44 protein-coding genes and 1 tRNA gene (1 of these 45 running past the window's edge) are annotated in these 57,671 nt (G+C 60.4%); 22 read left to right on the top strand and 23 right to left on the bottom strand.

Features of this window, described 5'->3' with window-relative positions:
• Positions 1 to 83: 83 nt before the first annotated feature.
• The 5 genes from HJA_RS11840 to HJA_RS11860 all read right to left on the bottom strand — a co-directional run bounded on the left by HJA_RS11840 (position 84) and on the right by HJA_RS11860 (position 8,100).
• Positions 84 to 884 carry an NUDIX hydrolase gene (locus tag HJA_RS11840; RefSeq protein WP_241764352.1) on the bottom strand — a complete coding sequence of 267 codons (801 nt, stop codon included), beginning with the start codon at positions 882 to 884 and terminating at the stop codon, positions 84 to 86.
• Complete coding sequence (rnr, locus tag HJA_RS11845) at positions 881 to 3,151, bottom strand: ribonuclease R (protein ID WP_035582748.1); 2,271 nt, start codon at positions 3,149 to 3,151, stop codon at positions 881 to 883. Before rnr ends, HJA_RS11840 begins: the two co-directional genes overlap by 4 nt.
• Before the next feature lie 49 nt (positions 3,152 to 3,200).
• Positions 3,201 to 5,768 carry a type I DNA topoisomerase gene (gene topA, locus HJA_RS11850; RefSeq protein WP_035582537.1) on the bottom strand — a complete coding sequence of 856 codons (2,568 nt, stop codon included), beginning with the start codon at positions 5,766 to 5,768 and terminating at the stop codon, positions 3,201 to 3,203.
• Between the two features lie 68 nt (positions 5,769 to 5,836).
• Positions 5,837 to 6,958: an LPS export ABC transporter permease LptG gene (gene lptG / locus HJA_RS11855; protein ID WP_035582538.1), complete on the bottom strand. Its 1,122-nt coding sequence runs from the start codon at positions 6,956 to 6,958 to the stop codon at positions 5,837 to 5,839.
• On the bottom strand, positions 6,958 to 8,100 hold the full coding sequence (locus tag HJA_RS11860) for an LptF/LptG family permease (protein ID WP_051597621.1): 1,143 nt from the start codon (positions 8,098 to 8,100) through the stop codon (positions 6,958 to 6,960). The genes lptG and HJA_RS11860 overlap by 1 nt, the downstream gene beginning before the upstream one ends.
• Positions 8,101 to 8,221: 121 nt before the next feature.
• On the opposite strand from HJA_RS11860, the gene HJA_RS11865 reads away from it, so the two are divergent.
• Entirely contained in the window at positions 8,222 to 9,685 is a 1,464-nt protein-coding gene (locus HJA_RS11865) for a leucyl aminopeptidase (RefSeq protein WP_035582539.1), read from the top strand.
• Positions 9,686 to 9,688: 3 nt separating this feature from the next.
• On the top strand, positions 9,689 to 10,162 hold the full coding sequence (locus HJA_RS11870) for a DNA polymerase III subunit chi (RefSeq protein ID WP_035582540.1): 474 nt from the start codon (positions 9,689 to 9,691) through the stop codon (positions 10,160 to 10,162).
• Here HJA_RS11870 and HJA_RS11875 read toward each other — a convergent pair.
• Entirely contained in the window at positions 10,159 to 10,494 is a 336-nt protein-coding gene (locus HJA_RS11875; protein WP_035582542.1) for a zinc ribbon domain-containing protein YjdM, read from the bottom strand. The two genes, HJA_RS11870 and HJA_RS11875, sit on opposite strands and share 4 nt — an antisense overlap.
• A gap of 146 nt (positions 10,495 to 10,640) precedes the next feature.
• Between HJA_RS11875 and ndk the strand changes: the two genes are divergently transcribed.
• On the top strand, positions 10,641 to 11,063 hold the full coding sequence (gene ndk / locus HJA_RS11880) for a nucleoside-diphosphate kinase (protein WP_035582544.1): 423 nt from the start codon (positions 10,641 to 10,643) through the stop codon (positions 11,061 to 11,063).
• 80 nt (positions 11,064 to 11,143) lie between these two features.
• Here ndk and purN read toward each other — a convergent pair whose 3' ends face one another.
• On the bottom strand, positions 11,144 to 11,731 hold the full coding sequence (gene purN / locus HJA_RS11885; RefSeq protein ID WP_035582547.1) for a phosphoribosylglycinamide formyltransferase: 588 nt from the start codon (positions 11,729 to 11,731) through the stop codon (positions 11,144 to 11,146).
• Positions 11,728 to 12,753 (bottom strand): phosphoribosylformylglycinamidine cyclo-ligase, encoded by a 1,026-nt coding sequence (gene purM, locus HJA_RS11890; protein WP_035582549.1) that lies wholly within the window; start codon positions 12,751 to 12,753, stop codon positions 11,728 to 11,730. Before purM ends, purN begins: the two co-directional genes overlap by 4 nt.
• A 107-nt stretch (positions 12,754 to 12,860) precedes the next feature.
• Between purM and HJA_RS11895 the strand changes: the two genes are divergently transcribed.
• From HJA_RS11895 to HJA_RS11910, 4 genes are read left to right on the top strand one after another with little or no spacing between them, the layout of a single operon-like run.
• The gene (locus HJA_RS11895) at positions 12,861 to 13,883 is read left to right on the top strand and encodes a hypothetical protein (protein WP_155839949.1); all 1,023 of its coding nucleotides are present in this window, start codon (positions 12,861 to 12,863) and stop codon (positions 13,881 to 13,883) included.
• The gene (locus HJA_RS18055; protein ID WP_162177053.1) at positions 13,880 to 14,605 is read left to right on the top strand and encodes a P-loop NTPase family protein; all 726 of its coding nucleotides are present in this window, start codon (positions 13,880 to 13,882) and stop codon (positions 14,603 to 14,605) included. Before HJA_RS11895 ends, HJA_RS18055 begins: the two co-directional genes overlap by 4 nt.
• A 30-nt stretch (positions 14,606 to 14,635) precedes the next feature.
• A complete protein-coding gene (locus HJA_RS11905) occupies positions 14,636 to 16,807 on the top strand; it encodes an RNA degradosome polyphosphate kinase (protein WP_035582553.1) in 2,172 nt (723 codons plus the stop codon).
• A complete protein-coding gene (locus HJA_RS11910; RefSeq protein WP_035582555.1) occupies positions 16,807 to 18,288 on the top strand; it encodes a Ppx/GppA family phosphatase in 1,482 nt (493 codons plus the stop codon). The genes HJA_RS11905 and HJA_RS11910 overlap by 1 nt, the downstream gene beginning before the upstream one ends.
• 1 nt (position 18,289) lies before the next feature.
• Here the strand turns inward: HJA_RS11910 and rnd are convergent, their stop codons facing one another.
• A complete protein-coding gene (rnd, locus tag HJA_RS11915) occupies positions 18,290 to 19,456 on the bottom strand; it encodes a ribonuclease D (RefSeq protein ID WP_035582556.1) in 1,167 nt (388 codons plus the stop codon).
• Between the two features lie 94 nt (positions 19,457 to 19,550).
• Here rnd and aspS point away from each other — a divergent pair, with 94 nt between their 5' ends.
• The gene (gene aspS / locus HJA_RS11920; protein ID WP_035582558.1) at positions 19,551 to 21,383 is read left to right on the top strand and encodes an aspartate--tRNA ligase; all 1,833 of its coding nucleotides are present in this window, start codon (positions 19,551 to 19,553) and stop codon (positions 21,381 to 21,383) included.
• Positions 21,384 to 21,450: 67 nt separating this feature from the next.
• Here the strand turns inward: aspS and HJA_RS11925 are convergent, their stop codons facing one another.
• Positions 21,451 to 22,167 (bottom strand): pentapeptide repeat-containing protein, encoded by a 717-nt coding sequence (locus HJA_RS11925; RefSeq protein WP_051597623.1) that lies wholly within the window; start codon positions 22,165 to 22,167, stop codon positions 21,451 to 21,453.
• 142 nt (positions 22,168 to 22,309) lie between these two features.
• A complete protein-coding gene (locus tag HJA_RS11930) occupies positions 22,310 to 24,580 on the bottom strand; it encodes a TSCPD domain-containing protein (protein WP_051597624.1) in 2,271 nt (756 codons plus the stop codon).
• 190 nt (positions 24,581 to 24,770) lie between these two features.
• Between HJA_RS11930 and HJA_RS11935 the strand changes: the two genes are divergently transcribed.
• Genes HJA_RS11935 through HJA_RS11945 form a run of 3 tightly spaced genes read left to right on the top strand, consistent with a single transcriptional unit; the run spans position 24,771 to position 26,162 of the window.
• Positions 24,771 to 25,163: an NADH:ubiquinone oxidoreductase subunit NDUFA12 gene (locus tag HJA_RS11935; RefSeq protein ID WP_035582560.1), complete on the top strand. Its 393-nt coding sequence runs from the start codon at positions 24,771 to 24,773 to the stop codon at positions 25,161 to 25,163.
• Entirely contained in the window at positions 25,138 to 25,698 is a 561-nt protein-coding gene (gene mlaD / locus HJA_RS11940) for an outer membrane lipid asymmetry maintenance protein MlaD (protein ID WP_155839951.1), read from the top strand. The genes HJA_RS11935 and mlaD overlap by 26 nt, the downstream gene beginning before the upstream one ends.
• Positions 25,698 to 26,162 (top strand): DUF2155 domain-containing protein, encoded by a 465-nt coding sequence (locus tag HJA_RS11945; RefSeq protein WP_051597625.1) that lies wholly within the window; start codon positions 25,698 to 25,700, stop codon positions 26,160 to 26,162. The genes mlaD and HJA_RS11945 overlap by 1 nt, the downstream gene beginning before the upstream one ends.
• On the opposite strand, the gene aat is transcribed toward HJA_RS11945, so the two are convergent.
• The 4 genes from aat to HJA_RS11965 are packed head-to-tail and all read right to left on the bottom strand — an operon-like array spanning position 26,087 to position 29,112.
• On the bottom strand, positions 26,087 to 26,755 hold the full coding sequence (gene aat / locus HJA_RS11950) for a leucyl/phenylalanyl-tRNA--protein transferase (protein WP_035582565.1): 669 nt from the start codon (positions 26,753 to 26,755) through the stop codon (positions 26,087 to 26,089). The genes HJA_RS11945 and aat overlap by 76 nt on opposite strands.
• 53 nt (positions 26,756 to 26,808) lie before the next feature.
• On the bottom strand, positions 26,809 to 28,188 hold the full coding sequence (gene accC / locus HJA_RS11955; RefSeq protein WP_035582567.1) for an acetyl-CoA carboxylase biotin carboxylase subunit: 1,380 nt from the start codon (positions 28,186 to 28,188) through the stop codon (positions 26,809 to 26,811).
• Between the two features lies 1 nt (position 28,189).
• A complete protein-coding gene (gene accB, locus HJA_RS11960; protein ID WP_035582570.1) occupies positions 28,190 to 28,663 on the bottom strand; it encodes an acetyl-CoA carboxylase biotin carboxyl carrier protein in 474 nt (157 codons plus the stop codon).
• Between the two features lie 14 nt (positions 28,664 to 28,677).
• The gene (locus HJA_RS11965) at positions 28,678 to 29,112 is read right to left on the bottom strand and encodes a type II 3-dehydroquinate dehydratase (RefSeq protein ID WP_035582572.1); all 435 of its coding nucleotides are present in this window, start codon (positions 29,110 to 29,112) and stop codon (positions 28,678 to 28,680) included.
• Between the two features lie 65 nt (positions 29,113 to 29,177).
• On the opposite strand from HJA_RS11965, the gene thiS reads away from it, so the two are divergent.
• Together thiS and HJA_RS11975 are read left to right on the top strand one after the other, a co-directional pair.
• Entirely contained in the window at positions 29,178 to 29,390 is a 213-nt protein-coding gene (gene thiS, locus HJA_RS11970; protein WP_035582574.1) for a sulfur carrier protein ThiS, read from the top strand.
• Positions 29,391 to 29,438: 48 nt separating this feature from the next.
• On the top strand, positions 29,439 to 30,209 hold the full coding sequence (locus tag HJA_RS11975) for a thiazole synthase (protein WP_035582576.1): 771 nt from the start codon (positions 29,439 to 29,441) through the stop codon (positions 30,207 to 30,209).
• A 7-nt stretch (positions 30,210 to 30,216) separates the two neighbouring features.
• On the opposite strand, the gene HJA_RS11980 is transcribed toward HJA_RS11975, so the two are convergent.
• Positions 30,217 to 31,158 (bottom strand): isopenicillin N synthase family dioxygenase, encoded by a 942-nt coding sequence (locus HJA_RS11980; RefSeq protein ID WP_035582579.1) that lies wholly within the window; start codon positions 31,156 to 31,158, stop codon positions 30,217 to 30,219.
• A 182-nt stretch (positions 31,159 to 31,340) separates the two neighbouring features.
• Here HJA_RS11980 and HJA_RS11985 point away from each other — a divergent pair.
• The 7 genes from HJA_RS11985 to HJA_RS12015 all read left to right on the top strand — a co-directional run bounded on the left by HJA_RS11985 (position 31,341) and on the right by HJA_RS12015 (position 40,872).
• Positions 31,341 to 31,430 (top strand) — tRNA-Ser (locus HJA_RS11985).
• 262 nt (positions 31,431 to 31,692) lie between these two features.
• Positions 31,693 to 32,298 (top strand): RNA polymerase sigma factor, encoded by a 606-nt coding sequence (locus HJA_RS11990; protein ID WP_051597626.1) that lies wholly within the window; start codon positions 31,693 to 31,695, stop codon positions 32,296 to 32,298.
• A gap of 39 nt (positions 32,299 to 32,337) precedes the next feature.
• A complete protein-coding gene (locus tag HJA_RS18060; RefSeq protein WP_162177054.1) occupies positions 32,338 to 33,306 on the top strand; it encodes a FecR family protein in 969 nt (322 codons plus the stop codon).
• A gap of 142 nt (positions 33,307 to 33,448) precedes the next feature.
• A complete protein-coding gene (locus HJA_RS12000) occupies positions 33,449 to 35,872 on the top strand; it encodes a TonB-dependent receptor plug domain-containing protein (protein ID WP_035582582.1) in 2,424 nt (807 codons plus the stop codon).
• A 14-nt stretch (positions 35,873 to 35,886) separates the two neighbouring features.
• The gene (locus HJA_RS12005) at positions 35,887 to 37,185 is read left to right on the top strand and encodes an aminotransferase class V-fold PLP-dependent enzyme (RefSeq protein WP_035582585.1); all 1,299 of its coding nucleotides are present in this window, start codon (positions 35,887 to 35,889) and stop codon (positions 37,183 to 37,185) included.
• 147 nt (positions 37,186 to 37,332) lie between these two features.
• Complete coding sequence (locus HJA_RS12010) at positions 37,333 to 40,020, top strand: TonB-dependent receptor (RefSeq protein ID WP_051597628.1); 2,688 nt, start codon at positions 37,333 to 37,335, stop codon at positions 40,018 to 40,020.
• A gap of 279 nt (positions 40,021 to 40,299) precedes the next feature.
• On the top strand, positions 40,300 to 40,872 hold the full coding sequence (locus HJA_RS12015; protein WP_162177055.1) for a 4'-phosphopantetheinyl transferase family protein: 573 nt from the start codon (positions 40,300 to 40,302) through the stop codon (positions 40,870 to 40,872).
• On the opposite strand, the gene HJA_RS18065 is transcribed toward HJA_RS12015, so the two are convergent.
• The 5 genes from HJA_RS18065 to HJA_RS12040 all read right to left on the bottom strand — a co-directional run bounded on the left by HJA_RS18065 (position 40,869) and on the right by HJA_RS12040 (position 55,214).
• Positions 40,869 to 46,949, bottom strand: coding sequence for a type I polyketide synthase (locus HJA_RS18065; RefSeq protein WP_051597629.1), 6,081 nt, complete (start codon positions 46,947 to 46,949; stop codon positions 40,869 to 40,871). The two genes, HJA_RS12015 and HJA_RS18065, sit on opposite strands and share 4 nt — an antisense overlap.
• Entirely contained in the window at positions 46,949 to 48,301 is a 1,353-nt protein-coding gene (locus tag HJA_RS12025) for an SDR family NAD(P)-dependent oxidoreductase (RefSeq protein ID WP_155839956.1), read from the bottom strand. Before HJA_RS12025 ends, HJA_RS18065 begins: the two co-directional genes overlap by 1 nt.
• 95 nt (positions 48,302 to 48,396) lie before the next feature.
• A complete protein-coding gene (locus tag HJA_RS12030) occupies positions 48,397 to 52,338 on the bottom strand; it encodes a type I polyketide synthase (RefSeq protein ID WP_035582770.1) in 3,942 nt (1,313 codons plus the stop codon).
• On the bottom strand, positions 52,338 to 53,879 hold the full coding sequence (locus tag HJA_RS12035; RefSeq protein ID WP_155839970.1) for a PfaD family polyunsaturated fatty acid/polyketide biosynthesis protein: 1,542 nt from the start codon (positions 53,877 to 53,879) through the stop codon (positions 52,338 to 52,340). Before HJA_RS12035 ends, HJA_RS12030 begins: the two co-directional genes overlap by 1 nt.
• Before the next feature lie 525 nt (positions 53,880 to 54,404).
• The gene (locus HJA_RS12040) at positions 54,405 to 55,214 is read right to left on the bottom strand and encodes an SDR family NAD(P)-dependent oxidoreductase (RefSeq protein WP_051597631.1); all 810 of its coding nucleotides are present in this window, start codon (positions 55,212 to 55,214) and stop codon (positions 54,405 to 54,407) included.
• Positions 55,215 to 55,382: 168 nt separating this feature from the next.
• On the opposite strand from HJA_RS12040, the gene rpsD reads away from it, so the two are divergent.
• Both rpsD and HJA_RS12050 read left to right on the top strand, forming a co-directional pair.
• On the top strand, positions 55,383 to 56,000 hold the full coding sequence (gene rpsD, locus HJA_RS12045; RefSeq protein ID WP_035582594.1) for a 30S ribosomal protein S4: 618 nt from the start codon (positions 55,383 to 55,385) through the stop codon (positions 55,998 to 56,000).
• Between the two features lie 74 nt (positions 56,001 to 56,074).
• Complete coding sequence (locus HJA_RS12050) at positions 56,075 to 56,902, top strand: PPK2 family polyphosphate kinase (protein WP_035582597.1); 828 nt, start codon at positions 56,075 to 56,077, stop codon at positions 56,900 to 56,902.
• On the opposite strand, the gene HJA_RS12055 is transcribed toward HJA_RS12050, so the two are convergent.
• Together HJA_RS12055 and HJA_RS18070 are read right to left on the bottom strand one after the other, a co-directional pair.
• Positions 56,899 to 57,528, bottom strand: a complete 630-nt coding sequence (locus tag HJA_RS12055; protein ID WP_035582600.1) for a GIN domain-containing protein — start codon at positions 57,526 to 57,528, stop codon at positions 56,899 to 56,901. The two genes, HJA_RS12050 and HJA_RS12055, sit on opposite strands and share 4 nt — an antisense overlap.
• Before the next feature lie 18 nt (positions 57,529 to 57,546).
• Positions 57,547 to 57,671 carry the 3' end of a GIN domain-containing protein gene (locus tag HJA_RS18070; protein WP_051597632.1) on the bottom strand. It continues 808 nt past the right edge of the window, so the window shows 125 of its 933 coding nt (coding positions 809–933); the start codon falls outside the window, past its right edge — the gene reads right to left on this strand; it ends in the stop codon at positions 57,547 to 57,549.

The following is a 57,671-nucleotide window of genomic DNA, read 5'->3' on the forward strand; positions in this document are numbered from 1 at the left end:
CGGGCTCGCTTGTGCTAGCGTCTGAAATCGGAAAGCGGCTTAATGGCGGGGTGCGCGGGCGAAGTCAAGCACCCGTTACCGTTCTAGAGCCGCTCTGTGCTGTGGCCGGAACGCGTCCAGCGCAGGAAGGGCGGTCCTTCCTTGTAATCCTTCGCTTTCAGGCGCGCTTCGATCTCGTCCAGCATGAAGCGCGTCACGCTCGGCAGGTCGAGGTCGTGGGCGTCTTTCAGCGTTACCCATTGCAGGTCTGACAGTTCGGCACCGTCGACGGGCGGGCGCTCATCGATCAGGGCTTCTTCGGCGTCGGCCATGAAGAAGCGCGCATCGAAGCGGCGTGGCCGGTAAGGCGGCGTGACCGCCCGGCCGATAAAGGTGAGCGGCGAGAGGTGCGGGGCGGCATCCAGCTCGTGGAAGCGGTCCCAGCCCTTTGGGGCAGAGGCCGGCATTTCGGCCGGCCGGGCAACCAAAAGCCCTGTTTCTTCAAAGGTTTCCCGGATGGCCGTCAAGGCAAATGCCCGTGGCTGGCGCCTCGCGCTGATCCGTAGTTTCGCTTCAACATCAGGCCTCAGCTCGCACCAGGACACGGCCCGGCCGTCGTCCGGGTCCACGCGGCCGCCGGGGAAGACGTATTTGTCCGGCATGAAGACATGGCCGCCGGAGCGTTTGCCCATCAGGACGCGCGGTTTCTCGGCGTCACGGCGAATCAGAATCAGCGTGGCAGCATCTTTCGGGCGTGGCGATTTCTGGTCTTTGATGATGACTTCGTCGTCGCTTTCCTTGTCGAAGGCGGACTTGATCATGACCATACCGGACTTACCGGTGCTTTCAGCTGACGCCGGCGTGCCACGTTCGGTCTTTTTGGCAGATGAGGTGGCGCGGCTCATTTCCGGCTTCTCCGTTTATGCTTCGGAAGCGTCTTCTTGTTGAATTTGGGCTTGCCGCGCCGTGGAGGTCCACCCCTGCCGCGAGGGGAACGTCCGCCGGCGTCTGCCGCCTTGCGTGCCTCGGCCCGGCCTTTCGGGGCAGGCTGGGGCTCTGACAGCATTTCCAGCAGGAGGCCGCCCTGAAGCGGTGTGACCTCTTTCAGGCGCACCCGCACGGTCTGGCCCATGGAATAGGTTTTGCCGCTGCCGCGCGCGTAGATTTCCATCGCGGCCTGGTCGAGCATCCAATAGTCATCCGAGATGGACGAGATCGGCACGAAGCCGTCCGCGCCGGAGCCTGCCAGGGCGACGAACAGGCCAGCCCCGGTGACACCCATGATGCGGCCTTCGAATTCCGCACCGACCCGGTCGGCCAGGAAGATGGCGAGGTAGCGGTCCGTGGCTTCGCGCTCAGCCGCCATGGAGCGGCGTTCAGTCGTCGTGATGTGTTCGGCAATCTCTTCCAGCCGCGCGGCGCTCTGGTCGCTCAGCCCGTCCGGGCCGAGCTTCAGCGCGCGGATCAGGGCGCGGTGGACGATCAGGTCGGCATAGCGCCGGATGGGTGAGGTGAAGTGCGCATATTTCGCCAGGTTCAGGCCGAAATGGCCGAGATTCTCTTCCGAATAGATTGCCTGCGCCTGAGAGCGCAGCACCATCTGGGTGACCATCTCGTCATAGACGCCGCCGCGGATGTCTTCGAGCAGCTTGTTGAATTTGTGCGTCTGCGGGCGCTCACCGATATGCCATTTGATGTCGATGGTCTGCAGGAACTCCGCAAAGGCGGCGATCTTGGCATCCGTCGGCACATCGTGGACGCGGTAGACCAGCGGGCTGTTCGCCTTTTCCAGTGACTCGGCGGCCGCCACGTTCGCCTGGATCATGAACTCCTCGATCAGGCGGTGGGCCTCCAGCCGCTCCTTGGCGATGATACCCTGGATCTCGCCGTTCTCATCGAACACGATCCGGCGTTCCGGCAGGTCGAGATCCAGCGGGCTGCGCTTGTCGCGCGCCTTGGACAGGGCCGCATAAGCGCCCCAGAGCGGCTTCAGAACGCTGTCCAGCAATTCCCCGGCCTTGCCGCCCGGCTTGCCGTCAATGGCTGCCTGAGCCTCCTCATAGGAGAGCTTGGCGGCGGACTTCATCATGCCACGGATGAAGCGGTGGGACCGTTTGGTGCCGGACTTGTCGAAGACCATTTCCACCGCCATGCAGCGGCGCAGTTCCCCTTCGCGCAGGGAGCACTCATCCGCCGACAGCTCAAACGGCAGCATGGGCACGACGCGGTCCGGGAAATAGGTTGAGTTACCGCGCTTCAGGGCTTCCTTGTCGAGCGCCGAGCCTTCGGTGACGTAAGCCGCCACGTCCGCAATGGCGACGATCACGCGCCAGCCATCCTTCAGTTCTTCGGCCCAGACGGCATCGTCATGGTCGCGGGCATCGTGCGGGTCGATCGTGATCAGCTGGACAGCTGTCAGGTCTTCGCGTTCGGCCGCGGCAGGGTGCGGATCGCGCGCCTGTTCCAGCGCGGCCTCCGGAAACTCGGTCGGAATATCGTGCGCGTGGATGGCCAGCAGGCTGGCCGAGCGCGGATCGGTGATGTGGCCGATGACTTCCGTCACGATGCCATAGGCCGGGCCATACTGGCGGCGGCCGACAGGCTTCGGCTCGGCAATGACAAGATCGCCTTCCTCCGCGCCATTGCGGTCGGCTTCCTGAATGACGAATTCGCGCTTCTCCTTGCGGGAGGAGGGAACGACCTTCCCGCCGCGCGTGGTCTGGCTGTAGAGGCCGACCAGCTTGTCGGACAGGCGTTTCTCGAACACGGTGATGGCGCGCGCCAGCCATTCGCCATCGCGCTCTGAGATCTTGCAGAGGGCGCGATCACCCACGGCGGGGGCCTTGGCTTTCGGCTTTCCGGACGGGCCTGCATAGCGGATCTCCGGTCCGAACAGGCCATTGTCGCCGACGGACTTGCCGATCAGCTCGCCATCGTCATCGAGATGGGTGAATTCAACAACACCGGTGGGCGGCGGCCGGTCAGCCTGCGCCCAGGCGCGTTTGCCGGTGCGCTCCAGCGTGCCGTCGGCCTCCATTTCCTTCAGGATTTCACGCAGGGTCGCGCGTTCCTTGCCTTTCAGCTTCAGGCCGCGGGCGATTTCCTGCTTGGTGGTGGCGCTGGGGTTCTCGCGAAGAAAGTCCAGAACAGTCTGGCGGTCAGGGAATGTCATGACCGCCATATAGGGCGAATCGCGCCGGATTGCGCGTGTGATTTACGGTTCAGGTCTTTTTGGCCGGGGCCTTCTTCTTCGCAGGCGCCTTTTTCTTGGCAGCGGGTTTCTTCGCCGTGGCTTTCTTATTGCCGCCCTTGGCCGCCTTGGCGTTGATCAGCTCGATGGCCTGTTCCAGCGTTACGGCGTCCGGCGTCATATCCTTCGGCAGGGTGGCGTTGGTTTTCTCGTGCTTCACATAAGGGCCATAGCGGCCTTCATAGACCTCGATCGCGCCGCCATCCGGGTGGTCGCCCAGCGTCTTCAGCGGCGTTGCGCCGCCGCGCTTGGAGCCGCGCGCCTTCTTGTCCTCGATCAGCGCGACGGCGCGGTTGAGGCCGATATTGAAGACGTCCGCCGGGTCTTTCAGGTTGGCATAGGTCTTGTGATGCTGAACGTACGGTCCGAAGCGGCCGAAGTTCGCATAGATCATTTCGCCATCTTCCGGGTGCGGACCGACTTCGCGCGGCAGGGACAGGAGTTCAACCGCGCGTTCCAGCGTCAGGGTCTGCGGCGTGTCGTTTTTGGTCAGCGAGGAGCGTTTCGGCTTCTCTCCATTGGCCATCTCGACATAAGGCCCAAACCGCCCGGTCTTCAGCCAGATGGTTTCGCCCGTTTCCGGGTGTACGCCCAGCTCGTTCCCGTCCGGATCGATAAAGCCGGCTTCCTCGCCATCGGAGGAGAACTGGCGGGTGTATTTGCAGTCCGGGTGGCGCGAGCATCCGACGAAGGCGCCGAACCGGCCAACCTTGATGGATAGCTCACCTTCCTTGCAGAGCGGGCAGAGGCGCGGCTGCTCGATGACATTGCCTTCGGCGTCGTGGTCCGGGAAGACGTGTGCCGCGAGCGCTTCATTGAGCGCGTCGAGCACTTCACTGACGCGCAGGTCTTTCGTCTGGCCGATGTCGTCAGCGAACTGTTTCCAGAACTCGTGCAGGAAGGCTTTCCAGTCGAGCTTGCCGTCGGAAATGATGTCCAGCTTTTCTTCAAGGCCTGCGGTGAAGTCGTATTCGACATAGCGCTGGAAGAAGTTTTCGAGGAAGGCCGTCACAAGCCGGCCCTTGTCTTCGGGGATCAGTGCCTTGTTTTCGAGGCGGACATAGCCGCGATCTTCCAGGGTCGACAGCGTGGAGGCGTAGGTCGACGGACGCCCAATGCCCAGTTCTTCGAGACGCTTGACGAGCGAGGCTTCGGTGTAGCGCGGGGGCGGCGTGGTGAAGTGCTGGGTGGCGTCGGCTTTCAGAAGGTCCGCATGCTCACCTTCCGACATTTTGGGAAGACGGTTCTCGGAGTCGTCATCATCGTCGCCGGCATCGTGGCCTTCGGTGTAGAGCTTGATGAAGCCGTCAAACACCAGAACCTGGCCGCTGGCCCGCAGTTGGGCCCGCTTGTCCTTGGACAGCATGTCGATCGTGGTGCGCTCGAAAATGGCCGCTTCCATCTGGGAGGCGACAGCCCGGCGCCAGACCAGCGTATAGAGTTTCCGCAGATCGTCGTCGCCATTGTACTGTTCCGGGCGCAGATCGAAATCGGTCGGGCGGATGGCTTCGTGCGCTTCCTGGGCGTTCTTGGCCTTGGAAGAATAGTAACGCGTCTTTTCCGGCAGGTAGCGAGCGCCATAGTTCGACTGGATCATCGAACGGGCGGCGACATAGGCCTCTTCGGCCATGTTGACGCCGTCGGTCCGCATATAGGTGATGCGGCCTTCCTCGTAGAGCTTCTGCGCGGCCTGCATGGTGCGCTTGGCGGTGAAGCCCAGCTTGCGGGAGGCTTCCTGCTGCAGCGTTGAAGTGATGAAGGGCGGGGCGGGGTTCCGCTTGACCGGCTTGGCTTCAACCGAGCTGACGGAATAACCGCCGACGCGGACCGCTTCGAGCGCCTTGTCGGCCTCGCCCTTGTCGCCCAGCGTGAACTTTTTCAGCGTCTTGCCGTCCAGCGCGTGGAGGCGGGCCTGGAAGTCCGTCCCGTCCGGGGCGCGCAGGTCAGCCGCAACGGACCAGTATTCCTGCGGCTTGAACATCTCGATCTCGTTCTCACGGTCGCAGACGATGCGCAGGGCAACCGACTGCACGCGGCCGGCCGAGCGGGAGCCCGGAAGCTTGCGCCAGAGAACGGGGGAGAGGTTGAAGCCGACCAGATAGTCCAGCGCCCGGCGGGCGAGGTAGGCATCCACCAGTTCGGCATCGATCTGGCGCGGCTGTTCCATCGCCTTGGTGACCGCGCTCTTGGTGATGGCGTTGAACACGACGCGTTCGACGGCGACATCCTTTTTGAGCGCCCGGCGCTTCTTCAGCGCCTCGATCAGGTGCCAGGAAATGGCTTCCCCTTCGCGATCCGGGTCGGTTGCGAGGACAAGCGTGTCGGCTTCTTTCAGCGCATTGGCGATGTCGGAGATGCGCTTGGAAGACTTCGAGTCCGCTTCCCAGACCATTTCGAAATCATTGTCAGGATCGACCGAGCCATTCTTCGAGGGGAGGTCCCGGATATGGCCGTAGGAGGCCAGGACTTTGTAGTCCTTGCCCAGATATTTGTTGATCGTTTTGGCCTTCGCGGGCGACTCGACGACGACAAGTTTCATTCGGGATACCTCTTCAAGGGCGCGAGTGATGGCCGCGTCGATGAGCCAATGTCAAGGCTGGATGCGTGTCAGCCGTCTTCGCGATAGGCGATGTAACCCAGCGTGCAGAACAGCACAAAAAGCGGCGGACTCCAGGCGGCAACAATAGGTGGCGCGGCACCTGTGGCCCCCAGGCTGGTTGAGAATTGCGTGAAGAAATAGAGCCCGACTGCCGCCAGTGCGCCTATGGCCAGCAGCTGCGATGTGCCCCCCATCCGCTGCAGTCTGAGGCACACAACAGCCCCGATCAGTGCCATGGCAACGAACAGGGCGGGCGTTGCCATCAGGGCATGCCAGCGCATGCGATAACGCGACGCGTCGAGGCCGGCGGCCTGTGTCTGACGGATGAAGCGGGGCAGGCGCCAGAAGCCGATTGTGTTCGGAGAGGCGAATTTGTCGAACAGCGTCACGGCATCGAGCGGCGACGGGATGGCCAGGTTCGCTTTGCGCTCCGGCGGCTGGTTCGGAATGTTTTCGATGACGTTTTCAAGCTGCCAGAAACCGTCCTGCAGGGTCGCCCGGTCGGCATCGATACGGCGGGCGAAGGCGAAATCGCTGGTCGGCTGGCTGCCGGAATAGAGGCGTTCTTCCTCGATCATCTTCACGTTCCGCAGCACGACGCCGCCCTGATCGACATGCTGGGCATGGATCACGATCTGGCTGGTATCGTCGCCCTGGCGCAGCCAGACGCCGGAATCGGACACGGCCATCGCCATGCGGCCCTTGTTCAGGATCTGGGCGCGGGTGACTTCGAAGGTTTCGGTCAGGCGGGCTGAAATCGGATTGAGAAGCGTCGTCGTGGCGATGCCCACAATCAGGCCCAGCACGATGACCGGCGTCAGGAACCGCCAGGCGGAAATTCCGCTTGCCCGGATGATGGAGAGTTCTGACCGCCGGTTGAGCCGGGTGAACGCCATCATCGAGGCGACAAGCAGGGCGAAAGGCAGGGTCTGCTCCATGATCTGCGGCAGCTTCAGGAGCGACAGCTGCAGTGCGCCAAACAGGCTGAGGCTGACATCGCTGCCCACCGTCCGCAGCTGCTCCACCACGTCGATCATCAGGATCGCGATCAGCAGGATGCCGAGCACCAGCGCGAGGCCCGACAGGCATTCACGCAGGATGTAGAACTGGATGCGGGAACCGAAAGGCATCAGGCGCTCGCACCTCCTGTGCCGCGGAAGAGGTCAATATTCGGCCGCTCGATCCGGCCCAGATGGCGCCCGCGGGAGAAATAGGCATAGCTCAGGCCCGCGATTGTGCAGAGCGGCAGGATCCATTGCAGGGCGTTCATGGCCGGGTCGTCCGCGGCAGCCGATTGTGCCGTCAGCTGGATAATCAGCACGGTAATCGCCGCGGCAGAAGATATGGCGATCCGTTTGCCGTAGCCTTTCCGGCTGAAATCCCCACCCAGCACGGCGATGATCGCAATCAGCGCCATGACGATATTCAGCAGGGGCGAGGTCAGGCGCGTGTTGGCTTCTGCCAGCAGGGCGTCGGCATCCCTCAGTTCGAAATAATTGGTCCGGTCGACGAAGAAGAGCTCGTGCAGGAATTTGTCCGACGCCTTCAGGGCCAGATCGGAATCCTCCTTCATGTATTCGCTGAGATCGAAGGGATACTGGGCGAATTCCAGGATGGAGAGCTGTTTGTTTTCGTCCAGCTGCATGCTGAGCGCATCCCGCAGCAGTAGTGTCGGTTTGCCATCGACTTCGACGAGGGCCGCGCTGCGGGCGAGAATATCGGTTGGGTTGGCCTCGTCGGTCATGTCGGAAATGAGCACGCCGCGAAGCTCGCCGCCGATCTGTTCTCGGGCATAGAAGGTGAGGCGTTCGTCATTCGTGGTGAACTGGCCTGGCCGGATCAGCGCGGCCGCAAGGTCTGCGCGGGCGATGGCGACGGTCTCCCGCATAGCGCGCTGGGCCAGCGGCTGGACCCAGAGGTTCACGCCCAGATGCGCGATGGCGCAGATCACTGCCAGCCGCATGATCGGCGACGCGATCTGCCAGCGCGTCATGCCGGCCGCCTGCGCCACGACGATCTCGCTGTCCTTGTGAATACGGTTAAGGGACCAGACTCCGGCCACAAACAGGGCCAGCGGGGTCAGGAGCGCGATGATCTGGGGCGAGCCCAGCATCACGATGTAGAAATAGGTCAGCGCCGACTGGCGGTTTTCGAGGATCAGGTCGGTCCGCGACAGGCCCTGCGCCAGAAGTGCAAGCAAAGCGAGACCACCCACGATGATCACGACCGCCCGCAGGACTTCATAAAACAGGTACGACTGCACTTTCGTCATCGAGTGTCACGTGCCGGGAAATAAAGCAGAAACTGGCAGCTGGCGGGCATATTTTCCCTGCCTAACGAGTTGCGCTGCGCGCGTCGATGCTTAGTTTCCGTCTCAAACGGAGATTCCTCACATGAAAATCACCTTCACCGATGCCGCCAAGGCTGACGTTTTTGCTTTTATTGTCGACGAAGCGGGAGGCCTGCCGGAATCGGCTGCTGCCCTCGACAAGGCGACAGGCGGTCTTCTGACCGCCGCGATTGATGGCCGGTTTACCGGCAAGAAAGACCAGCAGGCTGTTGTCGTCCTGCCGAAAGATGCCGACGCACGCCGCGCCATCCTGATCGGCGGCGGCAAGCCGGGCAAACGCGATGCCCGCGTGCTCGAAGGCCTTGGTGCCAATCTGGTGAAAGCGTTCAATATGAGCGGCTTCAAATCCATGGCGATCCATGCAGGGTCCGCCGAGGACGCCGCGCGGATGGGTGTTGGCGTGAAGCTCGCCGCCTATCGTTTCGATAACTACTTCACCAAGCTGAAGCCGGACCAGAAGCCGAGCCTCACGTCCGTTTCCTTCATCGTGGACGATGTGAAGGCCGCCAAGGCCGCCTTTGCGCCGCTCGGCGCCGCTGCCGAAGGCACGATGCTGGCGCGCGACCTCGTCAACATGCCGCCGAACGACCTCAACCCCGAGACCTTTGCCGAAAAGATCAAGGAGCTGGGCGACATCGGCGTGGAAGTCGAAATCCTCGGCGAGAAGCAGCTCGCCAAGCTGGGCATGCATGCCATGCTGGGCGTCGGTCAGGGCTCCCGCAAGGAATCCAAGCTCGGCATCATGAAATGGAATGGCGGCAAGGAAGGCGAGGATCCGGTGATCCTGGTCGGCAAGGGCGTCTGCTTCGATACGGGCGGCATCTCGCTGAAGCCGGGCCCGGGCATGGAAGACATGCGCGGCGATATGGGCGGCGCAGCGGCCGTGACCGGCACGATCAAGGCGCTGGCCGAGCGCAAGGCCAAGGTCAATGCCATCGGCCTGATCGGTCTCGTCGAGAACATGCCGGATGGTGATGCGCAGCGTCCGGGCGACATCGTGAAGTCGGCTTCCGGCCAGACGATCGAAATCCAGAACACAGACGCCGAAGGCCGCCTCGTCCTGTGTGACGTGCTCTGGTACGCGCAGGAGAAATTCAAGCCGAAGGCCATTGTCGACCTCGCCACACTGACCGGTGCCATCGTGATCTCGCTCGGCCACCATCATGCCGGCCTGTTCACCAACAGCGACGATCTCTCTGATGAGCTGACCAAAGCCGGCCTCACCGAAGGCGAGCGCGTGTGGCGTCTACCGATGGGTCCGGAATACGATGCGCTGTTGAAGTCCAAATTCGCCGACATGCGCAATATCGGCGGCCGGGCTGCCGGCTCGATCACCGCCGCACAATTCCTGAAGCGCTTTGTGAAAGACGGCGTGAAATGGGCCCACCTCGACATCGCAGGCGCTGCCTGGGTCGAGGGCGAGAAGGCTGCTCTGGACGTTAGCTGGGCTTCCGGCTTCGGCCCGCGCCTCCTCGATCGCTGGATCGCGGACAATTACGAGGGCTAGGATTTGAGCGAGGCGCCGAAGCCGGAATGGTGGTTTTACCACCTCTCCCGCACCACGCTGGAGCAGGCGGCGGCGCCCCTCATGTCCAAATGCCTTGAGGTCGGCTGGCGTGTGCTGGCCGTCAGTCCGAATGCCGACCGGCGGGCCGCCCTCGATGCGGCCCTCTGGACCTTCGATGACCAGTCATTTCTGCCGCACGGCCAGGCAGAGGCGCCGGGTCTCGATGCGTCGCGTCAGCCGGTGCTCATTTCAGGCAAGGCAGACAATGTGAACGGCGCGGCGGCCCTGTTCCTGATGGATGGCGTGAAGGCGCCCGTTGATGCGCCCTATACGCGCTGCATGATGATGTTCGACGATGGCGACATGGACGCCCGCGGCGCCGCCCGCGAAGCCTTCAAGGCCGCCAAGGATGCGGGGCTCGTTACCCGCTACTTCCAGCAAACCAGCAGCGGCGGCTGGAAAGAGGCTGGGGTCTAGGCCTTCTTCACGAACTCGGACTTGAGGCCCATCTGGCCGATGCCGTCGATCTTGCAATCGATGTCGTGATCCCCGTCGACGAGACGGATATTCTTCACCTTGGTGCCGCGCTTCACGACCTGGGAACTGCCCTTGATTTTGAGGTCCTTGATCACGGTGACCGTGTCGCCATCCGCCAGCGGATTTCCGTTTGAATCCTTCACCACTTTTTCGTCAGAGTCCGCCGCTGCATCGGCGGACCATTCGTGTCCGCATTCCGGACAAATCAGAAGGGCGCCATCCTCATAGGTGAATTCGGACTGGCATTTCGGACAGGGAGGCAGGGCGCTCATGGAGGGGACTTTCAGGTTGAGAGACTGGTCCGGCCCTACGCCCTGATGAAAGTGTGCGCAAGCGCGGCGCTCTGTCCTTGCCCCTGCGGGCGGGCGCCGCTATAGGCCCGCCAACATTCCAATTTCCGCACAACAGGAACCCTCCCATGGCTGTCCAGCGCACTTTTTCCATCATCAAGCCCGACGCGACCGAGCGTAACCTGACCGGCGCCGTCAACGCCGTCATCGAGAAGGCCGGCCTGCGCATCATCGGCCAGCGCCGCATCAAGATGACCCAGGAACAGGCCGAGCGTTTCTACGCTGTCCACTCCGAGCGCCCGTTCTTCGGTGAGCTGGTCGAGTTCATGACGTCCGGCCCGGTCGTCGTCCAGGTGCTGGAAGGCGAGAACGCCGTTGCGAAATACCGCGAAGTGATGGGCGCCACCAACCCGGCCGATGCCGACGAAGGCACGATCCGGAAACTCTACGCAAAATCGATCGGTGAGAACTCGGTCCACGGCTCCGACTCCGAAGAGAACGCCGCGATCGAAATCGCGCAGTTCTTCTCCGAAGCCGACATCGCCGGCTAAGGCACGGCATAGTCCGTTATAATCCGATATAGTCTGAATTGGCCCGCCGGTGATCCGGCGGGCTCTTTCTTTGGTCCGGCTTAATCAGCCAGGATCTGCTCGCACGCCATCGCCAGCGCACGCGGATAGAGCTTGTGCTCCTCGACCAGCACCCGCGCCGCGAGGCTGTCTTCGGTATCGCCCGGCAGGATCGGCACGCGCGCCTGCGCGATGACCTTGCCCTCATCCACGCCTGTCGACACCCAGTGAACCGAGCAGCCGCCCTCCGCATCGCCTGCCTCGATTGCGCGCTGATGGGTGTGTAAGCCCTTGTATTTCGGGAGAAGTGAGGGGTGGATGTTGATCATCCGGCCTTCCCACCGGGTCACGAACCAGGGCGTCAGAACCCGCATGAAACCGGCAAGCGCGATGATTTCGGTCCCGGCCTTTTCAAGCGCCGCATTCAGGGCACGCTCGAAGGATTCCCGGTCCTTGCCGTAGAGCTTGTGATCGACCGAAGCTGTTGCAATCCCTGCAGAAGCCGCGGTTTCCAGACCCTTCGCATCCGGCCGGTTTGACGCCACCAGAACGGGCTCAGCGGGATAAGAAGGATCGGTCGCCGCCTCCAGCAGCGCCTCCATATTGGAGCCGCGCCCGGAGATCAGGATGGCCAGCTTCAGGCGTTTCATGCGGCGGCGAGGCGGCCCAGAATGACAGGCGCTTCACCCGCTGTCTGCAGAACGGCGCAAACCGTATCGGCGTCTTCCGGGGCCACCGCGAAGACCATGCCGATACCCATATTGAAGGTCCGGTGCATCTCGTCTTCTGTAACGTTACCTGCAGATTGGAGCCATTCAAATACAGGCGGGGGTGTCCAGGCCTTCCGCTCGATCACCGGTGCCAGATGGTCCGGGCACATGCGCGGTGTGTTCTCGGTCAGTCCGCCGCCTGTAATATGCGCGAGGCCTTTGACCAGGCCTTTCCGGATCAGCGGCAACGCCGCCTCGGCATAAAGCCGCGTCGGTGTCAGCAGGGCTTCGCCGAGCGTCTTGTTGGAGAAGGGCGATGCGTCGTCATAGGACAGGCCCTCCCGCTCGACGATCCGGCGGATCAGGGAATAGCCATTCGAGTGGGGCCCCGAAGAGGCGATGCCGATCAGCAGGTCGCCTGCCACCATCGAATCCATCCGGGGCAAAACCTTGTCCCGGTCGACTGCGCCGACAACGAACCCGGCGAGGTCATAATGCCCCGGCGGGTACATGCCGGGCATTTCGGCGGTTTCGCCACCGACCAGCGCGCAACCGGATTGGCGGCACCCTTCGGCAATACCGGAGATGACGGCTTCAGCGATCCCTTCCTCCAGTTTTCCTGTCGCGAAATAGTCCAGGAAAAACAGGGGCTCAGCGCCTTGTGCCAGAACATCATTGGCGCACATGGCGACCAGGTCGATGCCGACCGTGTTATGTATGCCGGTTTCGAAGGCGAGCATCAGCTTGGTGCCGACCCCGTCCGTGCCGGACACGAGAACCGGGTCGTTATAGCCCGCCGCCTTGAGGTCAAACAGCGCGCCGAAGCCGCCCAGCCCGCCCATGACGCCAGCGCGACGGGTCGCCTTGGCAAGGGGGCCAATGGCATCGACGAGCCGCTCGCCTGCCTCAATATCGACACCAGCGTCGCGGTAAGAAAGGGAAGTCTTGGAAGGGTCGCTCATGATGACTCGCGCGTTAGCATGGGGAATTCGACTCTGCCAGTGCCGAGCGCGGTTCCAGCCCCGCGAATGACTTGCTACAAGGTCGCCAACCGAGGAGGTCTCTGACCATGATTCGTATGCTTCTTGCTTCCGTGTTCGCAGCCTTGTTTGCGATTTCCATTGCTGCAGCGGATACGCAGGACGTTTACACGATCCCGGATCTGCAAGTGGATGAGGTCGCGCCGACCCTGATTCAGGCACGCGAGCAGGCCATGGCGTCTGCCCGCCTTCAGGGCGCGCGCCAGCTGATCGACAAGATCACGCTTTCCGAAGACCGTATCGCGGCTGGCGGCGTTCCTGTCGATGGTGCCTTGGCGAACCGGCTTTCTGCGGCCGTGGATGTGCAGGAGGAAACAGCCGGGGCCGGACGCTACAAGGGCACACTCCGGGTGGTCTACAATCCGCGCATGGTGCGTGCCCATCTGGACGGACTGGGTGTGCCTTATGTGGATACCCAGGCACCGCTCAGCCTGATGGTTCCGCTGGCGGCTTCGGCAGACCTCGAAGAAGCCTGGCGCGAAGCTCTGGGCCCGGCCAATCCCGGCGCACTGGCGCCTTATGTGACGGCGAATCTCGCTGGCTATTCCAGCTATAGCGACTGGAACGCCCTCTCGCCCGAAGCTGGCAGCCTGCGTGCGCGCCGGGCGGTGCTCGCCGAACTGATGGGACGAGAAGGCGCCTGGCGCGTCAGCGTCTCGATTGTAACCACGGCGGGGACTGAAACAATCGGAATCACACTTCCGGCCAGCACTGTCGATGGTGCAGCGGCTGCCATGGTCGGACTTCTGGAAGAGAACTGGAAGCGGGCCTCCATCATTCGTGGCGGTGAACGGACGCAGGCCAAGGCAACCGTCCGCTACACCTCACTTGCTGAATGGAACACGCTTCGCGGTGCGCTGGCGCGGTCTCCGCTCGTGTCGGATTTCCGGACAACCGCCGTCGCCCGTGATGGCGCTGTCGTCACCTTTGCCTATCTGGGCGACCCGCAACGGCTGCAAAATGACCTCTTGCAGCGGGGCGTGGCACTTGGAGATGAGCCGCAGGCGGGATGGGTGCTCCGCTCGGCCGTATCAGCTGCAGGGATTCCGTGAGCAAGCGGCCATCCGTACCGACCGGACAACCAGACCAGTTGAGTTTTGCCTTCCCGGCAGGACCGCTCCGGTTTGAGCAACTGGTCGTTACGCCGTCCAATCAGGCGGCGGTCAGCATCATTCGCCAGCCGGACAAGTGGCCAACGGCTGTGTTCTGTATCACGGGACCGCGCCGGTGCGGTCTGACCACCTTGCTGCAGGCCTGGAGTGGTGAAACCGGCGGCACTTACTTCACTGCAGCTGAATTTGCGAAGCTGAAGCAGAACCGTCTGTCAGCTCTGGCCAGCGAATTCGTTGCTGTCGACGATGCTGAAAAGGTGGCGGGCAGGGAAGCCTTGCTGACGTTTATCAACCAGACATCCGAGGCCGGTGGGCGGCTTTTGCTTGCGTCTGCGGAGAGCCCTTCGCAATGGCGCGTTACATCGGCAGACCTGAAATCGCGTCTGAATTCGATGCCGATTGTTGAAGTCATGCCGCCCGACGAGGACATGCTGATCGGCCGCCTGAGAGCAGCCGCTGCGCGTCATTACCTCAAGCTGGAGCCGGAAGTTGTCGCATATCTTTCGCCGCGCCTTGACCTCACCTACGAAGCCATTGAGGCGTTCGCGGAAAAGCTAAGTCATGGTGTCACAACGACAGGCCGCGCGCCTTCTGTTCCACTTGCAAAAGAGGTATTGGAGGCCATGGGTCTGGCGGAGCCTGACGAACCGCCGGCAAGCTGACACGACCGGGGCCGACAAAAGAGGATTTCCATGGCTGATGGGGGCGCCAAGACGGCGAGACAAATGATGGCTTCGCCCGACCGGTTTCTGAACCGGGAGCTTTCCTGGCTGGAGTTCAACCGGCGTGTGCTCGAAGAAGCGGCCAATCCGAACCACCCATTGCTGGAACGCCTGCGCTTCCTCTCGATCTCGGCGAGCAATCTCGATGAGTTCGAGATGGTCCGTTATGCGGGTCTCAGGGAACAGGTCCGCGCAGGTGTGACGAAGCCGAGCCAGGAGGGGCTGACCCCGGCAGTTCAGGTCGAGCAGATTGAGGAATTGTCGCTCAAACTGATTGCAGAGCAGCTGTCACGATGGCGGCAGTTGAAAGAGGAACTGGAGTCTGAAAACATCCATGTCCTGTCTGCAGGTGACCTCAGCAAGAAAGATCTTGCGGACCTGGATGCATTTTTCCGTAGTCATATTTTTCCCGTTCTGACGCCTCTGGCGGTAGACCCGGCGCATCCGTTTCCATTTATCCCCAATCTGGGCTTTTCGGTCGCCCTGGATCTGGTCTCCAGGCATGGCGATGAAGGGCATATCGGAATTGTGCCTTTGCCGGCGTTTGTCCGCCGTTTCATCCGCCTGCCGAGCAAGCAGAAAGGGCCGCTGCGATTTATCCCGCTGGAAGACGTCATCGGGTTGTTCATTGGCGACCTTTTCCCGGGATACAAGGAAAAGAGCCGCTGCCTGTTCCGCATCGTGCGCGACAGCGATATTGAAATCGAGGAAGAGGCCGAAGACCTCATCCGGGAATTTGAAGTGTTGCTAAAGCAACGCCGGCGTGGACGAATTGTCCGTTTGCGTATGCAATCCAGCGCGCCGCAGCACCTTCGGGAATTCATCACGCGGGAAATCGGTGCCGAGAATGCTGACGTCGTCCTCTATGACGGCATTCTGGGCATGGCACAGCTTTCAGAGCTGATTGTCGATGACCGGCCGGACCTGAAGTTCCCGCCTTACGACCCGCGGTATCCGGAACGTATCCGTGAAATGGGCGGAGACTGTTTCGCGGCCATCCGGATGAAGGACATCCTGGTCCATCATCCGTTTGAAAGTTTTGACGTCGTCGTTGAGTTCATCCGCCAGGCTGCTGCGGATCCGCAGGTCGTCGCCATCAAACAGACGCTTTACCGGACGACGAATAATTCCCCTATCGTTGCGGCGCTTGTCGAAGCGGCAGAAAACGGCAAGAACGTTACAGCACTGGTCGAAATCAAGGCGCGTTTTGACGAAGAGGCCAATCTGAGACTGGCGCGGGATCTTGAGCGGGCCGGCGTGCAGGTCGTGTACGGATTTATTGAGTACAAGACCCACGCTAAAGTGTCTCTGGTCGTCCGGCGTGAAGGCAGTGAGCTGCGAACCTACACCCATTTCGGTACCGGTAATTATCACCCGGTGAATGCTAAGGTTTATACGGACTTGTCGCTGTTTACCGCAGACCCGGCGCTGGGGCGGGACGCAAACCGGCTCTTCAATTTCGTGACCGCTTATCGGGAGCCGCCAGAAGTGGGGCCGGAGCTCGAAAAGATTTCGATGTCGCCGCTCAATCTCAAATCCGATCTGATCAAAATGATCGAGAAGGAAGCGAGCGCGGCACGGAAGGGAAACCCCAGCGGGATCTGGGCCAAGATGAATTCCCTTGTGGATGGAGACGTTATTGATGCTCTGTACAAGGCAAGTCAGGCCGGTGTCCCGATTGATCTGGTCGTTCGCGGCATTTGCTGCCTGAGGCCGGGGGTTGCCGGACTGTCGGACAATATCAGCGTTAAAAGCATTGTCGGACGCTTCCTGGAACATTCGCGTATTCTGTGCTGCGCGAATGGCGAGGCGTTGCCCTCTGCGAAAGCGAAGGTCTTCATTTCCTCAGCGGACTGGATGCCCCGGAACCTGGACCGCCGCGTTGAGGCACTGGTGCCGGTCGAAAATCCGACGGTACATCGTCAGGTGATGAACCAGATCATGGTCGCGAACCTGAATGATGAATTGCAGAGCTGGCTGATGCGGGAAGATGGCTCTTACATCCGGGCCAAATCGAGCGGAGACAGTTCGGGGTTCTCGGCCCACCGGTATTTCATGGACAATCCCAGCCTGTCAGGCCGTGGAAGCGCGCTTGAGGTCAGCCTGCCACCACGATTGCAACCGAAAGGGAGCAAAGGCTGATGCCCTTTCCGAATTCGCACAGGGCGGCGATCATCGATATAGGGTCCAATTCAGTGCGCCTCGTGATTTTCGATGTTCTCGGTGGATCAATCCTGCCGACATTCAATGAAAAGGTCATGGCGGGACTGGGCGTTGGGTTAGCCAAAACAGGCCGGCTTTCCGCCCCCGGACAAGACTCCGCTCTGTCTGCACTGGCCCGCTACCGTGCCATTCTGAAGGCATTGAATCTCCGGAACTTCCAGGCAGTTGCAACGGCCGCAGTGCGCGCCGCAGAAGACGGGGCAGACTTCATCCGCAAAGCCAACCGGGTGCTCGGACGGCCGGTGTCTGTGCTCTCGGGCGAAGACGAGGCGCGCCTTTCGGCCCTCGGTGTCGAAGCGAGCTTTCACGAGCCGCAAGGCGTGATCGGAGACCTTGGCGGATCCAGCCTTGAGTTCATGCAGATTGGGAAAGGCAAGGGAAAAGGCGAAAGCCTGATGCTGGGTCCATTGTCATTGATGGAGGTTGGCAACGACCCAAAGGATTTGCGGAAGGCCGTCCGGGCTGAGCTGAAGACGTCTGATGTCCTTGCGAGTGCCAAAGGCCGCTTCTTCGCTGTCGGCGGCGCGTGGCGAACATTTGCCAAGATCAACATGGAGCTGGAGAACTACGCACTGCAGGTTCTTCACGGTTACCAGATGAACCAGGGCCAGATCGCCCGGACAGCGAAACTCTGCATCGACTCGCTCTCCAACTCGACGTCCCGGTCGATGCTGGAATCTGTCGACAAGCGCCGGGCCAGGCATATGCCGATTGCGGCAATTGTGCTGGAAGAGCTCTTGTCCATCAGCAAGCTGGATGGTGTGTCCATATCGTCAGCCGGCTTGCGCGAAGGGGTGCTGACAGACCTTACGGGCGCAGCTGTGTCCGATCCGCTCCTGGATGGCGTGATCGCGTTTATCCGTCTCGATCACAACCAGATTGCCTTCGGGCAGGCGCTTCATGAGTTCATCGCGCCGGCCTTTGCGCCGGAGGCGGATTTGTTTGGCTCCCCGGCGGCGGATGTCCGGATTGAACAGGCTGCCTGCATGATGTCGGACAGTGCAGGACGTTTCCATCCGGATCATCGTGCCCAGATGGCGTATGATCAGGCGCTTCGTGCGCCCTATGCCGGCGTCTCCCATGCAGAGCGTGCGATGATCGCTTATGCGGTCGGTTGCCGGTATCAGAAGGATTTCAAGCGCCCGGGAGAGTATGTGGGTCTGACGTCTGAACCTCAGGCTGAGCGTGCGAAACAGTTGGGCAGCGCCATGAGGCTGGGGGCGGTGTTTTCCGGCCGGTCAGGCCCCATCCTGCGGCGGGCCAAGCTGTCACGGGATGGCGACAAGCTGTGCCTGAGCGTCGGGAAGACAGACAAGGCCATGATTTCCGAAACGGTTTCAAGGCGTCTCGCGCAAACCGCAAATGCGCTGCGCCTCCAGCCGGACATTCGCATCGGATAGATCAGACGTCGAACAGCCGAACCTGACCATTTTCAAAAGACACGGCGAGCTTGCCACTCAGCAGCGCCTGCGCCTTGCGTCCGAACATTTCGTAGCGCCAGCCATGCATGGCGGCGATGTCCTCTGAGGTCTCGCCGCGGGCGATGCGGTCGATGTCTGCGGCGTTCGCGATCAGGCGGGGCACGACGTCATTGTCTTCCGAAACATGCTTGAGCAGCACTTTCAGCAATTCCGGCGCACCGGCCGGGATCTGGGCATTCTGACGGCGCGGCTCCAGTTCGGGCGCAAACTGGTCCGGACTGTCCATTGCGGCCTGTACGGCATCCATCAGGCCTTGCCCGTGTTTGGAACGAATAAACCCGTTCGGCACAGCGCGCAGCTGGTTGTAGTCGTTTTCGCTGCGGGGCTTCTGGCTGGCGATTTCCTGTATCGCGTCATCCTTGAGGATCCGGCGGCGGGGCTTGTCGAGATCCTGCGCCAATTGCTCGCGCCATGCCGCCACGGCCACGATCAGGGCGGCATAGTCTTTCTTCTGGGTCCGCAGTTTCAGGCGCTGCCAGGCCTTTGCGGGATCCGTGTCGTATTTCGCCGGATCTTCCAGATCGGCCATCTCTTCCTGCACCCATGGCAGGCGGCCGCTCGTTTCCAGCTTTTCGTGCATGATGAGGTAGGCGTCGCGCAAATGGGTGACATCGCCCAGCGCGTAGACCAGCTGTTTCTGGGACAGGGGACGGCGCATCCAGTCGGTAAACTGGCTGGATTTGTCGATCTGGCGTCTCAGGACGCGCTGGACCAGATTGTCGTAGGAAATTGAATCGCCATAGCCGAGCGCCATGGCCGCGATCTGGGTGTCGAAGATCGGGCCCGGCGGGTGGCCGATCAGGCGATTGAAGATCTCGATGTCCTGGCGGGCGGCGTGAAAGACCTTCACGCGGTTGTCCGCGGCGATGAGATTCAGGAATGGACCAATGTCCAGATCTTCCGCCAGAGGGTCGATCAGGCCTTCAACACCGGGGGCGGATGCCTGGACGAGGCAGAGCTCGGGCCAATAAGTCGTTTCCCGATGAAACTCGGTGTCGACGCAGATAAAATCGCTTTCGGCCAGCTTTCCGCAGAAATCTTCGAGGGCCGACTGCTCAGTAATGGGAGTCAGGGTGTTGTCAGTCATCGCGGGCTTGCGTATCGCATCGCCAGAACAAATGCGAGAGTCTATTACCTCCCGCAGACATTTACTGGACCGACCCTTTCCGGAGACTGATCCGATGCACGCCTATCGCACCCATACCTGTGGGGAGCTTCGCAAATCCCACGTTGGCGAAACCGTCAAGCTGTCCGGCTGGCTGCACCGCCGCCGGGAGCATGCCGGGGCCCTGTTTATCGACTTGAGAGACCATTATGGCCTCACTCAGGTTGTGGTGTACCCGAATGCGTCCTTCTACGAGGACGCAAAGCGTGCAACGGCCGAGAGCGTGCTGACAGTGACCGGCAAGCTCATTGCCCGCGACGCCGAGGCCGTGAATCCGGAGCTGCCGACGGGTGAAGTGGAGCTTCCGGCAGAATCTCTGATCATCGAAAGCGCGGCAGAGAAGCTGCCGCTGCCCGTGTTTGCTGAGCCGGACTATCCGGAAGACATTCGCCTGAAGCACCGGTATCTCGACCTGCGCCGCGAGACGCTTCACAAGAACATGACGCTGCGCAGCAATGTGATCGCCAGCCTGCGCCGCCGGATGATGGAGCAGGGGTTCACCGAGTACCAGACCCCGATCCTGACGGCATCGAGCCCGGAAGGCGCGCGTGACTTCCTCGTGCCGTCCCGTCTGCACCCGGGAGAGTTCTACGCCCTTCCGCAGGCACCGCAGCAGTTCAAGCAGCTCCTGATGGTTTCCGGCTTCGATAGATACTTCCAGATCGCGCCGTGTTTCCGGGACGAAGACGCTCGCGCGGATCGCTCACCCGGCGAATTCTACCAGCTCGATATCGAGATGAGCTTCGTCACCCAGGACGATGTCTTCAATGCGATCGAACCGGTCATGCGCGGCGTGTTCGAGGAATTCGCTGGCTGGGATGACAAGCAGCGGACGGTTCCGGCTGAGCCGTTCCCGCACATTCCTTATGCCGAAGCCATGGCAAAATATGGTTCCGACAAGCCGGATCTGCGTAACCCGCTCGAATTGTCCGACGTGACCGAGTTCTTCGTGGACGAGGAAAAGACCGGCTTCGGCATTTTCGCCAAGATCATCAAAGGTGGCGGCAAAGTCGTCGCCATTCCGGCGCCGAAGGCGGCTGCGGAGAAGTCCCGCAAATTCTTCGATGACATGGACAAGTGGGCGAAGAAGGAAATGCAGGCGCCGGGTCTTGGCTATGCGCGCCTGAAAGAGGCCGACGGTGGCGGAGTCGATAGCCAGGACCCCGCCCTGAAAAGCTTCGCACCGGATCACCTGGCCGCCCTGCTGAAGCATCTGGGGCTTGGGGCCGGAGACGGCGTGTTTTTCTCGGCCGGCAAGAAAGGCGATGCCTACAAGCTGGCCGGCGCGGCGCGCAACAAGATCGGCGCCGAGCTCGACCTGACTGAGCAGGGCGTGTTCCGCTTCTGCTGGATCGTCGACTTCCCGATGTTCGAATATGACGAAGACGCCAAGAAGATCGACTTCAGCCACAACCCGTTCTCGATGCCACAGGGCGGTATGGAGGCGCTGGAAGCCGCCAGCACGGATGAAGAGATCCTCGACATCAAGGCGTTCCAGTATGACATCGTCTGCAACGGTATCGAGCTGTCGTCGGGCGCCATCCGGAACCACCGCCCCGAAGTGATGCTGAAAGCGTTCGCGATGGCTGGCTACGGGCCGGAAGTGGTCGAAGCGGAGTTCGGTGGCATGCTCAACGCATTCCGGCACGGCGCGCCGCCGCACGGCGGGATCGCACCGGGTGTGGACCGGATCGTCATGCTGCTGGCCGATGCCGAGAACATCCGCGATGTCACCTTGTTCCCGATGAACGGCCAGGCGCGCGACCTGATGATGGGGGCTCCCAGCCCGGTTGACGACAGCCAGCTGCGAGAGCTCAACATCCGGCTCGCGCCTCAGGTGAAGTCGTAGAAAAAACAAAGCCCGCGTCGATCTGATCGGCGCGGGCTTTTGATTTGTCAGGTGAGAAGCGCCGGGCCTATTCGCAGTCGGGCAGTGTCAGGCCTCGCGGCAACAGTGTGCGCTGGGATGCGCATGCGCCATCGAAGTCCGCATCATGCCAGCCGGTCAGCCCCGTCAGGTTTGCGTCGACAAAGCGGACATCCTTGAACGACGCTCCCTGAGCATTGGCTGCGTCCAGCTTCGTTTGGGACAGGTTCGCACCATTGAAAATGGCGGACATCATGATGGTGCCGCTAAGGTCTGCACCGGTCAGGTTGGCGCCGGAAAAGTCTGCGCCTTCAAGGGAAGCTGTCGCAAGATTAGCCGCCGCAAAATTGGCCCCGACAAGCATGGCTCTCTGGAGGTTCGTGCCAACGAGCACACTTTGCTTGAACTCTGCACCTGACGCCTGAACGGACTGCATGCGGGCATTCACGAGATTGGCGCCGGAAAGCTTCGCTGACGTAAGGACAGCCGCGCGCATGTCAGCGCCGGTCGCGATGATTCCCTCGAAATTGGTTTCCCGGGCCTGTGTGCCGCGCATGAAAGCATATTCGAGATTCGCTTCGCGATAGTTCGCGCCGCTGAGCGTCCAGCCGGTCAGGTTGCGTCCGGAAAGGTTGCAGCCGCTGCAGGACCCGACATAGCTGGGGGCCCAGGCGACAGGCTGGCTTTGTTGGTTGCGCTCCTGTGCCGAGGCCTCGAATGAGGTCACGGTTGCTAGGGCAGCAAGGCTGAACAGAACCCGGATCATGCCTAATGGGATACAGCGTTGTTTTGCCGGTCAAAACTGAACAAGCTGTAACCACTGTTTCATTGTGAGATGTGTTGCAGATTTGCCATGACCGGTTGTGGGCCGGATTAACGGCCTTGTGGGTCACAGAAGAGCCTTGAAACTATTTTTGTTTTCTGGATTCTTCGCCGCAAGTGTCGCACTCGATGTCCCCGTCTTCGCTGATCTCGAAGAGGGTGAAACTGCCACAAACCGGGCAGGCGTCACCAAGATAGTCAGGCGCGTTCAATTCTTCGGTTTCCGCCTCTTCCATGGCGCTTTCAGCCGCTTCGGCTTCCTCATCGGCGAGCTTCTGGGCGCGTTTCCGGTCAAGAATCACGATGTTGTCCGGCAGCTGGCCGCGTGAGAAACCGCGGGAGATGATCTGCGCCGCTTCTTCGGTGAATGGCGCAGCCTCTGTCCGGGTCCCGTCCCCCGCGCCCCGGCCAAGGCCGTCATGAGTGACATCGACCTCGGCCAGGTCGTCCCGGCCGAGATAGGAAACGGCCAGCTCGCGGAAAATATAGTCGAGGATGGAGGTTGCCCGGGTGATCCGGTCGTTCCCGGTGACCGCACCTGCCGGTTCGAACCGCGTGAAGACAAAGGCGTCGACGAATTCTTCCAGTGGCACGCCATATTGAAGGCCGATTGAGGTTGCGATGGCGAAATTGTTCATCAGGCTCCGGAACGCGGCGCCTTCCTTGTGCATGTCGATAAAGATCTCACCCAGAGACCCATCCTCGAACTCACCCGTGTGGAGGTATACTTTGTGCCCCCCGACGGAGGCTTTCTGAATGTACCCTTTCCGGCGGTCGGGCAGGCGGGTGCGGGCAGCGCCGTCGCCGGCCTGGACTGAATGAGAAATAGTTGCCGGAGCATCTGCTTCGGCGGCGAGCTCCTCTGCAAGCATGGTGATATGCTCCATGCGTTCCTGGACTTCGTCTGAAGGTGGTGCGCGGTAGCCCAGCAACTGGACAGAGAGGCCTGCTTCCAGCGCTGCTTCGGCCATGTCGAGGCCACCCCGGCCGTCGACTGTGAGCGTCACGTTTCCACCGAGTGCTTTGGCGCAGGCGGCCGCAAAGGCAATTTCCGCTTCTGGGGAGGCGCCGATCTGCAGGCCGCAATCCGCCATGATTTCCGTTGTGGCATCGCCGTTTTCGCCGGCGATGGTCGTTTCTGCGGCCTGTATGTCTTTTCGCGAGAAGCCGATCGCGGAGAGAAGGCCCCCGCCATCTGCATCGAACTCTTCCGGGGCCAGTTTGAGGTCGCTGGAAATGATTTCGTCTCCGAGCACCCAGCGTGAGAAGGCCGCGTTCAGGGGCAAGCCCTCACCGAGGGCTCTTGAAACCTTGTCGAGTGCGGCCTCCGAGAACCCGCGATCCCTTAGCCGGTCGAGCCCGAGGGCGCGGTCCAGATCCGATTCAGCGGAGGCTGAGATGCGCTCCAGTGCCATGGGCAGGCGTTCCGGCGCGTGGTGAGCGATTCCGAGCCGACCGGCCCGCGAAAGGGTCGGCGTCTCGTCGCCGTAAGCGAGCACAGTTGCGAGCGGTGCCGTCCCGTGGCTTTCACAGTCCGGCAGAAACGCCCCAAGGTCCGCTATGGGCAGGACAAGCACATTACAGGTCCGCTTACCGGAGGCTTTCTGAGCCGGGATCCCCAGAACTTTTGCCTGCGCGGCCGGAAACGCTGCCCCCGTCACTCCGGCGCGAACCAGTGAGCAAAGAGCCGCCGCTGCCGCGGCGCCGTCGGGTGAGGCATAGTCTATTCCGAGGGACATGACAGCGGCAGCCAGACCGGCAATCACCACAGATCCGTCCGGCATCTCTTCGCCCGCCGCTTCCAGTGTCTCCCGAAGGTAATCGGCCTCAAGGCCATCCGGGCCTACGGCCATGGCGACATCCAGAATACGGGCAGCAGAGCCGGCCGCTGGCAGGCTTTCGTGCGTCAGGATGATTTCCGCGCCTTCAAGCAGAGATCCGATCAGCAATTGCTCCAGGACCGGGTCGAGCGTTTCCGGTTCGAAAACAGCTGGCGGTGGTGCGCCCGCGTTGATGGCGGAGGCGCGAAGCGCGTCTGCGGTTCGCTGAAACCCGCCCGGCTGGCGCAGGGCCTCTTCCAGCACATCCTGAGGCAATCCTGCCGCAAGGGCTTCTGCAAGGTCGGCATTGCGCGGGGCATCGCCGAATCGTTCGAGAATTTCCGCTGATGCGAGCTGAGACACGCTAACGAGCGCCGCAGCTGAGCACGCAGCCGTCAAAGTCTTCAGGGATTCGGGGGTGAGTCGTTTTCGGGGCCGTCCTGCGCCTCTGTAAAGTTCGGAAAGCGTGGTCTGTTCCGACAACAGGCCATCCGATTCGGCGGCCCGCAAGATTTCACTTGCCTGCATCTCGTTCATGCCAACTCTCCCCAGCGAATCACTTGCACCAGCGTGACTCCTGAGCACGCCCGGGGCAAGCGTCGTACAACAACTCCCAAGTGCTGAGCACACGGGAAGTTGCACCGCATTGCCTGCGGTGGCGCTATGGATTAGTTGCCCCTGAGCCGCCATATTGCGGCCACCAACTCACGGCAGGACAGGCCACACGATGCTGAAGCAACTCTTTACCTGGTGGAGCGGTCATACGCTCGGTGCAGCGTTCGATATCGGACGGCGTTCCACATTCGTCGGCACGGACGAATACGGCAACAAATACTATGAAGAGCGCAAGCCTTCGCTCGAAGGGCGCCGCCGTCGTTACGTCATGTACAAAGGCCTCGCTGAGCCGTCGAAAGTGCCTGCTGACTGGCATGGCTGGCTGCACCACACTGTGGATGAGCCGCCGACCAAGTCGCCACTGACACGGCGCGAGTGGGAAACCGATCACAAGCCCAACATGACCGGAACGCCATGGGCGACGAAACCCAAAGGCAGCCTGTCCACGGGCGGCCACCGCCAGAAGGCGACGGGTGACTATGAGGCGTGGTCTCCCGATGCGTGAGTCGATGTTCGAAACCCTGGTCGGCGCGGCAGTGATCGCCGTCGCTGGCGTTTTCCTCTGGTTCGCGATTGATCGTGGTGGGGAAGCGTCCGCAGGGCCGGACCGGTATGAACTGACTGCGCGTTTTAACAATATCAGCGGCATCGAGCGGGGCGCAGATGTGCGTATCGCTGGCGTGAAGGCCGGTGTCGTCAAAGCCATTGAAGGCGACCCGCAACGATTCGAAGCCGTGATGACGATGAGCCTCGACAAGAAATGGGCGCTGCCGGAAGACACGGATGCGCGGATCTCGACAGATGGCCTGCTCGGTGGCGCGTATGTGGCCCTGGAACCGGGCGGCAGCTTCGACAATCTGCCACAGGACGGCACCGGTGAAGTCAAATACACGCGCGGCAGCGTCGATCTGCTGACGCTGTTTGCATCCTTCGCGTCAGGTGGCGGTGGTGGAGACGCCGGAGCGTCAGGTGCGTCGTCATCTGCTGCGGATGATGCCTATCCGGCTGACGACCCCTATCCAGCGGATGGAGATCAATAATGTTTCGAGCGCTCGTTTCAGCTGTTGTCGTGGCCGGACTGGTCGGGGCGGCACATGCCGCGACCTTCGTCCAGAAAGACAAGGCAACGCTGCGCGCGCTCGACAAGATCACCGGACGCTCGACGGATATTGAGGTCATCGTCGGAGAGCCGGTTGTCTTCGGTTCCCTGAAAGTGGAATTGGAGGTCTGCTACCAGACCCCGCCGGAAGAGGCGCCGGAGAGCGCGGCATTCCTGAAGATTTTCTCGACGCAGCCTGTCGCAGTCGAGACTATGGACGCCGCCGTCGATGCCAATTCAGTGGAGACGGTGAGCGAAGAGAATCCGGAACTGTTCTCGGGCTGGATGTACGCCTCTTCACCCGGTCTGAGCGCGCTGGAACACCCGGTCTACGACGTCTGGGTGATCCGCTGCACCGCGCCGGATCCTGTGAAACTGCCGGACGACCCGGAGCGGCCGCAGTAAAAGTCCGCGTCCACAGCAAGCGCCGCCTTGAGCCGGCGCTTGAACTCGGCCCGCGGGATTTCGATCAATCCGAACTGTTCCAGATGCGGATTGTGGAACTGCGCATCCAGAAGCGTGAACCCGCCTTCGATCAGACGGGCAGCCAGATGGACCAGAGCGATCTTTGACGCATCGGTCGCGCGGGAGAACATGCTTTCGCCAAAGAAGGCGCCACCTACAGCGACCCCATACAAACCACCGACCAGCTCCCCCGACTCATCCCAGCATTCGACAGAGTGGGCGTGGCCTTCGCGGTAAAGCGCGCTGTAGAGGTTCAGGATCGTCGAGTTGATCCATGTCGTCTCCCGGCCCTCGGCACTTTCGGCGCACATTTCCATAACGCGTGTGAACGCGGTGTCCGCCGTGACGCGGTACGGTTCCTGTCTGACCCGCCGCTTCAGGCGTTTCGGAATGTGGAAGTCGTCCAGCGGAAGAATTCCCCGCATGTCCGGATCCACGAGGAACAGGTTCGGGTCATCGCGCGCATCCCCCATGGGGAACACGCCTCGCCGATAACAGGCAAGCAGGTCATTGGTGCCAAACCGAGCAGACATGAGGCCTATATGGTGATCGCACCCGGCGTCTGTCTATCGGACGCGGCGCCGCGCTACGCTTTTTCTTCGGGAGTGACTTTGTTCTCGGCGAGGAATTTTTCCAGCCAGTGAATATTGTAGTCACCGTTCTGGACGTCTTCATTCTCGACGAGACGCCGATGCAGATCGAGCGTGGTATATACTCCGCCCACCACCATTTCCGACAGTGCGCGGCGAAGACGCATCAGACATTCCCTGCGCGTGCGGCCATGCACGATCAGCTTCCCGATCAGGGAGTCATAGTGCGGCGGAATCCGGTATCCGGCATAGGCCGCACTATCCAGGCGCACATCCGGGCCACCCGGCGCGTGGAAATCTGCGATCAGGCCCGGAGAAGGTACGAAGGTCTCCGGATGTTCGGCATTGATCCGGCACTCGATGGCATGGCCCACGAGCAGGACATCATCCTGCGAGAATGAGAGCTTTTTGCCTTCCGCGATGCGGATCTGTTCGCGAACAAGGTCGATGCCCGTGATCATTTCCGTCACCGGGTGTTCGACCTGCAGGCGGGTGTTCATTTCGATGAAATAGAACCGGCCGTCTTCGTAGAGGAATTCGATCGTGCCGGCGCCGCGATAGCCAAGCTTTTCCATGGCCTTTGCGCAGATCGAACCAATCTCTTCGCGCTGGGCCTGTGTCAGGGCCGGGGACGGGGCTTCCTCGAAAACTTTCTGGTTGCGGCGCTGCAGGGAGCAATCGCGTTCCCAGAGATGTGCCACATTTCCGTGCGTATCCGCGATCACCTGGACTTCGATGTGCCGGGGACCCTGAAGGTATTTCTCGAGATAGACAGCATCATCGCCAAAAGCGGCTTTGGCTTCGGTCTTTGCGGTGCGGACAGCATTTTCGAGGTCGGCTTCGGTCTTCGCCAGCTTCATGCCGCGGCCACCGCCGCCGGCTGATGCTTTCACCAGAACCGGGAACCCGATTTTCTTGGCAGCCTTCTTGGCGTCCGAAATCGATGTGACCGCGCCGTCCGATCCGGGCACGCAAGGGACGCCAGCATCGATCATGGCCTGTTTGGCCGCGATCTTGTCGCCCATGATCCGGATATGTTCAGCCGTCGGGCCGATAAAGGCGAGGCCGTGGGCTTCGACCATTTCCGCGAACTGGGCGTTCTCGGAGAGGAAGCCATAGCCCGGGTGGATCGCATCCGCTCCGGTGATCTCAGCTGCAGCCAGGATCTGGGATTTCTTGAGGTAGCTCTGCGAGGAGGGTGCCGGGCCGATGCAGACGCTTTCGTCTGCAAGCCTGACGGCCATGGCATCCCGGTCGGCCTCTGAGTGCACGACGACGGTCTGCAGGCCCATTTCCTTGCAAGCGCGGTGGATGCGTAGCGCGATCTCACCGCGGTTCGCGATGAGGACCTTCTGGATGGTGCGTTGTTCGGTCATGCTATTCGATCAGAATGAGCGGCTCGCCAAATTCGACTGGCTGGGAATCGGTGACATAGATGGCCTTGACCGTGCCTGCACGGTCCGCTTCGACCGGGTTGAAGGTTTTCATGGCCTCGACAAGCATCAGCGTGTCGCCCTTCTTCACCTTGTCGCCAACCGACACGAATGCTTTGGCGCCAGGCTCCGGCGAGAGATAAGCGGTGCCGACCATCGGCGATTTGATGGCATTGTCTGGCGTCGTTGGCGCAGCTTCGGCGGCGGCCGGTGCGGCAGCTGCTGCTGCCGGGGCAGGCGCAGCTGCAACGGGGGCAGGTGCGGCCACTGCAGCCTGCACAACCGGCGGGGTCGGTTTGCTGACACGGACCCGAAGGCCTTCGTGTTCGACTTCAATTTCTCCGAGGTCCGCCTCACGAAGGATGGCGGCGAGTTCCCGGACGAGTCCGGTATCCAGCTTGTTCTTGCCAGTGCTCATGGATCTATCGTCCCTTATTTTCCTGACAGCTTTAGCGCGGCCATCAGGGCAAGCTCATAACCATAGGCGCCAAGGCCCGCAATCGATGCGTTCACCGCTGGCGCGACATAATTCACCTGCCGGAAGGCCTCCCGGGCGGCAGGGTTTGAAAGGTGCACTTCAACAACCGGCACAGCGCAGGCGCGCAGAGCGTCGTGAAGGGCGACGGATGTATGTGTGTAGGCACCGGCATTGAGAATCACGGCGGATGCTTCCTTCGAAGCTTCCTGGACCCACGTCACCAGTTCACCCTCGGAATTGGTCTGGCGGGCCTCGATTGGCGTGTCTCCTGCCTGTGCCTTCAGACGCGCATGAATATCATCAAGCGTGTCCCGGCCATAAATGTCCGGCTCCCGCGTTCCCAGCAGGTTGAGGTTCGGGCCTCCGAGGACATATATCGGCTTCACCATAGGGTGTTGTCTTGCGCTGTAACGCCGGGCAAGGCAAGGCCTGCTGACGCATGGAGTTACAGCGGATGACAATTACGCTGAACGGGGAAACCCGCGAAATACAGCCCGGTACAACCGTCGCCATGCTTGTGGCGCTGATCTCAGGCGCGGAGGGGCGCGATTCCCGCGGCGTGGCGATCGAACGGAACCTGGAAATCGTGCCGAAATCCGAACACGCGTCCACAATTCTTGAGGACGGCGACCGGATTGAAGTGGTGCAGTTCGTTGGTGGCGGTTGATCTGCCTCTCCTGTACCAAGTTGGCCTTAGAAGAATTGGAAGTCTCTCGTGAACGACCCCCTGATTATTGCCGGTAAGTCCTATGCCTCGCGTCTGATCGTGGGGACCGGGAAATATGCATCCTATCAGCAGAATGCAGATGCCGCCCGCGCGGCCGGGGCCGAGATCGTCACCGTCGCGCTCCGGCGCGTGAACCTGTCCAATCCGGATGAGGAGCGGCTGACAGACTTCGTGAAGCCGGATGAGTTCACCTACCTGCCGAATACGGCCGGGTGCTTCACAGCGGATGAGGCTGTGCGCACCTTGCGGCTCGCCCGGGAAGCGGGTGGCTGGAACCTCGTCAAACTGGAAGTCCTGGCGGACCAGAAGACGCTTTACCCGAACATGCCGGAGACGCTCAAAGCTGCTGAGGCGCTCATCGCTGATGGCTTTGAAGTCATGGTCTACTGCTCTGATGATCCGGTATACGCAAAGATGCTCGAAGAGGCTGGCTGCTGCGCAATCATGCCGCTCGGCTCCCTGATTGGCTCAGGCCTGGGCATCATGAACCCGGTCAACATCCGCCTCATCGTGGAGCAAAGCCGTGTGCCGGTGATCGTCGATGCGGGAGTGGGAACGGCATCAGACGCTGCGATCGCAATGGAACTCGGCTGCGACGGCGTGCTGATGAACACGGCCATCGCCGCGGCCAAGGACCCGATCCTCATGGCATCGGCGATGAAGCACGCCGTTATCGCCGGTCGCGAAGCCTACCTCGCCGGCCGGATGCCCAAGAAGATGTATGCTGACCCGAGCTCTCCGTTGGCGGGCCTGATCTGAGTTCAGATCAGGCTTTCACCAGACCAATCTCGCGCAGGCGTTCCATCAGATAGTCCTGCGCCGTGATGGGCGGTTCGGCCTTGCCACCTTCCGCGATACAGCTCGGCAGCGCCTCGATCATCACATCCTGATTAAAGTGCAGGAAGAAAGGCGTGGAATAGCGCGGGAATCTGGCGCGTTCCGGCGAAGGGTTCACGACCCGGTGCGTGGTCGATGGCAGCACGCCGCCGGTCAGCCTCTGGAGCATATCCCCGCAATTGATCACAAGGGCGTTGGGTGGCGGGCTCACCGCGAGCCATTTCCCGGAGCGGTGCTTCACTTCCAGACCAGCCTCTTCGGCGCCCAGCAGCAGCGTGATGACATTGATGTCCTCGTGCGCGCCGGCCCGCACGGAGCCCTCCGGCGGCGGGTTCGTCTGCGGTGGGTAGTGAAGCAGGCGCAGGATGGAGTTGCCGACGTCCACCTTGTTGTCGAACCATGTCTCTTCCAGCTTCAAGTGAAGGGCAACGGCACGGAGAAGCTGGCGCCCAAACCCGTCCAGAGCGTCATACAGTCCCCGTGTCGCGGCATCAAAATCCGGGACTTCCGGAACAGACGGCGTATCTGCCATGCTCGCGCGGTATGGCGAATCTGCAGGCAGGGCCCGTCCGGTATGCCAGAATTCCTTCTGGTCCGCTTCCGCCTTTCCCTTGGCGTTCTCCACGCCGAAAGCTGTGTAACCCCGCTGGCCGCCGCCTTCGCGCCCATCATATCTGAGCTTCACCTCGTCAGGCAGAGCGAAGAAATCCTTCGTTGCCTTCAGGTTCGCATCGATCACGGACTGGGATATCGGGTGTTCGGAAATGACAGCAAATCCGGTTTCACGAAACGACCTGCCGAGCGCATCAGCGAAGGCAAGCTTGTCTTCCTTCCACAGCGGGAACGGGACGGGTTTGAAATATTCGGTCATCGGTTTTCCCTAGCGGGCTTTGGACTATCAGAAATACGTAACTATCACAGGCAGGGGGGCTGGATACAGGCAATGGCATTTCCAGAGCCACGCCAAAGGCGCAAAACCCCAACAACCGCAGCCGCACTAGCGAAGAGGGCTTGCGATTGGAGCCGCCATTCAATAGACCGGCAGTCCGCGCTGGAGAGGTGGCCGAGTGGCTGAAGGCGCGCCCCTGCTAAGGGCGTATACGTTAACGCGTATCGAGGGTTCGAATCCCTTCCTCTCCGCCAGCCCATTTAATTTTGGAAAAATACACAAAAACAAAGCAAAGCGTGTCTCAAGGAAGTCGTGTAGGACGCGGCAAGCCCAAAAGGTAGGACGGCACTTGCGAGCCCGTCCTGCCGCCTTGCTTCAGGACACAGGGCGTTTGCTTTTGCAGCGGTAGCCTTGGCCGAAGGTTCCGGATGATGATGTTACAGTTGTTTCAAATGCCTTTCATGAATCCGTCGCGCTTCTTCTTCAAGAGCGCAGGCAGAGACCTGAAGGCGCAACATGCAGGCGAAGCCATCCTGTCCGGACGACGTTATTCCGCTTGGCACATTTGCCGATGCGGCGGATGTGCCTGTGCCGGATGGCAATCAGGCCGATGAGGCGGATCGTGCGCGATTTCTGAGTCATCTTTTCCGCCAGCACTATGGCGAACTGGTTGGTCGGCTGAGGAAAATACATGGGGCAGGCCCGCCCGAACCGGAAGATGTGGCGCAGGCAGCGTTTTCGAAACTCGCCGGTCTGCCGGATCTTGCCCGGATCCGCTCCCCACGAGCCTTTCTGTTCCGGACCGCTATCAATCTGGGCCTCAATTCGAACGACAAGCTCCGGCGTGGGCGAAACTTCGTCAAAAGCCAGATGGACGGAAATTTTTCCCCTGATGTGGAAGAAATCTCGCCCGAAACTGTCTTAATGGGAAAGCAGGATCTTGAGCGGGTCGCGCGCGCAATGCAGCAGCTGTCGCCAAAGCAGAAAGAGATCCTTTTGCGAAGCAGGTTCAGGGGACAGACCTATGCCGAGATCAAAAGGGATACTGGCTGGAGTGAAGCGGATATTTCCCGCCAGCTCAGCAGTGTCATGGCTCTGCTTCAGGCCGGGCTGGACGGATAGGGCTGCGAAATGAAGAGGCCCGCGACGCCGGTTCCGCCCGTGAAATCCGAATCTGCAAAGGCATTGGACGCAGAAGCGCGTGCCTGGGTGCTGTATTTTGCATCCGGGGAAAACACGCCGGAAAAAGAGCGGGCCTTTGCCGTGTGGCTCGCCGCATCTCCTGACCATGGCGCCGCGTTCGAGCGCGCCGGGCAGCTGTGGGATGCGATTGCCGATGTCGATGACGTCGAGAACATTCTGACAGATCATAACAATATCAAAACTTTGCAGCCGCGCCGGACAATGTCACGCCGCCTGCTCCTGGGCGGTGGGCTTGCGGCAGGTCTGGCCTGCGCAGTGGGGATCGGCCTGATGTCCTTTCAACCCGCTCCGCCCGAAGACATCCTGCTAGCCACCGCGCGCGGGGAGATCAGAACCTTCACTCTGTCTGACGGAAGCAAACTCACACTTGGCGGCGCTAGCCATGTCCGCGGCAAATTCACAGCCCGGACGCGGGCCCTACAACTGGTCGACGGCAATGCCTATTTCGATATTGCGCGCGACGAAAGCCGGCCTTTGACCGTCGATACCGGCAGTGTGCAGGTCCGGGTGCTCGGCACCCGGTTCGACATCAAGAAGCGGACGGGGCAGGTGTCGGTATCTGTCGACAGCGGGCATGTCCGCGTGATGGCGGACGCCGCTGCGCGGGACCTGCATGCCGGAGACCGGATCGTGTCAACGGCGGCGCTGCGTCTCGGCCCGGTCGAACCTTTCGATACCGAGAAGGAATTGTCCTGGCGGTCTGGACGCTTGTCCTTCGTCGACGCGCCGCTCCGAGACATCGTTGCGGACATGAACCAGTACAGCGACCGGCCGGTCAGGCTCGCACCCGGAGCGCCGGCGGACCTGCGCCTCACCCTGTCTTTCTCCATCCAGCAGATAGGCCAGGTGCTGGCGGGTCTGGACACGGCCTATCCGATCGATGTGCGCGAAGACGATACGGAAATCGTGATTTCGGAAGGACTCTGACCGCGTTCGCGATGAACCTTTTATGAAGTTCGCAAAATCGCTGAAACGTCCCGCCAACTGATCTGTCTTCCCCCTGACCACGCAGGCGCGTGGCGGCGGGTGTGAGGTTTCACCCCGCACGGTTCACCATGAGGGGAAAGTCATGAAAACTTCGATCAGCCTGCGCAAGGCGCTCGTCCTGACAGCATCGGGCGCCGCCCTGTGCTTCAGTAATGCCGCGCTCGCCCAGACCGCAAATGAGCAGGACGATACCAGCGTCCAGGAAACCGTCATCATCACCGGCACACGCGGCGCGCCTCGCACGGCTTTCGACAGCCTTGCACCGGTTGACGTCATCTCCGAAAAAGCCATCGACCTGACGGCGTCCGATGAAGTCATGGACACGCTGTCCCAGCTCGTTCCGTCCTTCAATGTGAAACGCCTTCCGATGGCGGACGGTCAGGTCTTCGTTCGCCCGGCCAGCCTGCGGTCGCTTTCAGCGGACCACACACTTGTCCTGATCAACGGCAAGCGTATGCATCGCTCCGCGCTGCTCGGTTCCAACGGCGCACAAGCGCCAGACCTTGCCCAGATCCCGTCCTACGCCATCAAGCAGATCGAAGTGCTGCGCGATGGCGCATCGGCTCAATACGGGTCCGACGCAATCGCCGGTGTGATCAACATCATCCTCGACGACGAAGCCGGCACGAATGCCTTCGCACAGGCCGGCCAGTATTATGAAGGCGACGGCGAGCAATACCGTATCGGCGCCCAGCAAGGGTTTCAGTTCGACAATGGGTTTCTGAACCTGTCCGGCGAATATACCGACGCGCAGCCGACCTCCCGGTCGCGCCAGCGCGCCGACGCCATCGCTCTGCAGGAAGCCTTTCCGGACCTCAACGTGCCGAACCCTGTCCAGCATTGGGGTCAGCCGGAACGCCAGGCCTACCGCTTCGCCCTGAACGGCGCTTACGATTTTGCGAATTCGGAAGCCTATGTTTTCAGCACCTACGGTTTCGGCACCGGTGTGACGGACTTCAACTGGCGTAACCCTCTGTCGACCAGCGCGTTCGGCGACAGCACGATCGACCCAGACTACGATCTTTCCGAAATCTATCCGGCCGGCTTCACGCCGCGCTTCGGCCAGGATGATAACGACTTCTCGCTGACCGGTGGTCTGCGCAGCGCTGACGATGGGAAGTTCTCCTATGATCTCAGTGCCAGCTACGGCCGGAACCAGATCGAATACTTCATGTATGACTCGATCAACGCATCGCTCGGTTCGGCCAGCCCGACCTCCTTCAATATCGGTACGCTGACCCAGACGGAGCTCAACCTCAACGCCGACTTCGTTTACCTGGCCAGCCTCGATTTCCTGGCAGACGATCTGACCTTCGCCTTCGGCGCGGAGCGCCGCAACGAAGAGTACGAAATCGGCCAGGGTGAATACGCCTCCTATGCCGTCGGTCCGCTGGCTGCAGAAGGTTTCCCGTCCGGGTCCAACGGCTTCCCTGGCTTCTCGCCCGACCAGTCCGGTTCTTCGGATCAGACCAGCTACGCTGCGTATGTGGATCTCGAAGCTCCGGTCACGGATCGCTGGACCGTTGGCGGCGCCGTCCGTTACGAGGACTATTCCGAATTCGGCAGCAGCACGACGGGTAAGGTTTCGACCCGTTTCGAGCTGACACCGGGCCTTGCCCTTCGTGCAACGGCCTCCACCGGCTTCCGCGCACCGACACCGGGCCAGCTCTTCTCGGAACGGACGTCCCAGGGCCTCGACACGACAACGCTGAACATCTTCACCAGCGGACGTTTCAGCCCGCAGGGCGCAGTCGCCGAAGTGATCAGCCAGCGCGATGGCGTCAACATCCGTGCGCTTGAGCCGGAAGAGTCCGACAACATCACGGCCGGCCTTGCCTGGAACACCCATTTCGGTCTGACAGCGACGCTGGATGTCTACCAGATCGATGTCACCAACCGGCTCAGCACCTCGGCCACTTTTGCGGTGACCGATGCCGAGAGGGCGCAGTTTGCGGCGCTGGGCGTTGCGGGTGCGGAAAGCATCACGCGGGTCAACTTCTTCCAGAATGACTTCGATACGCGCACCAAAGGCCTCGATCTTGTCATGGCCTACAATTTCGCCTTCGGTCCAGGTGAAGTGAACCTCACCGGCGCCTACAACTACAACAAAACTGATGTGACTGGCGGCGATTTCGCGGCAAATACCACTTCGGCTGACCGGTTTGAGAAGGGAATCCCGGAACACACCGCAAACCTTCAGGCGAACTACACCCTCGGCAAGTGGGATATGTTCGGCCGGATGCGCTACTATGGCGAATGGCGTGACTATTCTGGCAACTCCACCGGCGACATCTTCCAGGATTTCGGCGCAATGGTGCTGTTCGATCTCGGCGCGACCTATCAGGTGAACGATAATCTGTCAGTTCGTGTCGGGGCTGAGAATGTTTTCGACCAATATCCGGACGAAGCGACCTATCAGGCAAGCCGGGGGCTGATCTATTCCCGGAATGCTCCTTATGATACCGACGGCGGCCAGTATTACGTCCGCCTCGATCTCAGCTTCTGATCTCGGGAAGGGACATGAACATAACCAGACGACTGGTCATGAAGGGCGCCGCTGTTGCAGCGGCGTCCTTTACGACAGAAACCGCCTGTACCGCTGCGCCGGTGCCGGCCTCTGCAGGGGAGCGGACAGTGCAGGACATCGCGAGCGACGAAGCCTTCTGGCGTCCAATTGTGGCGCAATACGATGTCACGCCGGATGTCGTGAATTTCGAGAATGGCTATTGGGGCCTTATGGCGAAGCCCGTCCTGGAGGCCTTCGTCCGGAACACTGAAAAAGTAAACCGCAACAATTCCTGGTATGCACGCCGGGACTATTATGCGGAGATCCAGCCGATCCATGCGCGCATCGCGGCCTTCCTCGGCGCCGGTGCTGACGAAATCGTCTTCACCCGAAACGCTACCGAATCTCTTCAGGCGCTGGTCGGCGGCTACAACCGCCTGAAGCCCGGCGATGCCGTGATGTATGCCGACCTCGATTACGACTCGATCCAGACAGCGATGGACACCAAGGCCGAACGGGAAGGTGCCTCGGTTGTCCGCATCGACATCCCGGAACCGGTGACCTTTGATGGCCTGATAGACACATACCGGCGGGCATTGGAAGCGAACCCGAAAGTGCGCCTCCTGCTGCTGACCCATATCAGCCACCGCACCGGCCTGATGATCCCTGTGCGCGAAATCGTCGAAATGGCGCGCGGCTTTGATGTGGATTGCATCGTTGATGCAGCCCATTCCTGGGGTCAGACCGATTTCCGCATGGAAGACCTCGGCGCGGACTTTGTCGGCTTCAATCTGCATAAATGGATCGGCGCACCAATCGGGGCAGGCCTCATCTATATCCGGCAGGATCGGCTGGCCGACATTTCGCCGGACATGTCCGAACGGCCGGAGGGCGTCGGCACGATCTACCATCGCATCCATACGGGCACGACGAATTTCGCGACCTTCCTGACGTTGAAGGATGCGCTCGATTTCCATGAACTCGTCGGACCGGCGCGCAAGGCTGCCCGCGTGGCTTACCTGCGCGACCTCTGGGCAGAGGAAATGCGCGGCGACGATGGGATCGAGATCCTGACACCGTCAGACCCGCGCCTGCATGCCGCGATCACATCCTTCCGCTTCAAGGGCAGGACGAGCGTCGACGACAACAAGGCCATCGTGAACGCGCTTGTGGAGAAACACGGCATCTTCGCCGTGCACCGCGACGGCGTCGCCAAAGGCGCCTGCGTTCGCGTGACGCCGACGCTCTACAACACGCCAGACCAGTGTTTGCAGCTTGTGCGGGCACTCCGTTCGCTTTTGGCGGAAACCTGATGTCCGGCACAGGGCCAGACTGCGGCATTTGAGTTTCACTGGCTGAGGAATGGCCGTTGCGGGCGGCTATTGTCATCTGCCTGTCATCGGGATCGGCTTCTTAGGGGTGACTCCAACGCGGAATGCGAGGGCCTCCCCGAGGGACCAATGCGATCGGCCTGCCTGTTCCTGCTGACCTGTGTGGCCGCGGTGCTCCCGGCAGTTGCGCAGACTCATTCCCTGCGCCTGCCGGACATGCCGCTGGCAGACGCCATCAACCTGCTGGCAGAGCAAACCGATACCGTCATCATTGCGGAAGCGTCGGACCTGGCCGGGCTGAGCGCGAAACCTCTGTCCGGTCAAATGGAAGTCGACGAGGCGCTGGCGGCCTTGTTGTCCGGTACATCCCTGAGCGTCAGCCGGGACAGGAATGGGGTCTGGATCATCCGGCGCCAGCAGCCCGAAAGGGCCGCGCCTGAATCTTCGGCTCATCGCCCGCCGGCGATCCGTCCCGTCCCGTTGCCTCCACCAGCCATCGACCTGCCGCGAACCTATGACACGATCATTGTGACTGGTTCCCGGGCCGGCTTGCAGGCCTGGGAAAGCCTGTCGCCGGTCGACGTACTGGACCAGACTGACCTCGCAGCGCCTGTGTCGGATGATTTTTCGGATGTGCTGGCAGACAATCTGCCCGGTTTTTTCGTCCAGCGCCGGCCGCTCAGCGATGGCGCCGTGTTCGTGCGGCCCTACAGCCTGCGGAACCTGTCTGCGGATCACACGCTGATCCTGGTCAATGGCAAGCGGCGCCACCGTTCCGCTATGCTGAACACAGGCGGGTCCCAGTCGCCGGACCTGTCGAAGATCCCCACCAATGCCATCCAGCGTGTTGAGATCCTGCGAGACGGGGCATCGGCGCAATATGGATCCGATGCGATTGCCGGTGTGCTCAACATTATCACCCGCGATGACGCACTGGCAGAGGGCTTCGCGCAATACAGCCAGTACTATGAAGGGGACGGTATCCAGAAGCGCCTCGGCCTGGGCGGCGGCGCGCGGGGAGGCGCGGGCGGTTTCCGGCTCAGCCTCGATTACAGCGATGCCGCGCCGACATCGCGCGCCCGTCAGCGCCTCGACGCCCTGCAGTATCTGGAAGAACATCCGGAGGCGGACATCGCCGATCCGGTCCAGAAATGGGGGCAGCCGGAACGGGAGGATGTCCGCGCGCTCCTGATTGCAGACCGGGACGTCGGGATCGGCCAGCTCTACACCCTAATCAATGCGAGCCGGGGGCAGGGCGTGAGCGACTTCAACTGGCGAAGTCCGGCCACACCCAGTGTCTATGCAGCCAGCGCGGCCTTCGGCGACTGGTCGCTGATCGACATCTATCCCAATGGGTTCACCCCGCAATTCGGGCAGGAAGAGCGCGATGTCTCCGCAACACTCGGCCTGAAAGGCGTCTCGGCGGGCGGCCTGACTTATGATTTCAGTGCCGGGTTTGGCGAGAACCGGATCGACTATTTTCTCTATGACACGATCAACGCTTCCATGGGGCCGGACAGCCCGACACAGTTCGACGCCGGCGGCCTGCGCCAGCAGGAATTCAATCTGAATGCGGATTTCCGGACCCGGCTCCCTGCGCCGCCGTCTTTTGCCCGGCCAATCGATCTTGCCTTCGGCCTGGAACACAGGCTGGAACGCTACGCCATCGCGGCGGGTGATCCGGCCTCCTATGAAATCGGCCCCGGCGCGGTGGATGGCCTGACGTCCGGTTCGAACGGGTTTCCGGGCTATACGCAGGATCAGGCGAAGACATACGACCAGACCAACTGGGCCGCCTATGCGGATGTTGAGGCGCGTCCAGGTGACAATAGCCAGCTTGGTGTTGCCCTGCGGTTCGAGGAGTTCGACACGTTCGGCAGCCGCCTGAATGGCAAGCTGTCCTATCGCCGGGATTTGCTCGCAGGCCTTGCCGTCCGCGCCACGGTCTCGACCGGCTTCAAGGCTCCGACACCAGCGCAACTTTTCTCGGAGCGGACATCGCAAGGCGTCGCGCCTGATACACTGGATGTTTACACCAATGGTCGCTTCAGCCCGACAGGTCCGGTGGCGGACATTTTGAGCGAACGGCCGGATGTCGACATCGCGCCATTGAAGCCCGAAACCTCCATCAATCTCTCCACCGGGCTGGTCTTCCGGCCCATGAACGGCCTGGTGGCGAGCGCTGATGTCTATAGAACGGAGGTCCGTGACCGGATCTTTACATCGGAAAACTACACGCTGGACCCGGTTGAACGTATGCGCCTGGCGGCATTGGGCGTGCCGGGCGGAGAAAGCATCACGGAGGTCGGCTTCTACCAGAACAGCTTCGTGACACGAACGTCCGGGATTGATCTTGTGCTGGACTATGACCGGCGGCTTGTGGGCGGGGATCTCGCCCTCGGCCTGTCGTTCAATTACAACAATACCGACGTGCTGAATTCCGACTTCGTAGACAATCCGTCCCGGGTCGACCGGTTCGAACGGCTCTATCCCCGTTTCTCGACCCATGCGTCCGCGGGCTTCAGACGAGGGCCCTGGTCGTTCCATACGAAACTCAGGTGGATTGGTCCCTGGGTAGATTACACCAATCAGGATGCTGATTTTATTCAGGAGTTTGGTGCAGAAGTTTTCATTGATGCGAGTGTATCAATCGAACTGGACGACAAGACGACGCTGAGCTTCGGTGCGGAAAACCTTTTCAACCAATATCCGGATGAAGCTGTCCTGGAGGTCAGCAAGGGGCTGATCTATTCCCGCAATGCCCCTTATGACACGGATGGCGGGCAGTATTTCCTGCGGCTGAGTGCACGCTTTTAATCACACCACGTGTCTCGCTTTGAATTGAAAATTCACCTTGAGAAAGTGCCGTGTGAAACACTCCAAATATCTGCTGTCGGCAATTTTCAGTCCTTCCTCTCCGCCACTTTTCTGGCCGGTCTGTTTTGATGTCTGAGCTGGCGTCCGGAAATGCGCGGGTCTAAAAGGCTGCGGACGATGTTGCAGGATTTCAAACCCTTCCCTGAATGTGGTCCCCCGGAGCGCGGCGCGGAGGGGGCGTGGTTCTGGCATTCCGCATCGGGGCCTGTGAACGAGGCCGTGCTCTCGGCTAATGAGAAAGCCCGCATTACACGCCTGATGTCGCCCGAAAAGCGGGCGCGGCTTGGCCATAGCCTGAGCCGCCGCCGCGAGCTCCTGTCCAGCCTTTTGGGGGCGCCTGCCACTGACATTGTCATCGCCCACAATCAGGCCGGAAGGCCCTTCCTGCCAGACTTTCCGGATGTCTCGGTCAGCTTTTCAGACAGCGGGGCGGCTAATGCCCTGGCCCTCGTGCGGTCGCGGCATGTCGGGGTGGATGTTGAAACAATCCGTCCAATTGGCTGGCATGCCATGCTTCCCATGCTTTCGTCTGAGGATGAAGCCAGAGAGGTGCGCAACGCTGTCGAGGGCGCAGGGGGACTCGCCGCTTTCTTCTGCTGCTGGGCCGCCAAGGAGGCGATCCTGAAGGCGGCCGGAACGGGGCTGAAGGGCGGTGCACCAAGACTTCGCCTGCCTCAGGCGTTTATCTCAGGTCAGCAGGACCGGTTCAGTCTTGAGCACGATGGCCTGAGCCTGCGGGTGGAGCGTTTCCAGATCGGCGATCTGGTTCTCAGCCGTGCCACATCCGTCTAGCCAAGATCCTTCAGAGAAACACACATCGGTCCGACCTCGTAGACGCGTAGCCCATCCCGCCAGAGGCTGCCCCGGGCGGTGATCAGAATATCGTCTTCCCGGTCATCGATGCTCAGGATTTCCATCACGCTGGTGACTGTTTTGCGCTCCGGCGTGACCTGGCCACGATAGCTCCACTTCATGGGGGCATTCGGTGCCAACGTGGTGAGGTGCGGATGGGTCATGCCTTTCTGCAGGCCCTTCTTCCAGACGAGCTGCGTCAGCGCCTGGACCAGCGCATCGAGCCCCAGGGATCCGGGCTGGACAGGATCCTGATAGAAGTGCGCCTTGAAGTACCACGCATACGGATCGACATGTTGTTGCGCGCGGATCAGGCCAAGGCCCGCTTCGCCGCCATTCGGGTCGCAGAAATCAACCTCGTCGATCATTTTCATCCGGCCGGAAGCGCGCGGCTCCTCCATGTCGATCTGGACCGGTGCCGGTCGCAGATCGAATGCCGATGTGAAGTGAGGTTTGGCCGGAAGGCCCGCCTGCCGCACAAGCGAGGCAGGCGGGAAGAAGCCAAATTGCGTCTTCAGGTCCAGAACCTTGCGGCCATCACCCGTGACCACGTCCACATCAAACGACACAAGGGTCATCGGACCGACCTTGGCGATATTCGTCAGGGTGCTGCGGACCTTCAGCATACCGTCATGACGGCCCACTTCCATATGCAGGAAACCATCGCCCTCGAGGTTGCGGAACCGCAGGGTGCCAACAAGCGCAAAGCCGGAATGGCTGGCGAGCCAGCCGCATGGCTGAAGCGCAATCTCGCACAGAACAGCAAACGGCATTGTGCCATTGACGTTGTCGTCGAAATACCAGGCATCTGCCGGTATGTCGTATTCCGCGGTCATCGTCGCGCCGAGCGTTTCTTCGGCCGGGCGTGTGGTGACGGACGTCACCCGCGAGATGAAATGGTAAGGCGGCTGGGGCAGGCGCGGTACGTTGCCCTGATCGTCGTAGCGGCGGTACATGTCACCGAAGGCTGCGGAGGGGGCGCCGTTTGCACAGTCCAGCAAGGCGGCCTGGTCGCCACGGCTTTCCCGCTCTGGGCCGATCAGGAGCGGCTTGGCGTCGACCCGCGGAGCCGGCCAGTTGCGGCGCATGCGGATGCCGAACCGCGGGCAGTGGAAGACCTTGTGCCCATCGCAGCGCGCCAGAAGGGAGGCGTATATTTCCGGTGTCTCACCATCGATGATTTCATCGATGAAGACTTCATACGTTACATCATGATCCTTGTCCGGAATAACCTGTCCCCGGCAAACGAACTTCGCCGTGTGTCCCGGAATGGGTTCAAACACATATCCATCCCGTTCAACCGTAAGGCCCACAGCCGCCGCATAGAACTCCAGAGTCTGAACTGCTGCTTCCGCCATCAGTGTGCCGGGCATGCAGGGATCTTTGTGGAAGTGGCCGTCATAGAACCAGCTGTTTGCAGGCGTTGCTGCCCGCGCGCGGAGGTAACCCCGTTTCCAGGGCCCGCCCTGTGGATCGAAGGCGATCACCTCGTCGAATAGGGCAAGTTTTCCGTCAGGAATATGAGGGGGATTGGAATGGGCCGCGCAAAGCTCGAAGCCTTTGCCGAAACAGGCAAAGGCGTCGCCCTCGCGGAACGCGCTGACATCTGCAGCCGAGAATTTACGTTTCTGGCTGACGCGCTGTGGGGTAAATTCGACCGGCGTGGCGGTCGGGGGCGCGTCCCTGGTTGCGTCCCAGATCACGCCTTTGCTGTTGGCGAGTTCTTCATCCGTGAAAAAGCCTGCTTGCCCATTGCGCACCGAGAAGGCGAGCCGGCTGGCTGCGTAACAGTCATACTGGAAGAAAAACATCCGGACCCCGGCAAGCTCGGCGTGGCCGGTGATTTCGATCTGGAATTTCAGCGTGTCTTCCTCGGAAGGGAGGCCGCCCTCGTGGAAGGTGATTTCGCACCCGAGCAGGCGGTAGACACGCTCATCCCTGTTTTGCAGGTCAGCGCCCATCCAGCCAATCAGGGTCAGGTCTGCCTGGCCGCATTCGATCAGCGGCCCGGGGCGCACGCGTCCATCATGGACAAAGTCTTTGTGCCCGGAGAGGTCGGTTTCGGTCCAGATGGTCCCGGCGGCGTCTTCCCGGGGTGCCGCATCGATTCCGGTGATCCGGTCGACGAGCAGCAGCGGGGGAGCGGGCAGCCGGACCTGCCGCTCGAAACCGTCCTGGGCGGAAAAATCCGGCCCGAAGAATTCCGACATCTTGCCACGGGTCGACGCCTCAATCGCCTTTCGGTCGCGCACCGGGCCGCTGGGCGAACGTGGCTTGAGCGGCGTCGTACCGCTCGTCACTTTGCGCGGCGGTTCGAGACATTTGTGCGGTTCGGAGGCTTTCCCCGGTGCGGCCGGGATCATGACCTGGTCCGCTATAGTCATGGCATAGTCCGGTATGCGCAGCCTGGGCGCATGAGGAAGAACGTTCTGGACAGGCTCTGGCGGGGCTTCGGCGATCTTGGGCATGGGGTAAGGTACCGGTCTGGTGACGTTCCATTTGCGGCGCGGAACGGTCTCGTTTTTCCTGGCTGCAGCGAGGGTTTCAAGCAGTGGCTTCAGGTCAATTTCGCGGCCATCGGCGTAGAGAAAGGCCGCGGCGTGGGCGATCTGGCCGAGATCGGATGCTTCGATCCGGTCTGTCGCAATAGCCTTAAAAGGCTTATCTTTCAGTGTCTTGGAGAGACTCGAGGTTAAGGTGTCCCGCGGGCCGAGCTCCAGGAAGGTCCGCACGCCATCCTTCCAGGCCTGACGGACTGTCTTTGGGAAGTCGACCGTATCCACTGCCTGCCGCGTCAGCATATCCGCGACCCGATCCGTCTCAGGCTCGTAAGCAGCGTGTATGGCATTGGCATAGAGCCGCACACCAGAGCCCCGGTGCACCTCCCGCGTGTGCAGCCGCCGCCACGTATCGGCAAATGGCCGCATGGCTCTGGCATGCACGATCAGGTGCTGGTTCATCTTTACGCCGGCCTGTTTGCCGAATTCATCACAAAGCTGCTTGCAGGCGTCTGCGGGGCCACCGATCATGCAGTCGTCATCTGTGTAGATGATGGTGATCTCAACGCCGGGGTGCCGTACGAGCGCTTGTTTGATCTGATCGACTGGCGCCTGCAGTCGCCAGTTGGTCCAGTCTGACGGGACATTCGGGCCCCAGGCCTGTTTCGCGGTTTCGAACTCGCCGCCGATATGCCGCTCATACATCGCGGCTTTGGAGATTTCATCCAGCAGCGCGCCGGGGTCTTTCCAGTATCCAAATGAAAACAGTGCGTTGGACTCTCCCAATGAGAGGCCGATCGCGGCGTCAGGCTTCACCTTCAGCAGCTCAAGCCACAGGGTCGAGTGTGCCTGACTTACCAGCGTACCGGCGCACAATTGCTCGAATTCGGTGAGGTTCGACCGAGACAGCAGGGCGGCAATCTCCTCCGCCCGGGACAATTTGGAGAGCGCTTTCCGGATCTCTGGAAATGCCATCAACAAGCGTCTTGCCATGCGCGGATACACGGCCGCAGAGCCGGTAAACATGAATGCCAGCTCACCCGCAGCTTCTCCTTCACCGAAGTAGATGCCTTCTCCAGAAGGGGGCTGGCCTTCCGCGAGCGATTGCGCGGCGGAGGCGCGCAGCTTGTCGAGGTCGTCCGCATCGTGCGCGATTAGGGCAATCCGGCAGGCGCCCCGACCACCGTCCCGGCCGGCTTTCAATGCAGCGGCAAGTTTCCTCCGGCTGGCAGCGGCGGCGTGAAACATGAATGGCGTCGGCCGGAGTGGATCGGGCATGACCTGAGGTGGCTCAAGCGTAAATGAAACCGATGCACCGGCATTCGCCAGATCAGCCGCGACGGACATCTGTCGCTTTCTGCGTTTCAGGGAGAGTGCCGGAACGGCGCCAGACTCCATTAGCTTGTGGCTGTGAGCGTTCAGCAGACACTCCAGCGCGATCTGCACAAGAGGTGCGGCATCAGGGGCCTGGCCGTAGGTCTTGCGGAATAGATCCGTTTCCGGGCGGCCTTTTCTGCTCTTCCAGTCGACCGGGCTGATACTGGCAAGGATCGGATCTCCAGCCGCTTCAGCATCCTCGCGCCGCTTAAGAACAAGGGCGGCTGACGCGTCAGCGGGATGATCCACGCAAAACAGCTCAGCCAGCGCACGAGCACGAACCGGTTCAGTCGCGAAATCCGCAACGGTCACAATGGCGGTAGACAGACGTCTGGTGGTCAGTGCATCCATCGCAAGGTCGAGCGCTGCCAATGCGCTGGCGGGACCAGCTGAAACGGAGAAGCCCATCCCGTGGATGTCCCGCGCGAACGTAATTCTGTTTGCCGTCATATTGGCCATAGCGCCCAGGACGGCGGCGGCATCAAGCTGGGGCGCAACCTCGTCTGGCGACTGCGCCGGATTGGCTTTGGAGCGTTCTCTCAATGCCCAGCGCGCAGAGTCTGCCGCACAGGTCATACCGGCAAAAACGCCTGTTTCTTCAGCCTCATGGGAACTGATGCGACCAAGGGCTTCGCAGACAGAGGATAGAATGGCGAGTTGCTGCGGTTCTGCCTTAGCAAGGTCTTTGGGCGGTGAGCGGGCATAAACCGCATTGGCACCAATTTCCTCCAGCTTTTCCGGCGCTTTGATGGGATGGTTCATCAGGCGTCTGAGAACATTGTCTGTGGTGCAATCGCTGCCAGCCATCACGGATGCGGCGCAGATGACAATCTCCGGAGAAGGGGACGTCTTGATGACCCGGCTGCGGCTCTTCCGCGTGGCCGCTCGGTGCTCTTCCAGAATGAGGTGAGCATTGTTCCCACCAAACCCAAAATTACTGATGGCAGCTCGGCGCGGCTCTCCGGAATTTTTCCAGTTCTGCGCGGCGGTTGGAACGTCCATGGCGCTGTTTTGTACTGAATCCAGCAGCTCACCACTCAGAGGCGTAGGCGGTATGCGTTCCTCATTCATGGCTCCGGTAAGCTTCAGCACGCTGGCAAGGCCGGCAACAGTGATAAGATGGCCGGTATTGGCTTTAAGAGAGCCTAGAAGCAGATGATCAAGGTCTTTGTAGACGGATGTGACCGACGAGATCTCAACGCCATCGCCGACTGCTGTACCTGTCGCGTGGCACTCTATATATTGGACAGAATGCGGATCTATTGCGCTGTCTTGCAGGGCCTTTTGCATCGCACTAGCCTGACCTTCCGCCGCAGGGGCAAGCAGGCCTTTGCGCCGCCCGTCATTGGACAAGCCACTGCCGCGGATTACGCCGTAGACTTTTTCCCCGGCCTCCACATCTTTCAGGCGCTTCAGCACAAGGGCTGCGGCTCCTTCTGAGGGTACAAGTCCGTCCGCGCCTCTAACGAACGGGCGGGATTGCCCCGTAGGGCTGAGCGCGTTCAGCGCCTCAAAGCCGATATGGAGGATCAGGTTGTCTGCCGCGTTAACGCCGGCGACGACGGCACAGTCGATCTGCCGGGCACCAAGTTTTCTGCAGGCAATATCGATGGCGTACAGAGACGATGCGCAGGCGGCGTCCAGCGAAAGACATGGGCCCGTGGCACGAAGTGATTCCGCGATCAGCTTGGCGGGCAGCGCAGAATTGAGAACAGAATGGGCTGGCGGCGTTTCTTCGTGTTTCCAGAACTGAGAAGCGAACGCGACATGACCTGCAGAGGGGTATGAGAGGTTCGCGACAAAAACACCGAGTGCGGACGGCCGTACTTTTGGACGACTAGCGTTATCCCATGCGTCGAGCGTGGCTTTTAGCGGCCAGCTGCAGACAGGGTCCAGCTCATTTGGATTGACGGATTTCAGCTTTGCCTGTCCAGGGTCGAAAATCTGATCGAACCTGCAAATGCGCCCGGATACATATGAGCGACCCTTGGCTGCATTTCCGCGCAGGCCTAACTCCTCAGGGCTGACCGGGCCATAGACGACCCTATTTTCCATAATCAGACGGGTGAGTTCTTCAGGTGTATTGGCGCCAGGCAGAACGCACCCCTGTCCGACGATGGCGACAGGCTCGAATGAATTCATTACTCGCCCCAATCGTCGCCAACCACAAAACGGATCTGGTCATGTGGGGATTGGAGTAGCTGGTCAGCAAATATTCTTGCCCCGTCGGCTTTACCGATGAGGCCGATCCCGCGTTCGGCAAACATGCGGGCCAGTGCTTCGTCGACCATGCCGCCTTGCCATGGCCCCCAGCAGAAAGCTTTCACCTGAGTAGCCGGTAGCTCGCCCGCCAAGTGCAGGGCAACATTGTTGAGCCATTCATTGGCCGCCGCATAATTCGCCTGTCCCTCATTTCCAAATACGGCCGATGCGGATGAAAACAGGGCGATATGAGATAATGAGTTCACATCCAATGATGCCAATATGTTTTCCAGTCCTGAGACTTTTGGGCCAAACACCCTTTGGAAGTCTTCCGGACGTAGAGATTCAGCCGTTCCGTCTGCCAGAACACCCGCGCCGTGGACGAGCCCGGTTATCCGGCCCTGTTCATTCTGGATGTCTTGAAGGGCTGTGTGTAGTTGGTTGGCATCGCCAATATCCGCCTGAATGTACCGGGCTTTGGCGCCCGCTTGTTCAATGGACGCGATCGTGTTGGAGATTTCCAAACTCGCCAGAAGGCGACGGGCATATTTGTCTATCTCCATCGGTTTTCTGGGCATTCCAGGCTGGCCGCTATTGCGCGCAAGCAATCCGCGAAGGGTTTTCAAGTCTCTTTCGAGCGGGAGCCATTCAGGCCAGGGGGTGACGTCGGATCGTCCAAGAAGAATAAATGTGCCACCCGTTCGTCTGGCGAGCTCTGCCGTGCAGTCTGCCGTTACCCCCCGGCCGCCGCCGGAGACGAGCCAGATGGGTTTGAAATCAGACTGTTGCTCGGGGGGTGCAGGGGACAAGTGATCCTCACCCAGAACATCCTGATATATTCCGTTACGTTGGACCGAATAGTCTCCATTGGGAAGAGACAGCGCCTGTATGACTTTGGACGCTACGGAGCCTGGGTTTGTATCTTGTGCGATGGATATGGAGTAGGCCTCAGCGTCCGGACGCTCTTGCCTGAGAGATCGAACCATTCCGGCCGCACCTCCGATTTCCGCTAGAACGGGTGAAGAGGTGCGGCTCAACAGGATTGTTTTTACTCCTGTTTGAACGGCAAGAACCGCTTTCAGCGCGCGATAGTGCCGTTCAGCCGGCTCTATCTGTGAGAGCCCCTCAGTTAGAATAAGTGTCCCGCTTCCTTCTGGCTCATCAATTATGCGGCCAGCGCCACCTGAAGACTCAATTTCTGTCAGGAGTGCTTTGGCGTATTCAGGCGCCGCATTAGTAATCGAGACCGGACCGAAGCTCTCAAGAGAGGCTATCGCTTCGTATGATGCCACTAGAACGGAGCTCAGAACGCGCACGGAATTCGTGTACGGTGTGTTACCTCTATCTGTCCCAGAGGGACGGATCGCCGTTTCTTGCGTTCCGCCCCTTAGGCAAAAAAATCAGCGATCTTTCTGATTGTGCGCAGTTCCACGAGAACTTCCGGATCGACTTCCGGCAAGTCGGGGTGCTGTTCACGAAGAGCAGAAAGAATTTCCACTTGCTTGATGGAGTCAACGCCAAGTTCACCTTCCAGGTCCATGTCGTCTTCCAGCATATCGCTGGGGTATCCTGTTTTGTCAGCAATCAGATCTCTGACGACATCAGTGGTGATGCCAGTGCTTGCTAAGCCGGCAGTCGGAGTTGCCTGAGGCGTCGCAGACGCAAGTTGAGGGGCGGATTTGCTCGCAGGTGCAGACGTAGACGCACCTTCTGCGCCCGCGATCATCTCGGCGATTGCAGAAATGGTTCGCAACTCGACGAGACGCTCCGGATCGATCTCAGGCAGGTCGGGAATTTCTTCACGGAGCGTCGACAGGATCTCCACCTGTTTGATCGAGTCGACACCCAGTTCACCTTCCAGGTCCATATCGGCATCGAGCATGTCTTCCGGATAACCGGTTTTGTCTGCAATGATGGTTCGCACGAGACTGACAGCGTCGAACTGTTCAGCTTTTACGGCTTCTGGCGATTGATGCGGTGTTGCTTCTGTCTTTGGTGTGGTGGGGACTGGCCGCGTCGTTACTGGAGGCGTAACGGGAGCAACCGCCCGTTCTGCAGGTGGTGTCGGAACGGGACGTCGGGCGGGCGCAACAGGCGCCGTAGCGGGTTCTACCTGACGAGGCTGCGGCGCATGGCTGGCAGAAGGCTCAGGCAGTGCTTTGACCGGTTCGCTCTGTACGGCACCTGCGCCACCCATGACTTGCGCAACTGTGTTCAGATAAGCTGCGTGGGCGGATGAGGCGACTTTCAGGAAATCTGCATGGCGGCGCGAGACTTCCATCATGACGCGTTCGGCCGGAGTTTCGCCTGCAGAGCCTGAAGGCTCATAGGATGGAATGGACGGGAACGAGGAATAAGATGAATCCGGCATGGCTGGTTCCTGAGGGCTTGGGGCAGAGAAGGAATGAGAGGATCTGGGTTTGGTCGGAGCGGCTTGGGGATGCTTCGTTTCCGGCCTTGGTGTGATCGGCGAAAGTGGTGTTTCAGGATTGGGGGCGGCGCGACCCGAAGCGCCTTCCGGCGGCGGATAGGGCTTTCCGTAATTTGCGCCTGAGATCATCACCGCGTGTTTTGGCGGAGCCGGTCTTGGCGGCTCGGCAGGCAGCTCATCAAACAAGCTGGCAAAATCAATCGCCACGCCGCACACGGAAAGTGCACCAAGCGTTGACAAAAACTGGGTCACGCCATTTACGCGCTTGTTGTCGAGTGAATAAGCGGTATGCGGCCTTGAACCTAGAACGTCATCCACGAGACCTGTGACGATAGCCCCGGGACCGACTTCAATAAATATCCTCGCACCGTCACTGTACATTTGCTCAACCAGTTCCCGGAAACGGACTGGGGATTCCAGCTGGCTCGCAATTTCCGCCGGTAACTGAGCGGCGGTACATGAGTACGGTTCAGCCGTGGCATTGGCGTAAACAGGCAAACTTGGCTTGCGTGGACGGAGTTTCGTGAGCGCGGCTTCGAATGGCTTCACTGCCGAAGCGACGATCTTTGAATGAAATGCCGTCGCGACGGGCAGGGCGCGGGCCTTGAGAGCCTGCTGTCCGCAGACTTCGATTGCTTTACGAATGATTTCTGATGGACCAGAAAGGACGATCTGGCTGGGCCCGTTGTCATTGGCGAGTACAAGATCCGGGTGAAAGTGTTCCAGCAGATGTCCGACGTCCTCGGCGGCAGCCTGGACAGCCATCATGGAGCCTGCAGTAGAGTTGGCTGCTTCCGCCATCAGCGCGCCGCGATCAACAGCTGCAGTCAGCGCGTTCGCCAGGTTGAACGTGCCTCCATAGTGCAAGGCCATGATCTCGCCGAAACTGTGCCCGGCCGTCATGTCGGCCCTGATACCAGCTAGCTCAAGCAGGGAAAGTTGGGCCAGGGCGACAGCGGCAATAGCGGGCTGCGCGTGTTCCATGGCTTTCAGGCGATCAGTCTGGTCGCCATGCTCAACCTGATCGAATGCAGCGGGCGGAAAAGCTAAACGGTGAAGCTTTAAATCCCCAGCACGTTTGTGCCCCGCGGCCTGGTCCCAGACAGAGCGGGCCGCCGGAAAGCCCATTGCAAGGTCGGATCCCATTCCGACATACTGGCTGCCTTGCCCGGAGAACATGAAGGCGACTTTTCCGTCAGTGGGCGGATCCAGAGAGACGTGGCAGCCCATCTTGAGGGGGCGTTTGCCGATCTCGCCACGCCTGAGTGCTTCCACAACAGAGGAGGCCTTTTCGGAAAAGTCTTGAGGGGAGCATCCGGTAATTGCGGCGCGAGCAGGGGCTGAGCGATCAAAAGCATCTTGTGATTGTGAGGCCCTGAAGGCGAATTCGCTTTCTGTTGTGGGGGGTAAAGCGTCTTCGATTTGTACCGCAAGTGCTTCAGGTGAATCTGCTGAGAAGAGGAACAGTTCCGATGGCAGAGAACGCCAGGGCTTTATCGCGTTCGGACCTGTATATTCCTCCAGCGTGACATGGAAATTACTTCCACCGAACCCGAAAGAGCTGACGGACGCCCGGCGCGGGCGTTTCTTGGGAGAGATCCAGGGGCGGGCTTCTGTATTGAGGTAGAAGACGGGACTATTTTTGATCGCGTCGGCGGGCTCTTCGACTTTTATTGTCGGAGGCAACACTTTGCGACTGAGTGCGTGAGTCACCTTGATCAGACTGGCGGACCCGGCGGCTGCCTTGGTATGGCCAATTTGCGCTTTGACAGAGCCGACGGCGCACCATGGCTCATCCGTTTGATATTCGCCGAATGCGAGATGCAGGCCTTCAATTTCGGCTTTATCGCCGGCCTTGGTTCCGGTGCCATGTGCTTCGACCAGGTCGACTGTAGAAGGATTGTATCCGGCCTGTTCATATGCGCGTTGCAGGGCGCGTGCCTGGCCGTGGGGAACAGGGCTGTAAATAGCCGTTCCCTTTCCGTCGGATGCGCCGCCCAGCCCCTTGATGACAGCGTAAATATGGTTGCCGTCGCGCTCGGCATCATCCAGCCGGCGCAGCGCGAGCATGCCTACGCCTTCACCAAGCATCGTGCCGTCCGCGCGCGTCGAAAACGGGCGGCAGTCTCCTGATGTTGATAGGGCAGGTGTTTTCGAGAAACACATATACATCAGGATGTCGTTTAGCGCGTCCACACCGCCGGTCAGGACGGTGTCACTGTCCCCGGACCGGAGTTCATGCAAGGCAATCTGAAGCGCCGAAAGACTTGAGGCACAGGCCGCGTCGGTGACATAGTTACTGCCTGTCAGATCAAACCTGTTTGCAATCCGTCCTGCAATCACGTTGCCGAGTAGGCCAGGAAAGGTTGCTTCCTGCCAGCCGACATAGTGATCTTCGATCCGGGCTGCGATGTCCTGAACCTGACTCTCGGCAAGACCGGCTTGCCGCATCGCGTTCACCCAAGCGGGCCGCTGCAACCGGCCAGCCATGTGAGCCGTCATTTCGGTCGCCGAAGCAACGCCCAGGATGATGCTTGTTCGCGACTTGTCGATCATGCCGCCGGAGTCGCGCTCGATGTCTTCCAGAGTCATCTGAGCCGCGATCAGTGCGAGAAGTTGAGCGGTGTCGGTTCCCTCCATGGCTTTGGGGGGAATCCCGAAATAGAGGGGATCGAATGCCAACGGATCAATAAACCCCCCTCGACGGCCATATGTACGATCCTTTGTCTTCGGATCTTCGTCGTAATAGTCGTCGATCAGCCAATGCGTTGGCGGAACATCCCTGATGAGGTCGCTGCCTTCAAACAGGTCCCGCCAGAAGCCGGTTACATCGCCCCGGCCGGGGAAGACGGCTCCCAGGCCGACAATTGCAATCGGAGCCGCGTTTGGTTTAGCCATCAGGCAGGCTCCGTTTCAGCAAATTTTTGTGGGACATAGTTAAAGGCGGTGGGGGGGACGGCCACGCCAAGCGCTCTCAACTGGGAAGCGCGCGTGATCCGTGTGGCGCCTTCCATCAGGTTCCAGGCGATCTGCTGAACCGTGCGATTGGCAATGTCTTCCAGGAATGTGCCTGCGACCCATTCGTTGAAGGCGCCTTGGGCTGGGCCGCACCAGATCTGATAATCGGTAACGCGCTTCGGATCGCCTTCACGTGCCAACTGAGCGCCCGAGAACAAGTACCGTCGTGCGACCAGGGCAAGTCGCTTGTTGCCATCTTTGTCGGCTTTGTCCGCCTCTTTCGGATTGACCCGCCGGATATACTCCCGCGTTTCGGTCCATGCCTTATCGAATGGTTCGCCCAGAACATCTTCGACCCAAGCCTGCTCTTTTGCATCAAGCGATTCGAAGGCAGCTCCCGATCTGTAGAGCTGATGGAACTTCTTTCCGCGCATCGCGAAAAGTGTGCCCCGCTTCAGAACCTGTACTTCAATGCCCTGCTCGAACATGTCGGCAGCCGGCGCCATTGCGACATCCGCAGGTCCGGCCTTCGCTAGCATTTGGCGGCCCGCAAGAGACAGACCTGACTCAACTGCGGCCTGATTGATCGAACCGGTGAGCACATAGGCCGCTCCCATTGCGAAGGCCGCCGCAACGGCTTGCGGGGTCGCAATGCCTCCGGCCAGTCCGATCCGAACTGTTTCGGGATCAATGCCAGTCTTAGCGGCAACACGGTCGCGTGCGGCGCATATGGAAGAGAAGAGCGGCGCTGCTGAACGCCGGTCGGTGTGTCCACCGCTATCGGCTTCTGCGGTGATCTCGGCAGCGACAGGAACCATCGCTGCCAACTCGGCCTGCGCTTTGGTGATGGCTCCGGAAGAGACAAGATCACTCAGGATCTTTTCTGGCGCCGGTGACAGAAACTGTTCGGCGACTTCGGCACGCGAAACCTTTGCGAAGACGTGATTGACGCGGCGGATTTTCCCTTGTGCATCGCGCTCGAGCCCCAGCGCAGTGTATCTCACAATTTCCGGCGAGAGGCGCATGTAAGCGGAGGCAGATACCCGGCGGACGCCTTCGCGAAGGAAGAGGTCCACAACACTCGCCTCATATCCTGGTTGCTGGGGAGTATGGATGAGGTTGGCGCCCCAACTGATCTGGTGTTCCGAAAGTCCGGCTTTGATTTCCCGGATACCGCGTTCAATTTCTTCTACAGGCAGCCCCGCACTTCCATAGAAGCCGACGCATCCCGCCCGAACCGCTTCGACAACCATACGTGGTGTCGTAATGCCGCGAGCCATCTCTCCAACGACATAGTTGAAACGTATGCCATGCGTTGTTGAAAAGGCCCTGTCGCCCAACCATTCAGGGTAAATCGGGGGCAAAACCGTCGATTCCGGAGCAGCGCTTTGTTTCGCGACGCCGATTTTCACCTCATTCTCGGAGAGCACCAGGCTGACCGGGAGGCGTGGGTTTTCAATGATCGTGGTGCACACGTTCATCACTCAAGACACTTCTTGCCATCTCACTGCACAATTCTAGGCAGTTGCTATTTAAAACTATACGAACGGGATACGCCCGCGACCGAAAACCGGTGTTTCACAGTTTAAAGGCCAGACCATTCTGAGTGCCCTTTGCCTGAATCTGTAATGTTTTCGATTATTCCGACATACCGGCAAGTTCGCGTCCCTGCAAAGTTTTTCATTTAGTGAGAGAACGATCAGCCTGATTTGCGAGCGATTGGAGAAGATTAAGCATGTCCTTTTGGCGGCATTGAGTGATTCCCGATCGGCACTTTCGGAGGCGCTTTGGAGAGCAGGGGCAATCCCTTTCAAAAACGGGATCACCCCTCGGGTCTCCGTTATCGAGCAGACGGCTCCGGGATGAGTGTTTTTTGCCGATCTCCGGTCTTGCCGCTGAACCGAACCCTGAGGTCGGCTTGACCCGCGACACGTCAATCGTGCGGCTTGTCTCACTCTTGCTGTCCCGCATCCTGACTGCTCGTTTAAGTAGCCAAAAGAAGCGGTTCAGCTGCCTGCCGTCATGGCTCCATCAACAACCAGCTCCTGACCGTTGATGTAGCTGGATTTATCCGATGCGAGATAGACGATCAGGTCCGCAACTTCATCCGGTCGTCCAGGGCGTCCCATAGGTGATGCCTGCGCGCCAAGCGTGTCAGCATCCAGCGCATTCGCACCGGCCGGAACGTCCGGAATTACCGGCATGCCTTCGCCAAGGCGGGTGATGGATTTCTGCCAGATGGGCGTATCGATGATACCCGGATGCACGGAGTTTACGCGGATCGGCCAGCCCGCGCGGGCGCACTCCACTGCAGCAGCTTTGGAAAACAGGCGTACGGCGCCTTTGGAAGTGCAATAAGCGCTTAGGCCGGCTGCACCCCGAAGGCCTGCGACCGATGAAATATTGATGATGGACCCGCCGCTTTCCTGCATTTTCCGGATAGCCGCGCGTGTGCCGAGGAAGACACTGTCGACGTTTACCGACATCTGGGTCTTCCAGTCATCAAGTGAAAACTCGGGGATGGCGCCGCCGATCGCAATGCCTGCATTGTTCACCAGAATGGAAGGGCGGCCGAGCTTTGCTTCAGCTTGCTCCATCACCTCATCCCACAGCGCCTCTTCAGTCACATCCTGTTTGAGCGTTTCGATCTTGCCGCCCGCGGCCTTGATTGTATCGGCGGTGAGCTTGAGGCCGTCCTCATCTATGTCGGTTGCGAAGACAGATGCGCCTTCTTTTGCCATCGCTTCTGCTGCAGCCCGGCCGATGCCGCTTCCCGCGCCGGTGATCACAGCCACGCGGCCATCCAGTAAACCCATGATTTCCTCCCATGTTATTTCGGGTAGCTGTAGCAGGTACGCCGCTTGACGGAAGAGCCAGTTTGGTGTTTTACCCGCCGCTTCATAACGGGATGGTGCGGAGCCGCCGTTGAAATCGTGGGCAGGATGAGCTTGCCCACCGGTCCGCGTCGACATTGAGGTACTACCATGTCACGTCGCCACAGCGCGAAGTACAAGATCGACCGTCGCGTCGGTGAGAACATCTGGGGCCGTCCGAAGTCCCCCGTCAACAAGCGCAACTACAAGCCCGGGCAGCACGGTCAGAACCGTCGCAGCAAGACGTCCGACTTCGGTATGCAGCTGATGGCGAAGCAGAAGCTGAAGGGCTACTACGGTGACATTACCGAGAAGCAGTTCCTTCGCGTCTACGAAGAAGCGGCTCGCCTTAAAGGTAACACCGCTGAAAACCTGATCGGCCTGCTGGAATCGCGTCTCGACGCAGTTGTTTACCGCGCCAAGTTCGTTCCGACGATCTTCGCCGCGCGCCAGTTCGTCAATCATGGCCACGTCCTGGTCAACGGCCGTCGCTGCAACATCGGCTCGGTTCGCCTGAAGCCGGGCGACGTTGTGCAGATCCGCGAAAAGTCCCGCAACATGGCGCTCGTGCTTGAAGCACTCGGTAGCCCGGAGCGTGACCTGCCGGATTATGTTGAAGTTGATCCGAAGGCGATGACCGCGACCTTCACGCGCGTCCCGGAGCTGGCTGACGTGCCGTATCCGGTGAAGATGGAGCCGGCCCAGGTGGTCGAATTCTACTCGTCGTAAGACAGCCGATTTCTTGAACTACGGATCAGGCCGCGCCAGACTGGTGCGGCCTTTTTCTTTGGAGATTCAATCCCATGCGCATTCCCGGTATTTCCGATGTCCGAAATCACCTGATCGCGGAGCCAGGAAAGGCGTTTGACCTCTCCAGTCGCGATAGCGCAGATCGCAACCTGTTCGAAGACAAGTCAGTCGCGAAAACCAGCCTCAAGAAAGATGCCGCCGTCATCAATGAGCTGAAGGACATCCTCTACGCAGAGAAGAAGCGGTCCATTCTGGTCGTGCTGCAAGGTATGGACACTGCGGGGAAGTCCGGCACCATCAAGTCCGTCTTCGCAGAAACCACGCCGCTGGGAATGGAAGTGAAAGCCTTCAAAGCGCCAAGCTCCAATGAGCTGGCACGAGATTACCTTTGGCGGGTTCACAACGCGGTTCCCAAGAAAGGGCATGTCGGCATCTTCGACCGGTCTCACTATGAAGATGTTCTGGTTGTGAAGGTCCGGGGCTATGCCAGTCCGGAGGATGTCGAACGGCGCTACGACCAGATCAATGCGTTTGAAAAGCACCTTTCGGAAAACGGGGTGACGTTGATCAAATGCATGCTGAATGTCGGCTATGAAGAGCAGGGCATCAGACTTCGCGAACGTCTGGAAGAGGAACACAAATACTGGAAATTCAATCCGGCAGACCTCGACGATCGGGCGCTCTGGAAAGACTTCATGGCAGCCTACGAGACAGCCGTTCAGCGCTGTTCCACAGAGCATGCGCCCTGGTACATCATTCCGGCGGACAGCCGCACACGGCGCAATGCCATGATTGCGCGGCTGGTGCGCGGCGCGCTTGAGGATATGGACCTCAGCTGGCCAGGTTCCGACTATCGTCTCGAGGATTTTGACTTCAGCTAGTGAAAGTCTGTACTTCCGCCACTGAGAGAGCGATTTGCTGACCGGTCTGGCGGGTTACCCCAGATGTCCACGCTGCCACCGCTTGATGTCTTGCTGGTAGCAGATTCCGAAGCAAATGCTTTCGCGGCGCCGCCGCTGTTCGCCGTAGCGGTCACTATCTCGCATTTCAGGTCTCTCGCATCAGCATTGCCACCTGAACCGGCTTTCAGTTTCAGCCTGCCACACGTGCCGGACAAATCCGCCGACGCGCCGCTCGTCACACTGAGGTCAAAGTTCTCGGCGGAGATTCCTTCAGCCAGGATGGATGATCCCGAACTGGCTTCGATCTCATTGAGATCCGGAGCGGTGATGGTCAGGGTGACGCGAAGGTGATCACCTCCGCCGGACATCATCTTGCGGGAGATGTAAAGGCGATCACCATCCTGCCTGACTTTTATGTCGTCCGGACCGCCCCTGTGAAACTCCGCGATGACTTTGTAATCAGGGGCGGTCGCGAAATGAACTTCTACACCCGCGGCGATGTCGAGTTCGTCGAAGCCGGTAAAGTCATATGTTTCGGACGTATCAGCCAGGGCAGTGAGAGCGGCAGCCGTGAAGACAGCGGAAGCGAGCAGGGGTTTCAACATGGGAGCCGGTCCTTTCGATCAGCTGCGGAAATCGATGTCTCCACCGCTCGACCGGGAAATGTCACGCGTTGCAGGATTTCCGGACACGTAGATGTCGCCACCGCTTGAGGCCTGGGCGGTCACGGAATCAGAAGCGTGGACTC

It is taken from the genome of Hyphomonas jannaschiana VP2, assembly GCF_000685215.1.
GTDB lineage: Bacteria > Pseudomonadota > Alphaproteobacteria > Caulobacterales > Hyphomonadaceae > Hyphomonas > Hyphomonas jannaschiana.

Coding starts and splice junctions, on each gene's coding strand:
- thiS (WP_035582574.1), top strand. CDS start 29,178: ATGACAATTACGCTGAACGGGGAAACCCGCGAAATACAGCCCGGTACA.
- HJA_RS18065 (WP_051597629.1), bottom strand. CDS start 46,949: ATGAATTCATTCGAGCCTGTCGCCATCGTCGGACAGGGGTGCGTTCTG.
- HJA_RS11840 (WP_241764352.1), bottom strand. CDS start 884: ATGAGCCGCGCCACCTCATCTGCCAAAAAGACCGAACGTGGCACGCCG.
- HJA_RS11910 (WP_035582555.1), top strand. CDS start 16,807: ATGCCCTTTCCGAATTCGCACAGGGCGGCGATCATCGATATAGGGTCC.
- HJA_RS11905 (WP_035582553.1), top strand. CDS start 14,636: ATGGCTGATGGGGGCGCCAAGACGGCGAGACAAATGATGGCTTCGCCC.
- HJA_RS11945 (WP_051597625.1), top strand. CDS start 25,698: ATGTTTCGAGCGCTCGTTTCAGCTGTTGTCGTGGCCGGACTGGTCGGG.
- HJA_RS11980 (WP_035582579.1), bottom strand. CDS start 31,158: ATGACCGAATATTTCAAACCCGTCCCGTTCCCGCTGTGGAAGGAAGAC.
- ndk (WP_035582544.1), top strand. CDS start 10,641: ATGGCTGTCCAGCGCACTTTTTCCATCATCAAGCCCGACGCGACCGAG.
- aspS (WP_035582558.1), top strand. CDS start 19,551: ATGCACGCCTATCGCACCCATACCTGTGGGGAGCTTCGCAAATCCCAC.
- HJA_RS11860 (WP_051597621.1), bottom strand. CDS start 8,100: ATGACGAAAGTGCAGTCGTACCTGTTTTATGAAGTCCTGCGGGCGGTC.
- rpsD (WP_035582594.1), top strand. CDS start 55,383: ATGTCACGTCGCCACAGCGCGAAGTACAAGATCGACCGTCGCGTCGGT.
- accC (WP_035582567.1), bottom strand. CDS start 28,188: ATGACCGAACAACGCACCATCCAGAAGGTCCTCATCGCGAACCGCGGT.
- HJA_RS11990 (WP_051597626.1), top strand. CDS start 31,693: ATGCAGGCGAAGCCATCCTGTCCGGACGACGTTATTCCGCTTGGCACA.
- purN (WP_035582547.1), bottom strand. CDS start 11,731: ATGAAACGCCTGAAGCTGGCCATCCTGATCTCCGGGCGCGGCTCCAAT.
- HJA_RS11930 (WP_051597624.1), bottom strand. CDS start 24,580: ATGAACGAGATGCAGGCAAGTGAAATCTTGCGGGCCGCCGAATCGGAT.
- purM (WP_035582549.1), bottom strand. CDS start 12,753: ATGAGCGACCCTTCCAAGACTTCCCTTTCTTACCGCGACGCTGGTGTC.
- rnd (WP_035582556.1), bottom strand. CDS start 19,456: ATGACTGACAACACCCTGACTCCCATTACTGAGCAGTCGGCCCTCGAA.
- HJA_RS11965 (WP_035582572.1), bottom strand. CDS start 29,112: ATGGTGAAGCCGATATATGTCCTCGGAGGCCCGAACCTCAACCTGCTG.
- lptG (WP_035582538.1), bottom strand. CDS start 6,958: ATGCCTTTCGGTTCCCGCATCCAGTTCTACATCCTGCGTGAATGCCTG.
- HJA_RS12040 (WP_051597631.1), bottom strand. CDS start 55,214: ATGGGTTTACTGGATGGCCGCGTGGCTGTGATCACCGGCGCGGGAAGC.
- HJA_RS12000 (WP_035582582.1), top strand. CDS start 33,449: ATGAAAACTTCGATCAGCCTGCGCAAGGCGCTCGTCCTGACAGCATCG.
- HJA_RS11875 (WP_035582542.1), bottom strand. CDS start 10,494: ATGAGCGCCCTGCCTCCCTGTCCGAAATGCCAGTCCGAATTCACCTAT.
- mlaD (WP_155839951.1), top strand. CDS start 25,138: ATGAGGCGTGGTCTCCCGATGCGTGAGTCGATGTTCGAAACCCTGGTC.
- aat (WP_035582565.1), bottom strand. CDS start 26,755: ATGTCTGCTCGGTTTGGCACCAATGACCTGCTTGCCTGTTATCGGCGA.
- HJA_RS12055 (WP_035582600.1), bottom strand. CDS start 57,528: ATGTTGAAACCCCTGCTCGCTTCCGCTGTCTTCACGGCTGCCGCTCTC.
- accB (WP_035582570.1), bottom strand. CDS start 28,663: ATGAGCACTGGCAAGAACAAGCTGGATACCGGACTCGTCCGGGAACTC.
- HJA_RS12030 (WP_035582770.1), bottom strand. CDS start 52,338: ATGGCTAAACCAAACGCGGCTCCGATTGCAATTGTCGGCCTGGGAGCC.
- HJA_RS12010 (WP_051597628.1), top strand. CDS start 37,333: ATGCGATCGGCCTGCCTGTTCCTGCTGACCTGTGTGGCCGCGGTGCTC.
- HJA_RS11935 (WP_035582560.1), top strand. CDS start 24,771: ATGCTGAAGCAACTCTTTACCTGGTGGAGCGGTCATACGCTCGGTGCA.
- HJA_RS11925 (WP_051597623.1), bottom strand. CDS start 22,167: ATGATCCGGGTTCTGTTCAGCCTTGCTGCCCTAGCAACCGTGACCTCA.
- HJA_RS11895 (WP_155839949.1), top strand. CDS start 12,861: ATGATTCGTATGCTTCTTGCTTCCGTGTTCGCAGCCTTGTTTGCGATT.
- HJA_RS12005 (WP_035582585.1), top strand. CDS start 35,887: ATGAACATAACCAGACGACTGGTCATGAAGGGCGCCGCTGTTGCAGCG.
- HJA_RS11865 (WP_035582539.1), top strand. CDS start 8,222: ATGAAAATCACCTTCACCGATGCCGCCAAGGCTGACGTTTTTGCTTTT.
- HJA_RS12035 (WP_155839970.1), bottom strand. CDS start 53,879: ATGAACGTGTGCACCACGATCATTGAAAACCCACGCCTCCCGGTCAGC.
- rnr (WP_035582748.1), bottom strand. CDS start 3,151: ATGACATTCCCTGACCGCCAGACTGTTCTGGACTTTCTTCGCGAGAAC.
- topA (WP_035582537.1), bottom strand. CDS start 5,768: ATGAAACTTGTCGTCGTCGAGTCGCCCGCGAAGGCCAAAACGATCAAC.
- HJA_RS12050 (WP_035582597.1), top strand. CDS start 56,075: ATGCGCATTCCCGGTATTTCCGATGTCCGAAATCACCTGATCGCGGAG.